Source organism: Rhodococcus sp. NPDC056743 (assembly GCF_042790355.1).
In the GTDB taxonomy this organism is placed as follows: domain Bacteria; phylum Actinomycetota; class Actinomycetes; order Mycobacteriales; family Mycobacteriaceae; genus Rhodococcus_F.
The window spans coordinates 436,095-493,234 of record NZ_JBHTZI010000003.1 but is presented as its reverse complement, the minus strand read 5'-3'; the positions used below and the strand labels follow the sequence as shown (position 1 = coordinate 493,234).

The 57,140-nt window shown below is 61.6% G+C and carries 53 protein-coding genes, 1 pseudogene and 1 riboswitch (1 of these 55 only partly in view); of the genes and pseudogenes, 33 read left to right on the top strand and 21 right to left on the bottom strand.

Annotated features, from left to right (window positions below; translation table 11 throughout):
* Window positions 1-561, top strand: partial view of an ATP/GTP-binding protein gene (locus ACFRFQ_RS09545; RefSeq protein WP_378656091.1) — the 3' portion only. It extends 27 nt beyond the left edge of the window; 561 of the gene's 588 nt are visible here — the last part of the coding sequence; the start codon falls outside the window, past its left edge; the stop codon is at window positions 559-561.
* Between the two features lie 221 nt (window positions 562-782).
* Here the strand turns inward: ACFRFQ_RS09545 and ACFRFQ_RS09540 are convergent, their stop codons facing one another.
* Window positions 783-1,592: a thioesterase family protein gene (locus ACFRFQ_RS09540; protein WP_378656089.1), complete on the bottom strand. Its 810-nt coding sequence runs from the start codon at window positions 1,590-1,592 to the stop codon at window positions 783-785.
* On the bottom strand, window positions 1,592-2,482 hold the full coding sequence (locus ACFRFQ_RS09535) for a RecB family exonuclease (RefSeq protein ID WP_378656086.1): 891 nt from the start codon (window positions 2,480-2,482) through the stop codon (window positions 1,592-1,594). Before ACFRFQ_RS09535 ends, ACFRFQ_RS09540 begins: the two co-directional genes overlap by 1 nt.
* 87 nt (window positions 2,483-2,569) lie before the next feature.
* Between ACFRFQ_RS09535 and ACFRFQ_RS09530 the strand changes: the two genes are divergently transcribed.
* Window positions 2,570-3,565 (top strand): tRNA (adenine-N1)-methyltransferase, encoded by a 996-nt coding sequence (locus ACFRFQ_RS09530; RefSeq protein ID WP_378656083.1) that lies wholly within the window; start codon window positions 2,570-2,572, stop codon window positions 3,563-3,565.
* A gap of 69 nt (window positions 3,566-3,634) precedes the next feature.
* Here the strand turns inward: ACFRFQ_RS09530 and ACFRFQ_RS09525 are convergent, their stop codons facing one another.
* The gene (locus ACFRFQ_RS09525; protein ID WP_378656081.1) at window positions 3,635-4,153 is read right to left on the bottom strand and encodes a hypothetical protein; all 519 of its coding nucleotides are present in this window, start codon (window positions 4,151-4,153) and stop codon (window positions 3,635-3,637) included.
* A gap of 193 nt (window positions 4,154-4,346) precedes the next feature.
* Between ACFRFQ_RS09525 and arc the strand changes: the two genes are divergently transcribed.
* Entirely contained in the window at window positions 4,347-6,122 is a 1,776-nt protein-coding gene (gene arc, locus ACFRFQ_RS09520; protein ID WP_378656078.1) for a proteasome ATPase, read from the top strand.
* Window positions 6,123-6,704: 582 nt separating this feature from the next.
* Here arc and ACFRFQ_RS09515 read toward each other — a convergent pair.
* The 3 genes from ACFRFQ_RS09515 to ACFRFQ_RS09505 form a co-directional block, all read right to left on the bottom strand.
* Window positions 6,705-6,905: a hypothetical protein gene (locus tag ACFRFQ_RS09515; RefSeq protein ID WP_378656075.1), complete on the bottom strand. Its 201-nt coding sequence runs from the start codon at window positions 6,903-6,905 to the stop codon at window positions 6,705-6,707.
* A 328-nt stretch (window positions 6,906-7,233) separates the two neighbouring features.
* Entirely contained in the window at window positions 7,234-8,244 is a 1,011-nt protein-coding gene (locus ACFRFQ_RS09510; protein ID WP_378656073.1) for a threonine aldolase family protein, read from the bottom strand.
* A gap of 432 nt (window positions 8,245-8,676) precedes the next feature.
* Complete coding sequence (locus tag ACFRFQ_RS09505) at window positions 8,677-9,519, bottom strand: NAD-dependent epimerase/dehydratase family protein (protein WP_378656071.1); 843 nt, start codon at window positions 9,517-9,519, stop codon at window positions 8,677-8,679.
* 86 nt (window positions 9,520-9,605) lie between these two features.
* Here ACFRFQ_RS09505 and ACFRFQ_RS09500 point away from each other — a divergent pair, with 86 nt between their 5' ends.
* Window positions 9,606-10,250, top strand: a complete 645-nt coding sequence (locus tag ACFRFQ_RS09500; protein ID WP_378656068.1) for a ScbR family autoregulator-binding transcription factor — start codon at window positions 9,606-9,608, stop codon at window positions 10,248-10,250.
* Between the two features lie 38 nt (window positions 10,251-10,288).
* Here the strand turns inward: ACFRFQ_RS09500 and ACFRFQ_RS09495 are convergent, their stop codons facing one another.
* The 5 genes from ACFRFQ_RS09495 to ACFRFQ_RS09475 form a co-directional block, all read right to left on the bottom strand.
* Window positions 10,289-11,158, bottom strand: coding sequence for a ScbA/BarX family gamma-butyrolactone biosynthesis protein (locus ACFRFQ_RS09495; RefSeq protein WP_378656066.1), 870 nt, complete (start codon window positions 11,156-11,158; stop codon window positions 10,289-10,291).
* A gap of 186 nt (window positions 11,159-11,344) precedes the next feature.
* On the bottom strand, window positions 11,345-11,890 hold the full coding sequence (locus ACFRFQ_RS09490) for a LuxR C-terminal-related transcriptional regulator (protein ID WP_378656064.1): 546 nt from the start codon (window positions 11,888-11,890) through the stop codon (window positions 11,345-11,347).
* A gap of 377 nt (window positions 11,891-12,267) precedes the next feature.
* A complete protein-coding gene (locus ACFRFQ_RS09485; RefSeq protein ID WP_378656062.1) occupies window positions 12,268-13,140 on the bottom strand; it encodes an RNA polymerase sigma-70 factor in 873 nt (290 codons plus the stop codon).
* Window positions 13,141-13,149: 9 nt separating this feature from the next.
* On the bottom strand, window positions 13,150-13,725 hold the full coding sequence (locus tag ACFRFQ_RS09480) for a carboxymuconolactone decarboxylase family protein (protein ID WP_378656059.1): 576 nt from the start codon (window positions 13,723-13,725) through the stop codon (window positions 13,150-13,152).
* Between the two features lie 258 nt (window positions 13,726-13,983).
* Complete coding sequence (locus tag ACFRFQ_RS09475; protein WP_378656056.1) at window positions 13,984-15,360, bottom strand: flavin-containing monooxygenase; 1,377 nt, start codon at window positions 15,358-15,360, stop codon at window positions 13,984-13,986.
* Window positions 15,361-15,397: 37 nt separating this feature from the next.
* Here ACFRFQ_RS09475 and ACFRFQ_RS09470 point away from each other — a divergent pair, with 37 nt between their 5' ends.
* On the top strand, window positions 15,398-15,577 hold the full coding sequence (locus ACFRFQ_RS09470; RefSeq protein ID WP_378656053.1) for a TetR family transcriptional regulator: 180 nt from the start codon (window positions 15,398-15,400) through the stop codon (window positions 15,575-15,577).
* Window positions 15,574-15,822: a hypothetical protein gene (locus tag ACFRFQ_RS09465; RefSeq protein WP_378656050.1), complete on the top strand. Its 249-nt coding sequence runs from the start codon at window positions 15,574-15,576 to the stop codon at window positions 15,820-15,822. Before ACFRFQ_RS09470 ends, ACFRFQ_RS09465 begins: the two co-directional genes overlap by 4 nt.
* On the opposite strand, the gene ACFRFQ_RS09460 is transcribed toward ACFRFQ_RS09465, so the two are convergent.
* Window positions 15,809-16,381 (bottom strand): NUDIX domain-containing protein, encoded by a 573-nt coding sequence (locus ACFRFQ_RS09460; RefSeq protein ID WP_378656047.1) that lies wholly within the window; start codon window positions 16,379-16,381, stop codon window positions 15,809-15,811. The two genes, ACFRFQ_RS09465 and ACFRFQ_RS09460, sit on opposite strands and share 14 nt — an antisense overlap.
* A 57-nt stretch (window positions 16,382-16,438) precedes the next feature.
* Between ACFRFQ_RS09460 and dop the strand changes: the two genes are divergently transcribed.
* The 4 genes from dop to prcA all read left to right on the top strand — a co-directional run bounded on the left by dop (window position 16,439) and on the right by prcA (window position 19,937).
* Window positions 16,439-17,938, top strand: coding sequence for a depupylase/deamidase Dop (gene dop, locus ACFRFQ_RS09455; RefSeq protein WP_378656044.1), 1,500 nt, complete (start codon window positions 16,439-16,441; stop codon window positions 17,936-17,938).
* Window positions 17,939-18,082: 144 nt separating this feature from the next.
* The gene (locus ACFRFQ_RS09450; protein ID WP_033231954.1) at window positions 18,083-18,277 is read left to right on the top strand and encodes a ubiquitin-like protein Pup; all 195 of its coding nucleotides are present in this window, start codon (window positions 18,083-18,085) and stop codon (window positions 18,275-18,277) included.
* Window positions 18,274-19,152 carry a proteasome subunit beta gene (gene prcB, locus ACFRFQ_RS09445; protein WP_378656041.1) on the top strand — a complete coding sequence of 293 codons (879 nt, stop codon included), beginning with the start codon at window positions 18,274-18,276 and terminating at the stop codon, window positions 19,150-19,152. The genes ACFRFQ_RS09450 and prcB overlap by 4 nt, the downstream gene beginning before the upstream one ends.
* Window positions 19,149-19,937, top strand: coding sequence for a proteasome subunit alpha (prcA, locus tag ACFRFQ_RS09440; RefSeq protein WP_378656039.1), 789 nt, complete (start codon window positions 19,149-19,151; stop codon window positions 19,935-19,937). Before prcB ends, prcA begins: the two co-directional genes overlap by 4 nt.
* 13 nt (window positions 19,938-19,950) lie before the next feature.
* Here prcA and ACFRFQ_RS09435 read toward each other — a convergent pair whose 3' ends face one another.
* Window positions 19,951-21,372, bottom strand: coding sequence for a bifunctional phosphatase PAP2/diacylglycerol kinase family protein (locus tag ACFRFQ_RS09435; RefSeq protein ID WP_378656326.1), 1,422 nt, complete (start codon window positions 21,370-21,372; stop codon window positions 19,951-19,953).
* Between the two features lie 159 nt (window positions 21,373-21,531).
* Between ACFRFQ_RS09435 and pafA the strand changes: the two genes are divergently transcribed.
* From pafA to ACFRFQ_RS09400, 7 genes are all read left to right on the top strand, one after another.
* Window positions 21,532-22,890, top strand: coding sequence for a Pup--protein ligase (gene pafA / locus ACFRFQ_RS09430; protein ID WP_185993216.1), 1,359 nt, complete (start codon window positions 21,532-21,534; stop codon window positions 22,888-22,890).
* Window positions 22,891-22,933: 43 nt separating this feature from the next.
* Entirely contained in the window at window positions 22,934-23,944 is a 1,011-nt protein-coding gene (locus ACFRFQ_RS09425; protein WP_138868669.1) for a YafY family protein, read from the top strand.
* The gene (locus tag ACFRFQ_RS09420; RefSeq protein ID WP_378656034.1) at window positions 23,944-24,921 is read left to right on the top strand and encodes a helix-turn-helix transcriptional regulator; all 978 of its coding nucleotides are present in this window, start codon (window positions 23,944-23,946) and stop codon (window positions 24,919-24,921) included. The genes ACFRFQ_RS09425 and ACFRFQ_RS09420 overlap by 1 nt, the downstream gene beginning before the upstream one ends.
* A 123-nt stretch (window positions 24,922-25,044) precedes the next feature.
* Entirely contained in the window at window positions 25,045-25,311 is a 267-nt protein-coding gene (tatA, locus tag ACFRFQ_RS09415) for a Sec-independent protein translocase subunit TatA (protein ID WP_378656031.1), read from the top strand.
* 90 nt (window positions 25,312-25,401) lie between these two features.
* Window positions 25,402-26,433, top strand: a complete 1,032-nt coding sequence (gene tatC, locus ACFRFQ_RS09410) for a twin-arginine translocase subunit TatC (RefSeq protein WP_378656028.1) — start codon at window positions 25,402-25,404, stop codon at window positions 26,431-26,433.
* Window positions 26,434-26,517: 84 nt separating this feature from the next.
* On the top strand, window positions 26,518-29,244 hold the full coding sequence (locus tag ACFRFQ_RS09405) for a DEAD/DEAH box helicase (protein WP_378656025.1): 2,727 nt from the start codon (window positions 26,518-26,520) through the stop codon (window positions 29,242-29,244).
* Between the two features lie 80 nt (window positions 29,245-29,324).
* Window positions 29,325-30,092: a DUF4333 domain-containing protein gene (locus tag ACFRFQ_RS09400; protein ID WP_378656022.1), complete on the top strand. Its 768-nt coding sequence runs from the start codon at window positions 29,325-29,327 to the stop codon at window positions 30,090-30,092.
* 4 nt (window positions 30,093-30,096) lie between these two features.
* Here ACFRFQ_RS09400 and ACFRFQ_RS09395 read toward each other — a convergent pair whose 3' ends face one another.
* Entirely contained in the window at window positions 30,097-31,062 is a 966-nt protein-coding gene (locus tag ACFRFQ_RS09395) for a 5'-3' exonuclease H3TH domain-containing protein (protein WP_378656019.1), read from the bottom strand.
* Window positions 31,063-31,099: 37 nt separating this feature from the next.
* On the opposite strand from ACFRFQ_RS09395, the gene ACFRFQ_RS09390 reads away from it, so the two are divergent.
* Window positions 31,100-32,233 (top strand): M24 family metallopeptidase, encoded by a 1,134-nt coding sequence (locus ACFRFQ_RS09390; RefSeq protein WP_378656017.1) that lies wholly within the window; start codon window positions 31,100-31,102, stop codon window positions 32,231-32,233.
* On the opposite strand, the gene ACFRFQ_RS09385 is transcribed toward ACFRFQ_RS09390, so the two are convergent.
* Entirely contained in the window at window positions 32,230-32,661 is a 432-nt protein-coding gene (locus ACFRFQ_RS09385) for a PPOX class F420-dependent oxidoreductase (RefSeq protein ID WP_378656014.1), read from the bottom strand. The two genes, ACFRFQ_RS09390 and ACFRFQ_RS09385, sit on opposite strands and share 4 nt — an antisense overlap.
* Window positions 32,662-32,691: 30 nt before the next feature.
* On the opposite strand from ACFRFQ_RS09385, the gene ACFRFQ_RS09380 reads away from it, so the two are divergent.
* The 7 genes from ACFRFQ_RS09380 to ACFRFQ_RS09350 all read left to right on the top strand — a co-directional run bounded on the left by ACFRFQ_RS09380 (window position 32,692) and on the right by ACFRFQ_RS09350 (window position 38,632).
* Window positions 32,692-33,453 carry an SDR family NAD(P)-dependent oxidoreductase gene (locus ACFRFQ_RS09380; RefSeq protein ID WP_378656011.1) on the top strand — a complete coding sequence of 254 codons (762 nt, stop codon included), beginning with the start codon at window positions 32,692-32,694 and terminating at the stop codon, window positions 33,451-33,453.
* Window positions 33,450-34,742, top strand: coding sequence for a precorrin-6y C5,15-methyltransferase (decarboxylating) subunit CbiE (gene cbiE / locus ACFRFQ_RS09375; protein ID WP_378656008.1), 1,293 nt, complete (start codon window positions 33,450-33,452; stop codon window positions 34,740-34,742). The genes ACFRFQ_RS09380 and cbiE overlap by 4 nt, the downstream gene beginning before the upstream one ends.
* Window positions 34,739-35,488 (top strand): precorrin-4 C(11)-methyltransferase, encoded by a 750-nt coding sequence (cobM, locus tag ACFRFQ_RS09370; protein ID WP_138868658.1) that lies wholly within the window; start codon window positions 34,739-34,741, stop codon window positions 35,486-35,488. The genes cbiE and cobM overlap by 4 nt, the downstream gene beginning before the upstream one ends.
* Window positions 35,489-35,490: 2 nt before the next feature.
* The gene (locus ACFRFQ_RS09365; RefSeq protein WP_378656005.1) at window positions 35,491-36,246 is read left to right on the top strand and encodes a cobalt-precorrin-6A reductase; all 756 of its coding nucleotides are present in this window, start codon (window positions 35,491-35,493) and stop codon (window positions 36,244-36,246) included.
* A 97-nt stretch (window positions 36,247-36,343) separates the two neighbouring features.
* Window positions 36,344-37,312: a HAMP domain-containing protein gene (locus ACFRFQ_RS09360; protein WP_378656003.1), complete on the top strand. Its 969-nt coding sequence runs from the start codon at window positions 36,344-36,346 to the stop codon at window positions 37,310-37,312.
* Window positions 37,313-37,468: 156 nt separating this feature from the next.
* Entirely contained in the window at window positions 37,469-38,110 is a 642-nt protein-coding gene (locus ACFRFQ_RS09355) for a ScbR family autoregulator-binding transcription factor (RefSeq protein ID WP_378656000.1), read from the top strand.
* 18 nt (window positions 38,111-38,128) lie between these two features.
* Window positions 38,129-38,632 (top strand): DUF1990 domain-containing protein, encoded by a 504-nt coding sequence (locus ACFRFQ_RS09350; RefSeq protein ID WP_378655998.1) that lies wholly within the window; start codon window positions 38,129-38,131, stop codon window positions 38,630-38,632.
* Window positions 38,633-38,657: 25 nt separating this feature from the next.
* Here ACFRFQ_RS09350 and cobJ read toward each other — a convergent pair whose 3' ends face one another.
* The 3 genes from cobJ to cobG are packed head-to-tail and all read right to left on the bottom strand — an operon-like array spanning window position 38,658 to window position 41,927.
* A complete protein-coding gene (gene cobJ / locus ACFRFQ_RS09345) occupies window positions 38,658-40,142 on the bottom strand; it encodes a precorrin-3B C(17)-methyltransferase (RefSeq protein ID WP_378655996.1) in 1,485 nt (494 codons plus the stop codon).
* Window positions 40,139-40,765 (bottom strand): precorrin-8X methylmutase, encoded by a 627-nt coding sequence (locus ACFRFQ_RS09340; RefSeq protein WP_378655993.1) that lies wholly within the window; start codon window positions 40,763-40,765, stop codon window positions 40,139-40,141. Before ACFRFQ_RS09340 ends, cobJ begins: the two co-directional genes overlap by 4 nt.
* A gap of 19 nt (window positions 40,766-40,784) precedes the next feature.
* Window positions 40,785-41,927, bottom strand: a complete 1,143-nt coding sequence (gene cobG / locus ACFRFQ_RS09335; RefSeq protein ID WP_378655990.1) for a precorrin-3B synthase — start codon at window positions 41,925-41,927, stop codon at window positions 40,785-40,787.
* Window positions 41,928-41,961: 34 nt separating this feature from the next.
* A riboswitch (cobalamin riboswitch) is annotated at window positions 41,962-42,110 on the top strand.
* A 38-nt stretch (window positions 42,111-42,148) separates the two neighbouring features.
* Between cobG and cobN the strand changes: the two genes are divergently transcribed.
* Together cobN and ACFRFQ_RS09325 are read left to right on the top strand one after the other, a co-directional pair.
* A complete protein-coding gene (cobN, locus tag ACFRFQ_RS09330; RefSeq protein ID WP_378655988.1) occupies window positions 42,149-45,769 on the top strand; it encodes a cobaltochelatase subunit CobN in 3,621 nt (1,206 codons plus the stop codon).
* 39 nt (window positions 45,770-45,808) lie between these two features.
* Entirely contained in the window at window positions 45,809-46,618 is an 810-nt protein-coding gene (locus ACFRFQ_RS09325) for a hypothetical protein (protein WP_378655985.1), read from the top strand.
* Between the two features lie 6 nt (window positions 46,619-46,624).
* Here the strand turns inward: ACFRFQ_RS09325 and ACFRFQ_RS09320 are convergent, their stop codons facing one another.
* On the bottom strand, window positions 46,625-48,259 hold the full coding sequence (locus ACFRFQ_RS09320) for a GMC oxidoreductase (protein WP_378655983.1): 1,635 nt from the start codon (window positions 48,257-48,259) through the stop codon (window positions 46,625-46,627).
* Between the two features lie 296 nt (window positions 48,260-48,555).
* Between ACFRFQ_RS09320 and ACFRFQ_RS09315 the strand changes: the two are divergent.
* A pseudogene (locus tag ACFRFQ_RS09315) lies at window positions 48,556-48,681 on the top strand (IS256 family transposase); the annotation flags it as partial.
* 128 nt (window positions 48,682-48,809) lie between these two features.
* Here the strand turns inward: ACFRFQ_RS09315 and ACFRFQ_RS09310 are convergent.
* Window positions 48,810-49,184 carry a hypothetical protein gene (locus ACFRFQ_RS09310; protein ID WP_378655981.1) on the bottom strand — a complete coding sequence of 125 codons (375 nt, stop codon included), beginning with the start codon at window positions 49,182-49,184 and terminating at the stop codon, window positions 48,810-48,812.
* 379 nt (window positions 49,185-49,563) lie between these two features.
* Between ACFRFQ_RS09310 and ACFRFQ_RS09305 the strand changes: the two genes are divergently transcribed.
* From ACFRFQ_RS09305 to ACFRFQ_RS09285, 5 genes are all read left to right on the top strand, one after another.
* Window positions 49,564-49,983, top strand: a complete 420-nt coding sequence (locus ACFRFQ_RS09305; RefSeq protein ID WP_378656324.1) for a PPOX class F420-dependent oxidoreductase — start codon at window positions 49,564-49,566, stop codon at window positions 49,981-49,983.
* Window positions 49,984-50,049: 66 nt separating this feature from the next.
* Window positions 50,050-50,688, top strand: coding sequence for a TetR/AcrR family transcriptional regulator (locus ACFRFQ_RS09300; RefSeq protein ID WP_378655979.1), 639 nt, complete (start codon window positions 50,050-50,052; stop codon window positions 50,686-50,688).
* A gap of 22 nt (window positions 50,689-50,710) precedes the next feature.
* Window positions 50,711-51,967: a DUF1214 domain-containing protein gene (locus ACFRFQ_RS09295; protein ID WP_378655977.1), complete on the top strand. Its 1,257-nt coding sequence runs from the start codon at window positions 50,711-50,713 to the stop codon at window positions 51,965-51,967.
* 253 nt (window positions 51,968-52,220) lie between these two features.
* A complete protein-coding gene (locus tag ACFRFQ_RS09290) occupies window positions 52,221-53,624 on the top strand; it encodes an aldehyde dehydrogenase family protein (RefSeq protein WP_378655975.1) in 1,404 nt (467 codons plus the stop codon).
* 41 nt (window positions 53,625-53,665) lie between these two features.
* Window positions 53,666-55,501, top strand: coding sequence for an AMP-dependent synthetase/ligase (locus ACFRFQ_RS09285; protein ID WP_378655973.1), 1,836 nt, complete (start codon window positions 53,666-53,668; stop codon window positions 55,499-55,501).
* A 912-nt stretch (window positions 55,502-56,413) separates the two neighbouring features.
* On the opposite strand, the gene ACFRFQ_RS09280 is transcribed toward ACFRFQ_RS09285, so the two are convergent.
* Window positions 56,414-57,022, bottom strand: coding sequence for a DUF1109 domain-containing protein (locus tag ACFRFQ_RS09280; protein ID WP_378655970.1), 609 nt, complete (start codon window positions 57,020-57,022; stop codon window positions 56,414-56,416).
* Window positions 57,023-57,140 lie beyond the last annotated feature (118 nt).

The following is a 57,140-nucleotide window of genomic DNA, read 5'->3' as shown; positions in this document are numbered from 1 at the left end:
TCTCGTGTCACATCGACAAAAATCGTGATCGCCGGCGGATTCGGCGTCGGAAAGACCACTCTTGTCGGGACGGTCTCCGAAATCGTTCCATTGCGAACCGAAGCAATGGTGACCGACGCCAGTGACGGTATCGATCATCTCGGCGCGACACCGAAGAAGGACACCACAACAGTCGCAATGGATTTCGGCCGCATCACACTCGCCGACGACCTCGTTCTCTATCTATTCGGAACACCCGGCCAGCGTCGATTCTGGTTCATGTGGGACGACCTCATCACCGGCGCCATCGGGGCGATCATCCTCATCGACACACGCCGCCTCGAAGACAGCTTTGCCGCTGTCGACTTCTTCGAAGCACGCGGTTTGCCGTTCATCGTGGCAGTCAACCGTTTCGACGGCGCCCCGATTCACTCGGCACAGGATCTTCGTCAGGCGCTCGCATTATCCGATCAAGTTCCGATGATCGAGATTGATGCCCGAGAGCGTGCGTCCGCGGTACGGGCGTTGATCACTGTCACCGAATACTCACTCGAACGTCTCGCTGCCGCTGCACTCGCGTGACACCCCGCTTTGCGACGCCTCGACCCTGGCGTAGGGGGCTGACGTCGCCAGGTTACCGACCAGTTGGTTACCGCATCGCAACGTTTACATGTACGATTCAAGTGTAAGCGTCGACCTTGTCGTAGACGTCTTGCCGGCGTCGTCGGTCCCCTGTTTTGTGTGGCCGTCGAAGTCGCCAGGCATAGATCGACGACTCGTGGAAACGTCTTCGGTCTCGGAAATCAGGACCGGGCGCGGATCTGCAAGGTCTGGGCAATGCGTCCGACTGCACCCTGCTCGTCGTAAAGGACTCCGGCGCACATGCCGATGCCATCGGGGCCGGTGGTGGTTTCGGCGGAAACACCGACCCATTCACCTTCCGGGTTGCGGAAGATGTGCACGGTCAGGTCGGTGTTGAGGAACGTCCAGTGTGCTGGGTCGAGTTTGGCTCCGACGCCGTTGGAGATATCGGCGATGGCAAACAGCCGCTCGAGGGCTGTCATCTCTTCACCTTCGACCAATGCGGGCTTGGGCCGCGCCCATACCTTTCCAGTTCCCTCGCAACCGATTTCGGCAATCCAGGACCACTCGAGAGTCTCGAGGTATCCGATGTTCCACATACCACCCAGCATTCCCGGTGTGCCGGTGTCGCGGGACTCCAGTGGCGGGTCCACCACATGGACCACATCGGTGGTGTCTGCGGTTTCCATGCGCCACGCCGTGCCGCGCGCCACCGCGCGGGGGGATCCGTCGGGTCCGGTAGCCCACAATTCGGCCACGATCAATTCGATTCTGCGACCGGGTCGTTCGATCCACGAGCGAACCTCGATGTCCGCAATCGGGATCGGTCCGAGAATTTCGACGACCACCCGGGTCAGTCGAGTTCCCTCGCGGGCACCGCAACGCTCGAGGGCGCGCACCAACAGTGCAGACGGGGGAGCGCCGTGTTGGAGCGTCGGACCCCAGATGCTGACCGTGGCCTGCGTGGTCGCGAAACGTTCGTGACCTTCCGCGGTAGCGCCCAAGAACTGGTAGTACGAAGTGTCTGCCATTACGTATTCTCCTTTGCCGCAACAACTTCTGCGCCTTGCAAGTCCGGCCACCCGGGATACGGCGGTGGTGTGCCGCCGAACGAGGGGCACAGGGCCTTGTGATCGCACCAGTCGCACAGTTTGCCAGGCTTCGGTCGGAAGTCTCCGCTGGCACCTGCCGCCAGGATTGCCTTCCAGATAGCGGACAATGTCCGCTCGAAACGCACCAGTTCGTCGTGATCGGGGGTGTACGTGAGAATCGACCCCGACGCCAGGTAGATCAGCTTGAGTTGAGCGGGAACGATCTCGCGGGTGCGCAACAGGACCAGTGCGTAGAACTTCATCTGGAACAGCGCCTTGGACTCGGTGAATTCCCGCGGAGCCTTGCCGGTCTTGTAATCGACGACGCGTACTTCGCCAGTCGGCGCCACGTCGATGCGATCGACAAATCCTCGAAGTCGAACGCCGTTCTCGAGTTCCGTTTCGACATAGACCTCGCAGGCCTGCGCGTCGAATCGTGTCGGATCTTCGAGGGTGTAGTAGGTCTGAACCAGCTTGCTCACTTCGGAGAGAAACCCGTCGAGATCCTCGTCAGGAATCAAATTTGCCGCGTCGGGGGAGTCGGTGCTCACCCGTTCCCAGGCGGGGAGAACCAGCTCCGCTGCCCGATCCGGAACGCGTTGCGCAGTGGGTAACGCGAACAACGCTTCCAAGGCAGCATGGACGACGGTACCTCTGACCTGCGCTCTTGTGGGTGTTTCCGGGATTCGATCGATTGCTCGGAAGCGATAGAGAAGCGGGCACTGTTTGTAGTCGCCCGCACGAGAAGGTGACAGAGCCGGCCGACTGCGCGGACGATCGTGTGATGTTTCACCCGTTAAGGAGGGGGTTGGCAGTTCTACAGAGCTCACACCTGGCAGGCTAGACGCTTGGCCCGACAACTCCGTCGGGGCCGGTGGCGAGGACGCCGGAGCAAAACGAACAGGGATTACTCACGCATGGTGAACGATACGCAACCCGAAGAAATCACGACCGAGTTGGATGAGGTTGCGCAGTCTGCCGTCACCGAACCGGAACTCGCCGCTGAAAAAGTCGAAACCGGGGCAACCACTGAGGTTGAGGTAACAGCTCCCGGAAAGCGCCCCACCGGTCCGTTCCGCGTCGGCGACCGCGTCCAGCTGACCGACGGCAAGGGTCGGCATTACACAATCGTGCTCGAGGCGAACCGCGAGTACCACACGCACAAGGGCGGGATCGTGCACAACGATCTCATCGGCGCGGAAGAGGGCAGCGTCGTCAAGTCCGTCAACGGGACGCCGTACCTGGCTTTGCGTCCCCTGCTGGTCGACTACGTGCTCTCGATGCCGCGCGGTGCGCAGGTGATCTACCCGAAGGATGCGGCGCAGATCGTCCACGAAGGCGATGTGTTCCCCGGTGCCCGGGTTCTCGAAGCGGGTGCCGGTTCCGGCGCACTGACGTGTTCACTGCTTCGCGCGGTCGGGCCCGAGGGCAAAGTCATCTCGTACGAGGTGCGCGACGATCATGCCGAACATGCGGTTCGCAACGTCGAGACCTTCTTCGGTGAGCGTCCGCCGAACTGGGAACTGACCATCGCGGATCTCGCGGAGTTCGATCCGGACGCACACGGCGGCAAGGTCGACCGCGTGGTTCTCGACATGCTGGCGCCGTGGGATGTTCTGCCGGCCGTGTCCAAGGCCTTGGTTCCCGGCGGCGTCCTGATCGTGTACGTCGCGACGGTAACCCAGCTGTCCAAGGTGGTCGAAGCGATGCGTGAGCAGGAATGCTGGACCGAACCGCGCTCGTGGGAATCCATCGTGCGCGGCTGGCACGTGGTCGGATTGGCCGTTCGTCCGGAGCATCGCATGCAGGGGCACACCGCGTTCCTGATCAGTGCGCGTCGACTGGCCGAGGGCACCGTGACCCCGAAGCCCCAGCGCCGTGCCGGCAAGGGCTCGAACACTGCAGCCAAGTAGCCACTGACTCGAAAAACGAGCGGCGACCCGAGAAACTCTCGGATCGCCGCTCGTTCTTTTCCGGAGGAATTATCCGGCGCAGGAAGCGCGTCCCATTTCCAGGAGCACGCATGCGGAGGTGTCGGACAGCTTCCAGGTGCCGTCTTCGAGCTCCCACGTCCACGGAGCGGCAGGCATTGCGCCGTGCGGGCTCACCACTGCAACATCAGCAGTGGCCGTCTGGCCGTCTACCTTGACGTTCTCGACGGTGAAAGTGATCTGGTACGCGGGGTTCCCGCCCAGAGCGGCGCCCATCGTCTCGATGTTGGCCTGACGGTTGGTTCCGTCGACGACCAGCGCTGTCTTCTCATCGATCGGCTTCGCCGGATCGATGAGCGCGACCAGCTGTGCATTCAGCTCGTCGGCCGTCGGGGCTGCTGCGGCCGCAGCAGCGGACGTCGTCGCGCTGGACGCGGCGGAAGCGCTCGACGAGGCAGCAACGGAGGTGGAGGTGGCCGACGAATCGGAGCTGTCGTCCGAGCTGCATGCTCCGAGAGCGAGAACAGCGGCGACGGCACAGGCGCTGACAAGAGTCTTGCGGATGATCACAGCGTGACCTTTCGTTGGGGGGAGACAGGCGCTGTCTCGACATTGTAGGCAAGGCTAACATGGCTTACTTTTGGTTCAGGAACGGTCTCGGCGTCGCTGTCAGTGCTGTGAAATCGAACTCGCGCACCGTGTCTGGCGACACTTGAGCCGCGATGCCGGTAGCGTTGATCTATCGCACTGGGAGGAGACGCATATGAGCTCGACAGAAAACCCGGATTCGGTTGCGGCAGCAGAAGAGCTTCACGCGTTACGAGTGGAATTGCAGGTGCTGCGGCGTCAACTCGCGCAGTCGCCGGAACAAGTGCGGGAGTTGGAGTCGAAAGTGGACTCGCTCGCCATCCGAAACGGCAAGTTGATGGACACCCTCAAAGAGGCCCGTCAGCAACTGATCGCTCTGCGTGAAGAGGTCGACAGACTCGGTCAACCGCCGAGTGGCTACGGCGTGCTGCTTGCCGTTCACAAGGACAAGACGGTCGACGTGTTCACCTCCGGCCGCAAGATGCGTCTGACGTGTTCACCGAATATCGACACCGACACGCTTACTCAGGGTCAGACAGTGCGACTCAACGAGGCTCTCACGATCGTCGAAGCCGGAGGCTACGAGCAGGTCGGCGAGATCAGCACCTTGCGTGAGGTACTCGACGACGGCTTGCGGGCGCTCGTAGTCGGGCACGCCGACGAAGAGCGCATCGTGTGGCTTGCCGCGCCCCTGGCAGCGGTATTCGCAGATCCCCAGGCCGACATCATCGCCTACGACGCAGATTCCCCAACCAGGAAGCTGCGACCAGGCGACTCCTTGCTGGTCGATGCCAAAGCCGGATATGCGTTCGAGCGTATTCCCAAGGCCGAGGTCGAGGACCTGGTCCTCGAAGAGGTCCCGGACGTACATTACGACGACATCGGTGGGCTCGGTCGGCAGATCGAACAGATCCGGGACGCCGTCGAATTGCCGTTCCTCCACAAGGACCTGTTCCACGAGTACTCACTGCGTCCGCCGAAGGGTGTTCTGCTCTACGGCCCGCCAGGTTGCGGTAAGACACTCATCGCGAAGGCGGTGGCCAACTCGTTGGCGAAGAAGATTGCCGAAGCCCGCGGACAGGACAGCAAGGACGCAAAGTCCTACTTCCTCAACATCAAGGGCCCCGAGCTCCTCAACAAGTTCGTCGGCGAAACCGAACGCCACATCCGGATGATCTTCCAGCGTGCGCGTGAGAAGGCGTCCGAAGGCACCCCGGTCATTGTGTTCTTCGACGAGATGGACTCGATCTTCCGCACCCGTGGTTCCGGTGTCTCCTCCGATGTGGAGACAACAGTGGTTCCGCAGTTGCTCAGTGAGATCGACGGCGTCGAGGGTCTCGAGAATGTCATCGTGATCGGTGCGTCCAACCGCGAGGACATGATCGACCCTGCCATTCTGCGGCCGGGCCGTCTGGACGTGAAGATCAAGATCGAGCGTCCCGACGCCGAATCCGCGCAGGACATCTTCTCGAAGTACCTCGTGGACGGTCTACCGATCAATGCCGACGACCTCGCCGAGTTCGGTGGGGATCGCGCGGCATGCCTCAAGGCAATGATCGTTCGTGTTGTGGATCGCATGTACGCGGAGAGTGAGGAGAACCGTTTCCTCGAAGTCACCTATGCAAACGGTGACAAGGAGGTCTTGTTCTTCAAGGACTTCAACTCCGGTGCAATGATCCAGAACATCGTCGACCGCGCGAAGAAGTACGCCATCAAGTCGGTGCTCGACACCGGTGCTCCCGGCTTGCGCGTGCAGCATCTCTTCGATTCCATCGTCGACGAGTTCGCCGAGAACGAGGATCTGCCCAACACCACCAATCCTGATGACTGGGCACGTATTTCCGGCAAGAAGGGGGAGCGGATCGTCTACATTCGCACCCTCGTCACGGGCAAGAACGCCAGTGCAAGCCGCGCCATCGACACCGAGTCGAACACAGGCCAATACCTGTAGGGCGTCCCACTGCAATCGGGCCGGCACTCTTCACGAGTGTCGGCCCGATTGTGTATTCGAGCGCATGCCGATGCGGTTCTGGTTGCACACAACCGCGTCGAAAATGACTGGATGTGACATCTCGGCGCTGGTTGTGTGCAAATATGCACGATCGAACCCGACCTCGGGCGCTGGTGCAGAGAATTCAGGACTGTGACGGCTCTAACCTTCGTCGTCGACTTGTTCGTCGCGCTGGAGATCAGAAGCTTTGGGAGCCGCGGGAACCCACACACGCAGCGATTGGATTACCTCCGCATAGAAGCTCTCTGTCGACGTAGTCGCACTGTGCGCTGAACGTACCGTCGCTCGCCAGTTCCTCGACGGTTAATTCGGTGCGGTAGTTTGATTGTTCACAGCACGACGCGGTAATACGTGCTTGACGATACCTCCTGACATTTTGGATGACGTGCTTCAGCATGGCGGGGATCGCGTCCGCAGCGGCTGACTGACCAGCCGGCCCATGGAGGGTTAGTCCCAGCTACCTGGCGCCCTGACCGATCTCGCTGATCAGCCACCCGTCGATGGTGACGAGACGAGCGACCTCTAAACGGTGGAGCGGGGCAAAGCCCCGTTGGCATTACTGATGCCGAACTCGTAGGCCGCGACGTCGTGCCCACTGCTTAGGACGGCGTCGGCGACGAGGTGCAGGACGTTGGCCATGGCGGCCGCGTTGACACCGATGAGGATGATGCCGCCGAGTAGGGTCCGTTCGTGAGTTCGTTTGTCGATGGTCTTAACGCACACCCAAACCCGCAGAAACGATCTCAGCGCGTTCCAGTCGGGCAGTCCAGAAGAATGAATTTTACGTGTACGGATCAGAGGTTCGGCCAGCGACGGTGTGAGTGCTATTGCAGCAGGAGTGCAATGATCGCGGACGGTAGCTGACCTACGCGTTGGCATCAGTCGAGTTCGACGGCCACCCGGGTCCCGCCGGATCCGTCGGGACGCAGTACATCGATCGACGCGACGTGTTGGGCGATGCGATCGGTATGACGAGCGTTCATCGGTCGCTTCTCGGCCGAATTGAATGTTGCTCGCTCGCAGCACCTTGCACCGAAAACTTTAACGCGGATCAGAAGGTTACTCTGGACAGAACCGCGTCGATGTCTGCAGTGCTCACGTCTCGATGTGTCACGAACCGCACCTTCCCGGCAACGGTCACCGCGCCGACGCCAACAGTGGCGAGCTGAGCAACCGTGGCCGATGGATCGGCGGTGGTGGCGAGAACAATGTTGGTGGCAGGTTCGTCGACATCCCAACCGCGCTCACGAAGCCCCGACGCGAGCCGCTGCGCATTGTCGTGATCGTCCGACAGTCGACCTTGTGAGCGAAGCGCAACGATTCCGGCGGCGGCAAGCACGCCGCCCTGACGAACGCCACCCCCGAGCATCTTGCGGATCCTTCGGGCTTCGGTGATCAATTCGGGTGATGCGGCCAGAATCGAGCCGACCGGCGCGCCAAGTCCCTTGCTCAAGCACACCTGCACGGTGTCGGCACCGGAAGTGAGTTTGGCGGGTGAAATATCCAGTGCAGCAGCGGCATTCCAGAGGCGGGCGCCGTCGAGGTGAATCTTCAAGCCTCGTGATCGCGCCGCGTGGACCAGCGTCGCCCACTCGGCGGGATTCATAACGGCGCCGCCGGCGAAGTTGTGAGTGTTTTCGAGACAGAGCAGTGTGGTGTTCAACGTGAAGTACGGTCCGGGGGAGCCTGCCGCTCTTACGACGGTCTCGGGGCTCGGGCGTCCGGGTCCACCGTCGTGCGGCAGTGCCATCGGCATCCCCTGGGCGAGCCAGGCTGCGGTGCCCAACTCCGAGCCCAACACGTGAGAATGCTCCGGCGCCAGGAACTGATCGCCGCGACGAAGGTGCAGCATCAGCGCAATCAGGTTGCCCATCGATCCGCTCGGCACCCATAGTGCCGCCGGAAGCCCCAGAGTGTGCGCCACTTCTTCTTCGAGCGCAGCCATAGTCGGGTCGTGATCGAGGACGTCGTCGCCGACCTCTGCGTCGGCCATCGCCTTACGCATCTCTGCGTCAGGTCTGGTGACGGTGTCCGAGCGTAGGTCGATGTACGACGAAGTCATGGCTCATTCGATCAAGCTGGGTAATCCGGCGTCAAACCGCAGTGTTTCGGGAGGGCATCCGAGGCTTACCGGATTCCGGTCAAAGCAGGTCTTGGCACCTTCCCGGTCCCGTAGCCCCGCAAGTGGTTTGGGCGGTTGAGCGCTGCATGCGGATTGTATGTGGTGACGGACCCTGCTCCAGTTAGCGGAATCCACGGATTCCGCTAACCGACCTCGGCCGCACACAGACTGGTGTGCCCTGACGATGACACAGCCCTGCAGGTGTGTCACATCGGTGAATCCTGCGTTCTTGAGGAATGTGAGAACCTCGGCGGGATTGTGGGCAGTTTGAATGTCGTTGTACATACCGTCTTCGCGTCTCCCAAAGCGAGCCCGATAGGGAGATGAAATGCTTGGGAGGCAGTACTTTTGGCGAGAACGAACCTTGCGTCATCAGTACAGTCGCGACCGATACCAGCGATCGAGGCTTATCATGTCTATGTGCCGTCTGTTGAGGCCCAGTTGGGGAGCCACTTTCAGTGCGTCGGCGCGGGCGATGGAGTTCCGGGGCAGAGTCCAGTTGGTTTCCTGCGTGTGACGCTCGAGCAGGTCGATGACTTTCCGTGGTACAGGCTCGTTGACGTGAAGTGTTGAGCCGTAGCGAAATTGCCGTTCGGTCGACAGTGTGTAGATAGATCGGGCGAGTAGGTCTACATCGACTACTGACAGGACCGCGTTTCCATCGTCGATGATCGAGTCGAGTCGGGAGACGATTCGCATCAGAGTCGGAAGAAACCATCTGTCGCCGGGTCCGTATACGAGGTGGGGCCGGATGACCAGGCCCCCCGCGTCGCGCACGAACTTCTCGGCGAGGGCGCGCGTGCGACTGGCTGGTGAAAGGGGTCTGAGAGGTGCGCCGTTGACCGGTAAGTCTCGAAACGGGCCTGGCCCGTAGACGGCCGCGGTGCTGACGTAGAGCAACCGTTCGACGCCGACGGCGGTTGCGATCGACGCAACATTGCGTATGCCGTGTTGGTTCACGTGAATGCACTGTTGTTCATCGGTGCCCACGTACGACACGCAACAGATGACGGTGGACGCCTGACTCATTGCAGCTCGTAGGGAAGCGCTGTCGTTGATCTCGCCGATCGAGGCGGCAATTCCGTTGCGGCTGAGTTGTTGGGCTGCGCTGTCCGTGCGAACGAAACCTATTGCGGTGTTTTCGTTCTGGGAAACCAGCTGGTTCATCACCGCCGAGCCGATGAAACCAGTGGTCCCGAGTACCAGAGTTGTCACGGTGTGTCCGTGTCGAGCGCGAGGCAACCGGGCCTTTCGACGTATCGTTGAGATACATTCCGTCGGCAACGAGAGCTGGGTAGATAATGCAGGAGCGTGCGGTCCTCACACGCCAGGCCGTCATTTTGGGTGCTGCGAAGAGCTTTGAAAAGTTCGGGTACTCCGCAAGTCTGAGCACGATCTTGCAGCACGGGGGCGTGTCCAAGGGTGCGATGTATTTTCATTTCGCGTCGAAGGAGGAGCTTGCGCACGCGGTCATCGCTGCCCAGCATGGCATGGCGATGGACGGTACCCGGCAGGTTGCTGCGCATTCCGACATCGCGGTCGAAACGCTGGTGCTCGTCTCTCAGGAGATGGCTCGACAGCTTGTGACCGAGCCCATCGCGCGAGGTGGCATGCGTTTGACGATGGAGATCGGCAGTATTCGAGGCCCCATCGAACAGCCGTACCTCGATTGGATCGAGGCTATCAAGCAGCTGGCAACCCAAGCGGCTGAAGTCGGCGATATCGTCCCGGGCACCGATATCGACGCGCTGGCTCGATTCGTCGTGGGGTCGTTCACCGGAGTGCAGATTCTCTCGGAAATGCTGACTGGTAGAACCGACCTGTACGAGCGGTTGAGTCAGATGTGGAGCTTGGTGTTGCCGACGATTGTCCGCGAGGACAAGTTGACTCACGTCATGCAGTTGGCGGCGCTTGCACCGAGGGAATGGGAACCACTGAGCCTTTGACGTGGACGACGAGACGAGACGAACATGTTCATGCCGCCTCATGACGCGTCCGCAATTGTAAGTTCAAGTTCCGCGGTGGTCTGCTGATCTTGAGTGAACCGAACGCGGTGCACGTTGCCTGACGCGTCGAGGGAGGTTGTTGACACGTGGCACGGCGTTTCCCATTCAGTGAACCTTGGAAAGCCCGCTGACAGTGTAGCGATTTGTGTTGCCGGGTCGCCGGTACGGTATCGCACGGCTTGTCGAGCGGCCTCGAAAAGGATCATTCCGGGGATGTGGTCGACGGGGTGGTCGAAAAGGGAGTGGTTGCGGGGATCGGGGGTGCAGAACACCGTTTGCCGAGCAGCATCAGTGCTGATGAGCACGTCCCGATTGTTCGAACGTCCGACTCGTTCTGATCCGATAACCGCGGTTCCGGAGGGAAGGATGCGCTGGCGCGGGCAGTAGTCTTCTCGTCCTTGTCGAATTCGACGGTAGCCCTCGGGACTGGCTCCTCGCGCAACGGCGTTGCATCTGGCTACGTGACGGGTGCCCTCTCTGAGAACCCCAGTCACTTCGACGCCCGAGACGGCTCCGTCACGGTGAGTGAGGTTGTCCACTGTTATACAGAATGTCAGTGGCTCCGCTGCTGGTTGCACGTCGAATGCATCCAACATCTCGAAACTGAATGTCTCCATGAGGAACTTGTAGTGCAGTGGAATGTCGTATCGGGTGTGGCAGAGAAGCACCACTGCCTGTCGAAATGCTTCTGCCACCCCGAGGGGATCGTGTTGCTCGCATGATGCGTCGAATATCCGATGCGAGACCGGGAGCTGAACTGCAACGTGGTACGTCGAGTCCGATTCGATCCGGTAGTCCGTCAAGAAAACCTCGGCAACAGCATGTCTGTGGACAAGATGGCGTGGCACTGTGCTTGTGTATTCCATTGATTGGAGGCGCCTTTCGATGTTCACGCGTGTCTCTGGTGTCGTGCAGGACCTAATCATCGACGTCCGGACACGTCGTCGAATCGTCAAAATTGACGATCTTTGCGGAATTCGAGTTCGATCAGGGAGCGCACCTATCGCAGGAAGTGTGTCCGGGGGCACTGCCAGCTAGAAGCGTCCGATCCGAAGTTCCATTGGGTGCCTGCGTGCGTCGTGACCAGAGCGGCGGAGCACAGCGCAGGCCTCCAACTGAGAGTGCACCTGCAGCTTCTGCAAGATGCTTCGTATGTGGGCGCGAACCGTGGTCGGCGCAATGTGGGCGCTTCGAGCAATCGAATCGACGTTCACACCGCCATAGAGAAGTCCCACGATTTCGAACTCACGATTGGTGAGACTGGCGATCCGTGCGGATTCTTCTGTGCGCAACAGGATGCGTTGCACGAGCGAGGAGTTGTCGCGTGCAGGCTCAACGTAATCGGAGTTGAGCGCGGTCTGCAGCTCATCGAGCAGCGATGCGAACGGTAGTTGCGAGTTGAGTGCTGTGTGGGCACCGGCCACGAGCCCCCGAATCATGGAGTGGCCGCTACTGAGATCGCCGACCATGATCGATCCCTTGAGCGCGGAGAGCTCCTTCACCAACCACTCGACGCCCCCGGGTGGCACGAGAACAAGTGGTCTGCCGTGATCGTTGGTGTGATGCGCCAACAGACTCATGTCCGCAGTCTGTGGCGCGAAGTGAGCCCCGACGCTGATTCCGGCAGCGATTGCATCGGCGAACCCTCGATCGTCATGAGCTGTATATACAGTGACTGAGTTGGAGTGTGTCATAGTGACTACACCACCGGTGGAGATCCATTCCTCCACGTTCTCGTCACTGCGAAACCAAAACCGTTGGTTTCAGTGTGGATTCGTCAGCAGGCCAGCTATCGCGACGCCCCACTGACCACGATGTTCGCGGAGCTCATGGGAAAAGCAACAGGGGTCAACGGTGGCCGTGGCGGATCCGCCTACCTCTCGGTGCCCGAAGTCGACATGATGGGGCAGGACTCGATCGTCGGCTTTGAACGAAACGATCCGCGAAAAGGCTTGCGTCAGCGACTGACTGCGGCCTCCTGCACCATCCGGGAGAGCTTCTCGGGATTCCGGACGGTGTAGATCCCGCTGACCAGGCCGTCTTCGACGCGCATTGAGACCACGCTGTCAAATTCTCCGTCCAACCAAATGATCAGCGCGGGTCCGCCGTTCACATCGGCCAGTTCGGCGATCATACCGGCACCCCAGCCGGCCAGACCGGCAGCAAACAGTCGAGCTACCTTGTCTGCCCCCGACACCGGCCGCGGCAGAGCTTGCTTGATGCCGCCACCGTCACCCAAGACCACGACGTCAGGCGCGAGTATGTCGACCAGGTCGTGGAGGTCGCCAGTCGCTATCGCCCCCTGGAGCGCTATCAGGGCCTTCCGTGTGTCGGCGGGGGAGATGATCCCGCGTGGCCGCCGCGCGGCGACCCGTTCTCGGGCGCGGTGGGCGATCTGGCGTACGGCGGTGGGACTCTTGCCCACTGCCTTCGCGAGCTCGTCGTACCCCACGTCGAACACCTCGTGCAGCACGAACACAGCCCGCTGGGTCGGTGTCAGCGTCTCGAGTACGAGCAGCACCGCTGTGGACAGGCTGTCTGCCAACTCGACGTCCTCGGCCACATCGGGAGTGGTCAGCAATGGCTCGGGCAACCACGGTCCGACGTATTCCTCGCGCCGCCTTGACAGCACCCGCAACTGGTCGAGCGCCTTCCGGGTGACGATTCGGACCAAGAAGGCTCGCGGGTCCCGGACATCGGCCTGGTCGACGTTGGTCCACTTCAGCCAGGCCTCCTGCACCACGTCCTCGGCGTCGGCTGCGGACCCGAGCATCTCGTACGCGACTGTGAAGAGAAGTCGGCGGTGGGTGATGAACGGATCTCCACTCATGAGGTGAGACTACGGCTTCGGGGCCGCGAGCGGCCGCAGACCACACGATGTGGCGTACTCCTCTGAGTGGATACCAAGTGCGACGTTGGACCGGGCGGAGAGGTTCATGAAGGCGACCTTGGCGGTCAGCTCAATGAGCGCCGGCGTCCCCAGCTCTTCGCGCAGCGCAGCCGACATCTCGTCAGTGACGGTCGGCGAGGTCTGGCACATGGCCTCGGCATACTCCAGAACCTGTCGCTCGAGCGGGGTAAACACATCAGATTCCCGCCATCTCGGTATTTCGCGCGCCTTGGCCTCGTCAAGGCCTTTGTTGTGGGCCGTGAAGTAGCCGAAGTCCAGGCAGAAGCTGCAGCCGATCTCGGCGGCCGCGGCCATGGTGGCGAAAGTCGCCAGGTTGCGGTCGAGCTTGTCCCACTTCTCGGTCCTGCCGCCGAACTTCATCATGTCTTTGAAGACGGCAGGGTGATTCCACAGCGTCTCGGCGCTTTCCGGTACTCGACCGATCATCTTGCGCATCACCATCTTGATCAACTCTCCGTAGATGCCCTTGATCTCGGTCCGCGGAATGCGAGTTGTGCTGGTCATAATCGTCTCCTGTCATTGGTGGTTCAACATGAAGACGCTGGACGTCGACGATCTGTGACAGTCCTGCCGCCTAACAACCACGGACGCCGCGCCGTTTATCGTCGGTAGAGGTTGGTGATCGTGCCTCACCCCAGTCCTGCTGAGGGACGGTGACAAGGATCGTCAGTGATGACCTCGTATCAGGCTGTATGACAACAGATTCTGTGTCCAGGACAATTGTGGCGACCAATCGTCATTTCCCCGCACGCGTACGGGCAATCAATGCAGGGCGTGGGCGCGGCGCTCACCTCGTTTGCGTTCGCGGGTGAGGTCCCACAGGTAGCGGTCGAAGTCGACCTCCATAGTGTGCCGCGGGGAGGTGTAGAACTGTTTTTTGTTGCGGTTGTGTTCGGTTGCCATCTGCTTACGGATCCGGGCGTCGGACGGCGGAAGATATCGGCCGGTGAGGATGTCCACGATCCAGGCACATTGCGCCTCTGCGAGTGGCATGACCGCGCCGACCGGTTGTAGGAGTCCGATGAAGTACAGCCCCGGAAGGTCCGGGTGCACGGTCCGCTTCCACAGCGGAAGATCGTTGTCGCGGGCGCGAATCAGATTCGGATCCAGGAACGGGAAACTGACCCGGTAGCCGATGGCCCAGACGATCAGGTCGGCTCGCGTGCTGTGTCCGTCGGTGAAAACTACTGTGTCGCCGTCGAATCGGTCGATGCCCGGGCGTGGGATGATCGCGCCGGCATCGAGTCGTGCGCGTAATTGCTCGGATTGTACCGGGTGCGACTGCCTCGGCTTATGCGATGGCCGGGGCAGGCCGTAGCGGGTGAGGCTGCCTGAGGCAACGGCGCCGAGCCGCAATCTGGCTCCGGTAACCCACCATGGCATCCATCCTGGCAGTGCGACCTGGTCGGCGGCCCTGCCGAAGAGCATCTTGCGCAGTACCCACTGGCTGCGCCGCACGGACAAAGTGGTGCTGCGAGCAACTTTCGATGCTTCGACGGCGATGTCGAGTGCCGAGTTTCCCATACCGACGACGACCACGTCGCGGTCGGCGAGCTGGTCCACATTGCGGTAGTCGTGAGCATGGATCTGCGTTCCACTGAAGGTGCCGGGATAGGTGGGTTCTGGCCAGCGCGCGTCCCAGTGGTGCCCGTTGGCAACCAGGACGGCGTCGTAGGTTTTCGTGTGTTCACCGGTGGGACCGTTGGTGCGCACCGACCAGGTGCCGGCCTGCTCGCGTCGGACGTTCTCGACGGTGGTGTCGAAGGTGATGGTGTGGCGGAACCCGAAATGGTCGACGTAAGACTCGAAGTAGGCGCGGACCTGATCGTGCCGCGCGTACGGCGGGTAGTCGGGTGGCATCGCGAAATCGGAGTACGCCATGCGTGGACAGGAGGTGTTGATTTCCAACGTTTCATAGCAGGCGGACTGGCCGTTGGGGTTGTCGTAGACCCAGTTGCCGCCGATCATCTTGCCTTTTTCGAAGCAATCGAACGGAATGCCTGCGGTATACAACGCTTTGGCGGCGGCAATACCCGATGATCCGGCACCGATGACGCACACCCGGGGAAGCGCAGTGTCAACCGGCACGGGTGAACTCACCGGCGGCGCGCGATGTCCAGGTTTGACCAGGTAGGCCACGATAACCATTGTGTCAGAACCGCGGAGCGGGGTGTAGGTGCGATTTCTTCCTGCGACTGACATTTTCGCGTACGCCGCCGCAGGCATCAATGAGATCCGCGCCGGAACCGGTAACTCGAAGGGCGCCCTGTGTCACCATTTTCCGTCCAAAAAGGCTCTGGCGCAGTACCTCGTACAATCGTGGAGCACCGTCCTGACCGACACGCTCGGCCGGTGACCGCCACGGACGAACCCGCTGTGCGCCAGGTTGTGAGCATTCAGCGGAGCCTGGCAATCGTCGTCGCACAAGACCATATAGCGCGAGCGGGAATGTTATTGAGCCTCGAACTGGCCGTCGACGAGCACGCCGAGGTCTGCACCGCGTGGACGAGTGCCTCACCGTCATCAACGGCGACAAGGTATTTCGTGAGGTTGTCCACGGTACTGAGAGGCCAGAAACTGATCCCGATCATTCGCCGCTGAGTTGGCTCCATCGATAGTCGGCCAGCAACACTCGGGTATCAGGGACGAACGGCCACGTGGGGTCCAACAGGTGCGCGTCCAGCTCAGCCTGGGTCCACCACCATCCGTCGGAGATCTCGCTCGGCTGATGCATGACGGGACCGTCGTAACGGAGTTCGAAGGCAAACAAGTGGCATCGCAACGCGTGTCCGCCCCATTCTCCGTCCCACGAGGTTCTGGCGATTTCCGTCAGCACTAACGGAGCATCCTCGGTACCGAAGATTCCGAGTTCTTCACCGACTTCACGAATTGCCGTGTCGAGGGGCGACTCACCGGGGTCGACGACACCACCGGCGATGCAATCGTGATGGCCACCGAAGACAGCTTTGCTCGTAGTTCGGCGATGAACATAGACGCGCTGCCCGTCCGTGGAGCGCACGAGAACTCCTGAACTGGCGTGCCAGAGACCGTCCCGATAGACGAGGCTACGAGGCGCCTGGCCGATCGGATTACCGAACTGGTCGTATACGGCAACAACCTCATCTGATCTTTTTGTGTCGGTGTCAGGTGGATGCTGCATTCCTCCTACTGTGCCACCACTGCAAGTGTCGACGCTCGATCGCATAGTCTCGAACCTATGCAGCGGATTATCGGTGTCGAGGTCGAGTACGGAATATCTTCACCCAGTGAGCCTTCGGCAAATCCGATACTCACATCCACCCAGGCGGTGCTGGCGTACGCCGCCGCTGCGGGTGTGCCCCGGGCAAGGCGCACACGCTGGGACTATGAGGTGGAATCGCCCCTCCGTGATGCGCGAGGTTTCGACCTCGGCCGCCTGAGCGGGCCGGCTCCGGTGATCGACGCCGACGAGATCGGCGCGGCAAACATGATTCTCACCAATGGCGCCCGTTTGTACGTCGATCACGCGCATCCCGAGTATTCGGCACCTGAAGTAGCCGATCCGCTCGATGCCGTGATCTGGGACAAGGCCGGCGAACGGGTCATGGAAGCAGCCGCTCGCCATGCCTCGAGTGTTCCCGGCGCGCCGCGCCTGCAGCTGTACAAGAACAACGTCGACGGCAAGGGCGCGTCCTACGGCACTCACGAGAATTACCTGTGCTCCCGTGCAACCCCGTTCACGGACATCGTTGCGGGCTTGACGCCCTTCTTTGCATCGCGCCAGGTCATTTGCGGTTCCGGCCGCGTCGGCATCGGCCAGTCCGGGGACGAAGCCGGTTTCCAGCTGTCGCAGCGAGCCGATTACATCGAGGTCGAGGTCGGTCTCGAGACGACTCTCAAACGCGGAATCATCAACACCCGCGACGAACCGCACGCCGACGCCGACAAGTACCGCCGCCTGCACGTCATCATCGGTGACGCGAACCTTGCCGAGATGTCTACGTACCTCAAGGTGGGGACCACGGCGCTCGTTCTCGATCTGATCGAAGCGGGCGTCGACCTGACGGATCTGCAGTTGGCTCGCCCCGTCACAGCGGTTCACCACATCAGCCACGATCCGACCCTGCGCAACACCGTCGCACTGTCCAACGGTCGCGAATTGACCGGGCTTGCGCTGCAACGTATTTACCTCGAGCGTGTCGCGAAGTTCCTCGACCGGGAAACCGATCGGGATCCGCGTGCCGACGACATCGTGTCCAAGTGGGCCATGGTTCTCGATCTTCTCGAACGCGATCCGATGGACTGTGCACATATCCTCGACTGGCCGGCAAAGCTGCGCCTGCTCGAAGGTTTCCGCAACCGTGAAGGTCTTGCGTGGTCTGCCCCGCGTCTGCATTTGGTGGATCTGCAGTATTCCGACGTTCGTTTGGACAAGGGTCTGTACAACCGGTTGGTTGCCCGCGGATCGATGGAACGACTGGTCACCGAGCAGCAGGTGCTCGACGCGGTGTCCAATCCGCCGACCGACACGCGCGCGTATTTCCGTGGTGAATGCCTACGCCGATTCGGTGGCGATATCGCCGCTGCCAGCTGGGACTCGGTGATCTTCGATCTCGGTGGTGAATCGTTGATCCGGATACCGACTCTGGAACCGCTGCGCGGCAGTAAGGCTCATGTGGGCGCTCTGCTCGACTCGGTGGACAGCGCTGCGGAGTTGGTAGATCAGCTCACACATTGATTTCGGTGCCTAATCGCCGCCGAGTCTTCCGGCGCGTGACGGTCTCGCTCGGTAGGGTAAAGGTCCGAGCGGATCAGTAACCGAGACTGCTGGGCAGAACAGGATGCTCGTGAGAGCTCCCTTCACACAAGGAGGTCGACGGCGATGGCTCAAGAACAGACGCAGCGTGCCGGTGGCGGCGAAGACGACGACACCACTGGCGGCGACGGTAGTGCCGGCCAGGAACGTCGCGAGAAGCTCGCTGCGGAAACCGACGACCTACTAGACGAAATTGACGACGTGCTGGAAGAGAACGCCGAGGACTTCGTCCGCGCATACGTGCAGAAGGGCGGCCAGTGACGGTGGATCGCGCGCCCCGGATAACCGACGGGGACACACGGTTGAGCTTCGGCTCCAATCTGTCGTCATTCTCGGAATATCTTCGAGTGCATGCACCGGAGCATCTTCCGCAGAACCGATTCGCCGACACGGGAGGTGTAACCATGGGCGGGGGTGATGTTGCTCCGCACGGGACCACTATCGTCGCGATCAGTTACGCCGGTGGCGTATTGCTTGCCGGGGATCGCCGGGCGACCATGGGCAATCTCATCGCCAGCCGCGACGTGCAGAAGGTGTACGTCACAGATGACTACTCGGCTGCGGGTATTGCCGGAACGGCCGGCATCGCGATCGAACTGGTGCGACTGTTCGCGGTCGAACTCGAGCATTACGAGAAGATCGAAGGCGTGTCGCTGACGTTCGACGGCAAGGCAAATCGCCTGTCGTCGATGGTGCGTGGCAATCTCGGTGCTGCAATGCAGGGACTCGCCGTGGTTCCGCTCTTGGTCGGTTACGACGTCGACGCGGCAGACCCGACGACGGCAGGCCGGATCGTGTCCTACGACGTCGTCGGTGGGCGGTACGAGGAGCGCGCCGGCTACCACGCTGTCGGGTCGGGTTCGCTGTTCGCGAAGTCGGCGCTCAAGAAGTTGTATTCACCGGGCATCGACGAGGCCACTGCATTGCGGTTGGCAGTAGAGGCTCTGTACGACGCCGCCGACGACGATTCCGCGACGGGTGGGCCGGACATCACTCGGGGCATCTATCCGACCGCAGTCACGATCACCGCGGCAGGAGCCGTGGAACTGTCCACGGAGCGGGCAGCCGAGATCGCCAGGGAGATAGTTGCGGCGCGTACGGCGCTCGGTAATCCGGAAGGGGGTTCTGCGCTATGACGATGCCGTATTACGCATCAGCCGAACAGATCATGCGCGATCGTTCGGAATTGGCGCGCAAAGGAATTGCCCGGGGACGAAGCGTCGTCGTACTGACGTATCGCGACGGTGTTCTGTTCGTCGCGGAGAATCCGTCGACGGCTTTGCACAAGGTCAGCGAGTTGTACGACCGTCTCGGTTTCGCGGCCGTCGGCAAGTACAACGAATTCGAGAATCTGCGTCGTGCGGGCATTGTCCATGCGGACATGCGTGGGTACTCGTACGACCGTCGTGACGTCACCGGTCGTTCGCTCGCCAATGCGTACGCCCAGACTTTGGGCACAATTTTCACCGAGCAACCCAAACCGTACGAGGTCGAGATCTGTGTCGCGGAAATCGGTCGGTTCGGTAGCAGTACGCCGGCTCAGCTATATCGGATTACGTACGACGGTTCGATTGCCGACGAGCAGGAGTTTGTGGTCATGGGCGGCACCACCGAGCCCATCGTGACCGCTATGCGCGAGTCGTATCAGCGTGATCTCGATTTGGAGTCCGCTGTACGAATCGCGGTCGGCGCGCTGCAGAAGGGTGGACCGGCACCTGCCGGGACCACTGAGGCCGAGCCTCGGGTACTCACCGTCGAGGCACTCGAAGTTGCAGTTCTCGACAACAACCGTCCGCGTCGTGCGTTCAAGCGGATCTCGGGCACAGCCCTCGAAGCCATGCTGCCACCGGCGGTAGAGCCACAGGGCAAGGCTGACAAGCCCGAGGATGCGCCGCCGGCAAACGGCGACGCATCCCAGTAGCAGCAGCTTTTTGTCAGTTTTTCGTAATTCGGTAGACGGCAACCGCGGCCGGTTCGGTTTCGAAATCGAACCGGCGCGCGTCGGCTACGACTTCTCCGTCGGTGGCAATCGCGACGGACTCTTCGTTCACCTGAACGGTCAGTGCCGGGACAAGTTCCCGCACATATACCGGTGAGCTGCCCAATGTTCCTGTCGCAGCGGCAAATAGGAGCCGGATGCGAGAGAATTTCCGGTCTGCTCGCAGATACCGGACGTCGAGAAGTCCGCGGTTGAGTTCGGGCCGCGACATCGGTACCTGATCGCCGGGGGAGTAGCGCCCGTTCCCGACGAAGAGCATCCAGATGTTGTTTTCGGTTCCATCGATGGTGACTCGCATCGGTTCCGCGGCGGCAAGGACACGGATCATCGCCGCGCCGGCGGCCGGCCACTTGCCGAATCGCGGCTCCCACTTTTCGCGTAGCCGCACTGCATCCGGATAGCCGCCCAGACTGGCCGTGTTGAGAAACCGAGCGGTAACTCCGCTATCGGTTGTCACCACGGCATGATCGACAAACGCTGCCTGTCCGGACTCGACTGCCGTCACCGTTTCCTCGACGTCCGCGACACCGACGTCGCGGGCAAAGTGATTGAGGGTTCCACCGGGGAACACTGCAAGGGGAAGGTCGTGTCGTGTTGCCGCGTCCGCGACGGTGACGACGGTACCGTCGCCGCCGCATACGCCCACCGCTCGTGGTTTCGACTCACCAATCTTTGCTTCGATCTGCTTGTCGAAATCAATGTCCGGATCGAATTCGACGATGACCGCAGCCGGTAGGGATCTGCGGATCGCATCCACAATTCCATCGTCCTCACTGCCGGACCCAGGGTTGGTGAAGACAACCAGACCGTCGCCGCCCGGCAGGGCAGGCACTATGCACTCGGGGCCAAGATCGGCGGGTTCCTCGTCACGTACTGCCCACCACTTGCGGGTGCCCGCCGCTACAGCACCTCCGACGGCTATTCCAGCAAATACGTCAGAGGGCCAGTGCACTCCGTTGTGTACGCGTGAATAGGCGACGGCCGCTGCCAGCGGAGCGAGTGCTGCGCCGGTTGCCGGAGATTCCATGGCCACCGCAGTGGTGAATGCAGCTGCGGAGGCGCTGTGACCGGAGGGGAACGACGAGGACGTGGGGAACTCGACTCCGCGTTTGGGGTTGAGCCACGCGCGCACGGGCGGGCGTCGACGGGGAAACAGTGGTTTCAACACGCCGTTGGCCAACGCACTCGATCCGGCCAACGCGAGCATCCCGCGGGCCGCCGCGCGACGCGGTTTCCCCCCGATCAAGGCGAGGACACCGGCGATGACCATCCACAAGACCCCGTGGTCAGCTGCCCGCGAGAGGCGCCGCATCACTGAATCGAGCGTGGAAGGCTTCAGTGCGCCAGTGCTTTCCATCCATTTGACATCGGTACGGACAAGTTTTCGACGGAGGTAGCTCACCCCGCCAGACTATGCCGAAACGACACATAGCCGAAAAGGGATGTTGTCGAGTCGTGATGACACAGCACTTCGGCTACACGGGTGAAGCGGGCATTCTGGTTGTACTGTCGAAGTGTGCAGAGACGAATCATGGGAATCGAGACGGAATTCGGCGTTACCTGCACCTTTCACGGGCACAGGCGACTGAGCCCCGACGAGGTTGCTCGTTACCTCTTCCGTCGTGTCGTGTCATGGGGTCGCAGTTCCAACGTCTTTCTTCGTAACGGAGCGCGCCTGTACCTGGATGTGGGTTCTCATCCGGAGTACGCAACTGCCGAATGCGACAGCCTCATTCAACTGGTCAACCATGACCGAGCCGGCGAGCGAGTACTCGAGGAATTGCTCATCGACGCGGAAGAACGATTGGCCGAAGAGGGAATCGGTGGCGACATCTACCTCTTCAAGAACAACACCGACTCGGCTGGAAACTCGTACGGTTGCCACGAGAATTTCCTGGTTGCGCGTGCCGGCGAGTTCTCCCGCATTTCCGACGTGCTGTTGCCGTTCCTGGTGACGCGGCAGTTGATCTGCGGTGCCGGGAAGGTTCTGCAGACTCCGAAGGCCGCCACGTTCTGCCTTTCCCAGCGTGCTGAGCACATCTGGGAGGGCGTCTCGTCGGCCACCACGCGGTCGCGTCCGATCATCAACACTCGCGACGAACCTCATGCCGATGCCGAGAAGTACCGTCGACTGCACGTCATCGTCGGCGATTCCAATATGGCCGAGACAAGCACGATGTTGAAGGTCGGCTCCGCCGCTCTGGTGCTCGAGATGATCGAGGCGGGCGTCTCGTTCCGCGACTTCGCGCTCGATAATCCGATTCGTGCCATCCGCGAAGTCAGCCATGACGTCACCGGAAAGCGGCCCGTCCGATTGGCGGGCGGACGTCAGGCCAGCGCACTCGACATTCAGCGTGAATACCACTCCAAGGCCGTGGAGCACCTGCGCAATCGGGAACCGGATCCGCAGGTCGAGCAAGTGGTGGATTTGTGGGGTCGCATGCTCGACGCCGTCGAAGCCCAGGATTTCGCGAAGGTCGACACGGAAATCGACTGGGTGATCAAGCGTAAGTTGTTCCAGCGCTATCAAGATCGTCACGGATTTGATCTGTCGGACCCGAAGATCGCGCAACTCGATCTTGCCTATCACGACATCAAGCGCGGGCGTGGCGTATTCGACGTGTTGCAGCGTAAGGGCTTGGTCAAGCGCGTCACGGAGGACGAAACTATCGATGACGCCGTCGACAACCCACCGCAGACGACACGCGCGAAACTGCGCGGCGATTTCATCACTGCAGCGCAGGCCGCGGGGCGTGACTTCACCGTCGACTGGGTGCATCTCAAGCTCAACGATCAAGCTCAACGAACGGTCCTGTGCAAGGACCCGTTCCGTTCGGTCGACGAGAGAGTTGAGCGACTTATCGCGTCGATGTAGCGCGCTGACGTGTCGGCTACCGCAGAGCCACTAGGATTTCGGCGTGGCGACATCGAAAATCGAGCGGTTGATGAACTTGGTGATTGCTTTGCTGTCCACCAGGCAGTTCCTCACTGCGGAGAAAATCCGTGATTCAGTAGCCGGTTACAGCGATTCCGCCAACTACGAGGCGTTCTCCCGGATGTTCGAACGGGACAAGAACGAGCTTCGTGACCTCGGAGTTCCGTTGGAGACAGGACCGGCGGGGCGGTTCTCGACGGTTGAGGGTTATCGGATCAACCGGAACGCCTATGAGCTGCCCGACGTTGATCTGACCAGTGAAGAGTCGGCGGCTGTTGCCGTCGCCGTGCAATTGTGGGAATCGCCGGAGCTGATTTCTGCCGCGCAGAGCGCGTTGCTCAAATTGCGTGCTGCTGGGGTGCAGGTCGATGCCGATGTGACTGCCGCGCCGATCACCGCGATTCCGGCTCGCTCACGCGGCTCCGAACCGGCACTCGGGAAACTGCTCGCGGCGGTCGACGCTGGCCGGGCTGTGCATTTTCAGCACCGAGGCGCACTCAACGAACCGTTCATCGAGCGGACAGTGGAGCCGTGGGGCGTCGTCACGCACAACGGCAAGTGGTACCTCGTCGGTCACGATGTCGATCGGGACGCGGTCCGGACGTTCCGCCTGTCCCGCATCGGTGACGATGTTCGCGAATTCGGCCCCGCCGGCGCGGTACATAAACCAGAAGGTCTCGATCTTCGCGAAGTTGTGGACCGAGTAACCGGATCCGGCGTCGTCACCGGCACTGCAACCGTCTGGGTGGCGGCGAACCGCGCACACGAGTTGCGCAGGTTGGCGTCGTCGATGACGGAGCGGACGCTGACCGAACGTGAGGGAAGTGTCTTGTCGATCCCCGTTCGTTCGTGGGAATGGACTGCCAGGTTGATAGCCGGACACGGAGCGGACGCGTTGGTGCTCGATCCTCCGGATCTCCGGGCTGACGTGATCACAAAACTGCAGGGTGCCGCGGCGCGCTCGGACATTGCCGAGCAGAAGGAATCTCACTGATGAACAATCGTCTGTCGTCGCGGCTTGCTCGGTTGCTGAATCTTGTTCCGTTCTTCATCGCCAATCCTGGGATGAGCGCTGCCGAGGCCGCCGCCGAACTCGGTGTCAGCACTACGCAGTTGATGAACGACCTCAATCAGTTGTGGGTATGTGGACTGCCCGGTTACGGGCCGGGTGATCTGATCGACCTGTCGTTTTCCGAAGAGAGCATCGACGTCACGTTCTCGGCCGGTATCGATCGGCCCCTTCGGCTGACATCGACGGAAGCGACCGCATTGCTCATTGCGTTGCGCTCGCTGGTGGAGATGCCGGGCATGGTCGATCCGTCCGCGGCGCAACGCGCTATCGCCAAGATCGAAGCGGCGGCAGGCTCTGCAGCGGCGCGGGCAACGGGTAACGGACAGGAGGCCGAACCGGAAGTCGACGTCGCCGAAGACCCGGTGACGGCGACAGTCCGGGCGGCGCTCGCGAATCGGCGCGCCCTGAAGCTGACCTACTATTCGGCTTCGCGGGACGCGGTGTCCGAGCGGGTGGTGGATCCCGTGCGGATCGTGTTGGTCGACAATTTCAGCTACCTCCAGGGTTGGTGCCGACAGGCCGAGGGTGTGCGGTTGTTCCGATTCGATCGGATCGATGCGGCAATCGAACTCGACGAGCCTTCCAATCCGCCGCCGCATGCGCTCGACGAGGATTCCAGTCTCGAGCTGTTCAGCGGCGACGGATCTCTGCCGGAAGCACGGTTGTTCGTTGCTCAGAACTGTGTCTGGATGCTCGATTACTACCCGATGGACGTCCAGAAGGTGAACGATGACGGTTCCGTCGAGGCAACAATGAGTTTCGGCACACTCGAGTGGATGGCTCGGTTGGTTCTGGGGTTCGGTGAGGGCGTTCGGGTACTCGGACCGCCGGAACTGGTTGCCGAAGTGCACAATCGGGCGGTAACGGCGTTGGATGCGTACGACACGATCGGATCGTGAGTGGGCTTCACAGCAACCGTGCATGAAACAAACAGGTAAACGGTAGCTGAAGTAAGGACTTGGAAGCCTCCTAACGCCGGTTGTGTCCGGTAGCATCGAGGAATCTGATCATGGGAGGTCATTATGGGTGCAATGCAGCCGATGCATTGGCTGATTGTTGCTGTTGTCGTTGTCATTCTGTTCGGGTCGAAGAAACTTCCCGACGCAGCTCGAGGACTCGGCCGTTCACTGCGCATCTTCAAGAGTGAAGTCAAGGAAATGCAGAATGACGACGCAGCTCCCGCTGCGCCCGTCGTCGCTCAGGCTCCGGTTCAGCTGCCGGCCGCACAGGTGACCGCTACCGGCGCTGCTGCACCGGTTGCGCAGCCGACCGAAGTGAAGCCGCTCTAGCTACGTGCCGCTGTCCAACCGGGGTGAGAATCTGTGTTCACCCCGGTTGTGTGCTGACCAAAACCAGTTTGCCTAGAGCAGGATGTACCAGTGCGAATTCCGTTAGACCCGCGTAACCGCCAGCGGAAGGTCAACCCCGACGGCACCATGTCGTTGATCGACCACCTGTACGAATTACGAACCCGACTGCTGTTCGCGTTTCTCGGTGTCATCATCACCACTACATTCGGATTCTTCTGGTACTCGCATTCGATTCTCGGAGTCGAAAGCCTCGGCAGCGTGCTTACCGGTCCCTACTGTGAACTTCCGGCCGAAAGTCGCGCCAATCTCAGTGCCGATGATGCGTGCCGTTTGCTGGCGACCGGTCCATTCGAGCAATTCATGCTGCGATTCAAGGTGGCACTGACGGCCGGAATCGTGCTCGCCAGCCCCATCTGGCTCTACCAGTTGTGGGCCTTCATCACTCCGGGCCTGTACTCGAAGGAACGCCGCTACGCGGTGGCGTTTGTCACTGCCGGCGCCGGGCTCTTCATCCTCGGTGCCGTGCTTGCCTACATGGTCGTGTCGAAGGCATTGCACTTCCTTCTGACCATCGGCGACAACGTTCAGATCACCGCACTGAGTGGTTCCGAGTACTTCGGATTCATCATCAATCTGTTGCTGATTTTCGGTGTCAGTTTCGAGATTCCGCTGCTGGTTGTCGTCCTGAACTTTGCGGGAATCCTGACGTACGAGCGCCTCAAGGCGTGGCGTCGCGGTTTGATCTTCGGGCTGTTCGTCTTCGCAGCCATCGCAACTCCGGGTTCTGACCCTTTCTCGATGCTCGCGCTCGCGCTCTCGCTTACCTTGCTGTTCGAGTTTGCCGTGCAGATCGCGAGACTCAACGACAAGCGCAAGGCCAGGAAGGCCGGCGAAGACTGGGGAGCACTGTCGGACGAGGAAGCGTCGTCGATCTCGGCACCCACTGATCTGAACGAAGCTCTGGACAACCCCGAACAGCCGAAGGCCGAGTCACGTGGAATGTTCGGCCGGAAGTCCAAGGCGAAGGCGAAGGCATCTGCTGCGCCGGAATCCGGTACCGGCGACAACACGTCGGGACAGGACTTCACCGACACTCTGTGAGCATGTCCGCGCACTCTGTGAGGCTTGTCTCCGCGATGCCGAGACTGTCGTGTCGCCGGCGTGTGACACGCTGACGAGGTGGTTATGAGTAACAGTGAGTCGAGTTCTGATGTTGAGCTCACCAAATTCGTTTCGGGGCTGAAGTTCGACCTCGATCCGTTCCAGATAAACGCCTGCCGCGCCCTCGAGGATGGTCACGGTGTGCTGGTGTGCGCGCCGACGGGCGCCGGAAAGACAGTGGTCGGCGAATTTGCCGTCCACCTGGCACTGGCGGCCGGGCGGAAGTGCTTCTACACGACGCCCATCAAAGCGCTGAGCAACCAGAAGTACGCCGAGCTGAGCGAGCGGTACGGGCCGGGTGAAGTCGGTTTGCTCACCGGAGACACCAGCATCAACTCCGACGCTCCCGTTGTTGTCATGACCACCGAAGTGCTGCGCAACATGTTGTACGCCAATTCGGAGGCTTTGCGCGGTCTCTCGCACGTCGTCATGGACGAGGTTCACTACCTGGCCGACCGGTTCCGCGGCGCCGTGTGGGAAGAAGTGATCCTGCATCTGTCCGAAGACGTGCGGTTGGTCAGTTTGTCCGCCACCGTCAGTAACGCCGAGGAATTCGGCGCGTGGATGGAGACTGTCCGCGGTGATACCACCGTTGTAGTCGACGAGACCCGGCCGATTCCGTTGTGGCAGCACATCATGGTGGGGCGTCGGATCTTCGATCTTTTCGACAGCCGCAGCAATCCGTCGGCCGGGCCGGCGAAGTTTGTCGTCAACCAGGATCTGGTTCGCCACGTCAAACAACGTCAGGCCTTGGACCGGGTGGAGAGCTGGCAGCCGCGTGGCCGCGGCCGTAGTCGCTATCAGAGCACCAACGATTTCCGGCCACTTCCCAGGCCGGATGTGATCGCACAACTCGACAAGGAAGGGTTGCTGCCGGCGATCACCTTCATTTTCTCGCGCGCCGGGTGCGATGCTGCGCTGACGCAGTGCGTGCGCTCTCGCCTGGATCTGACGACTCCCGAACAGGTGCGAGAGATCGACACGATCATCGACAAGCACATCGGAGGCCTCCCCAAGGAAGACTTGGAGGTGCTGGGTTACTGGGAGTGGCGCAAAGCGTTGCAGCGCGGTTTGGCAGCCCATCACGCCGGGATGCTGCCCGCTTTCCGGCAGACGGTCGAAGAGCTGTTCGTCAAGGGGCTTGTCCGCGCGGTCTTCGCCACCGAAACTTTGGCGCTCGGCATCAACATGCCGGCTCGTACGGTGGTTCTCGAACGTCTGGTCAAGTACAACGGTGAATCCCACGCCGAACTGACTCCAGGCGAGTACACGCAGCTCACCGGCAGAGCAGGCCGACGCGGCATCGACATCGAGGGGCATGCCGTCGTTCTGTGGCAGCCAGGCATCGAACCGACCGATGTCGCCGGTTTGGCATCCACCCGAACGTTCCCGCTGCGCAGCTCTTTTCGGCCGTCGTACAACATGTCGATCAATCTGGTGGATCGCATGGGCGTCGAGGAGTCCCGCACGCTGCTCGAGCGTTCGTTCGCCCAATTCCAGGCGGACCGCTCCGTAGTGGGTGTGGTGCGGAGCATCGAACGCAACGAGACCGCACTGAAAGCGTTGCAGGACAAGCTCGGTGGACCAGATGGCGAGTACTACGAGTACGCGTCGCTGCGCGATCGATTGAGTGATCGGGAACGAAAGCTCGAACGCGAGGGTCGTGAGGATCGTCGCGATCAGGCCGTTGCGTCGCTGCGGACGCTGCGCCGTGGTGACGTCATCGCGATTCCGATCGGTCGTCATTCGGGTACCGCGGTTGTGCTTGTGCCGGACAATGATCCGAAGGATCCGCGGCCGTTGGTTCTCGCAGAAGACCAGTGGGCCGGAAAGCTGTCTGCCGCGGATTTCCCCGAAGCTGCCGAGACGCTCGGTGTGATGCGGTTGCCGAAGTTCGTCGATCACCACACCGGACGATCGCGGCGCGACCTCGCGTCGGCGTTGCGTAGCACCGGATTCACCGCGCCGCGGCGACGGAAGCGGCACAAGGGCGGCGCGTCCGAGGATGCCGAAGTGGCGGCGTTGCGTCGCGCGATTCGGGCGCACCCGTGCCACAGTTGGCCGGATCGTGACCATCTCGGTCGCATCGGGGAGAAGTACAACCGGCTGGCCCGGGAAACACAGGCTCTGCGGCAGAAAGCGGCAGCGACCACCAACTCCTTGGCGCGCACGTTCGACCGCATCGTGTCGTTGCTCGAGGAACGCGGATACATGAGCGCCGAATCGGTGCCCAAGGTGACCGAAGCCGGACAACGTCTGAGCCGGATCTACAGCGAGAGCGACTTGCTGGTGGCCGAGTGCCTCCGTACTGGGGCGTGGCAGGGGCTGACACCGCCAGAGCTTGCGGCAGTCGTCTCCTCAGTCGTGTACGAATCCCGGAGAGACGGCGACACGACGAGCCGAGTGCCGACGCAGGCTATCCGTCATGCGCTCACGGACACCCAACGGCTGTGGAGTGAACTGCGGGCGGACGAAATTCGCCACAAACTGCCGCCGACGCGTGAGCCCGATCTGGGTTTTGTCACAGCGGTCTATCACTGGGCCAGCGACAATTCGCTGGTCGAGGCGTTGCTGGCGGCCGGTGTGCAGGGGCGCGCGTTGTCGGCGGGCGATTTTGTCCGCTGGTGCCGACAGGTGATCGATCTTCTTGATCAGGTGCGGCTGACGGCAACGGATCCCGACGTCGCGAAGGTCGCCGCGAAGGCCGTGGGGGCGATTCGCCGCGGAGTGGTTGCTCTCGACGCAGCTTGAGCGCGGACTGTGTGGTTGGATTTCCAGGAGTTGCGTGTGCATGCGGTAACTGAAGACTGGTATTTCGAGTGGAGGCGAAGATGAGCGGGCCTTACGGACCGAATGATCCGAATGGGCAGTGGGGCCAGGGTGATCAACCACCGCAGCAGCCGTGGGGGCAGCCCGGCTACGGGCAGCCGGGGCAACCCCAGGGCCAGCCGGGCTACGGTCAGCCACAGGGTCAGCCTGGGTACGGCCAGCCGGGTTACCCCGGTCAGCCGCAGGGGCAGCCCGCGTACGGGCAACCCGGCTACGGCCAGCCTGGTCAGCCCCAGGGGCAGCCAGGTTACGGTCAGCAGCCTTGGGGTCAGCCTCAGCAGCCTGGCCAGCCGGGCCAATCGCAGCCAGGTCAGCAGCCTTGGGGTCAGCAGCCCGGCGGCGACCAGACCCAGGCCTGGGGTCAGCCGACGGCCCAGCAGCCGCAGCAAGCGTGGGGCGCGCAGCCCGGTGTCCAGCCCGGCGCGCCGGTTCAGTGGAATCAGGGACCGCCGCAGGGCGCAAAGTCCAAGAAGCCGCTGATCTTCGGTGCGATCGGTGTACTGGTCGTTCTGGCAGCGGTGGTCATCGGCCTTGTCGTCTTCACGTCGAAGGACACACTGGACGCAAATGCTGCAGCAAAGGGCGTCGAGAAGATCGTCACCGAGTCGTACGGCGCCAAGAACGTCAGCGACGTGTCCTGCCCGTCAGGTCAGGAAATCAAGTCCGGTGCAAAGTTCACGTGCACTCTCTCCGTCTCGGGTGAGAAGAAGTCGGTGACGCTGACGTTTGTCGACGACACCGGAACCTACGAAGTTTCGCGCCCCAGCTGAGTCGTCAGATATCAGCCGGTCGGCTTGCCGCAGCTTTCAGCGCCGCGGCAAGCCGGCCCGCTGACCGTTCGATTCTCAGAGTGGTAGCCAGTTCGTCGAAGCGGGCTTGATCGATCGGCGCGTCGGGAAGAACGTCGGACTTCGAGAACTGCACATCCGCGTCACGTACGACACGCACAACAGGTAATGCGGCGTCGAGGTAAGCCTTCGCTTCGGGGGAGGTCAGTTTCGCTCGCAAGCCTTTGGCCATATCGGATTCGGGATCGTCTGCAGCCGTGCGGATTCCGGCGAGAGATCCGTAGCGAAGCATGAGCGTCGACGCGGTTTTCTCGCCGACGCCTTTGATGCCGGGTAGCCCGTCGGACGAATCTCCGCGCAGCGCAGCCAGTTCCGCATAGGCGTCGCCGGCGCGGTCTGCGGGCACCCCGTACTTCTCGGCTACCTCGGCAGGCCCGAACAGTTCGGCTTTGGCTAAACCGCGGCCGACGTACAGGACGCGAACGGGAACGTAGTCATCGGTGACAACCTGCAGCAGGTCGCGATCGCCGCTGACGACGACGGTGAGGTCGTCGCGTTCGGTGGCGGCCAGCGTGCCCAGGACGTCGTCGGCTTCGAGACCGGCCGCGCCCGCGGTGGCGATTCCTGCTGCCGCAAGAACATCCATGATCATGTCAACCTGTGGGGTGAGGGTGTCCGGCACTTCCTCGGACGAGCCGTCGGATCCCTCGGCAACGCGGTGGGCTTTGTAGGTGGCGATGGCGTCGACGCGGAACTGCGGTCGCCAATCCAGATCCAGGCAGACAGCGAGGCGACTCGGTTGGTGCTTGGTGATCAGGGACGCGACCATGTCGGTGAATCCGCGGACTGCGTTGACGGGTCTGCCGTCGTCGTCGACAAAGGATTCGGGCAGTGCGTGGAACGCACGAAACCACAGGCTGGCACCGTCAAGGAGAAGCAAAGGCCCACTCATGGTTCCCATCCTGCCAGTCGGCACTAATCTGGAAGCCATGACCTCTCCCGCCGAATCTGGTTCGCGTTTCTCCTCAGCCGTCTACGGATCCCGTATTGCCCGCGCCGCGGAGTTGGCCCGCGGCGCCGGTCTGGACGGTTTGGTGGTCACTCCGGGGCCGGATTTGCGCTATCTGACAGGCTCTCGTGCTGATTCCTTCGAACGGTTGACGGCCCTGGTGATTGCTGCTGACGGAGCCACGGCGTCAGTCGTGCTTCCTCGGCTGGAACTGGCGTCGCTGAAGGAATCCGCCGTCGGGGATCTCGGTATCGACGTGCTGGACTGGGTCGACGGTGTTGATCCCTATGCCATCGTCGCCGGGCAACTGCCGGCCGGAGCAAAGGTCGCGGTCACGGATGCGATGCCGGCGCTGCACTTGATTCCGTTGGCTGACGCTGTTGGTTCGTTGCCGATTCTGGCGACCGGAGTGCTGCGCGAGCTACGCATGGTCAAGGACGCCGCGGAGGTCGATGCGCTCCGCCGCGCCGGGCAGGCTATCGACCGGGTGCATGCGCGGATGGCGGAGTTCCTCGTTGTAGGGCGGACGGAAGCCGAAGTCGGTGAAGCGATTTCAGCAGCGATTCTCGAGGAAGGTCACACCGAGGCAGCATTTGTCATCGTGGGGTCGGGTCCGCACGGCGCCGATCCGCATCACGAGGTGTCCGATCGGGTGATCGAGAGCGGGGATGTTGTCGTGATCGACATCGGCGGCCCGGTGGAGCCTGGTTACAACTCCGATTCCACTCGCACGTACAGCATGGGGAAGCCGTCATTCGAGGTTGCTACCCAGTTTGCGGTGCTCGAAGCAGCGCAGCAGGCGGCTGTGGATTCTGTTCGTCCCGGTGTATCCGCGGAATCTGTGGATGCCGCTGCCCGTGATGTCTTGGCCGCACAGGGGTTGGCCGAGGTTTTTGTTCACCGCACGGGCCACGGTATTGGATTGTCGGTCCACGAGGAGCCGTACATCGTGGCGGGCAACAGCATCGAACTTGCCGAGGGGATGGCCTTCAGCATCGAACCGGGAATCTACTTCCGGGGCAATTGGGGTGCCAGGATCGAGGACATCGTTGTTGTCACCGCGGACGGTTGCGAGTCGTTCAACAACCGTCCGCACGGGTTGACGGTTCTCTAGCTGGTCACTTCGTCGGCGGTGAGTTTGAAGGCCGCCGATCCGAGGATGCGAGTGACGTCGACCTCGATCACCACCCGCGCCGGATTGATCCGTGGCTGGCGGTACCGCTCGGCGTAGCGCTGAACGGCGTCGGCCACGGATTCGGCGTCGTCGAGAACGCGCGCCGGGCCTTCGAGAGTGAGCCACCGCCCACCGTCGACCGAACTGATGGCGGCGTAGCCACCCCGGGCCGCGTTGACGGCTTTCTGTGATCCGCCGCTGGTAATGACGCGCGCCTTGCCTGCTTCCTGGTCCCACGTGAATCCCACGGCCACGACGTGCGGTGTGCCGTTCGGGCGCAGAGTTGTCAGGGTGGCGAGATGGTATTCGCGCACGAACGCCAGACCGTCGTCGGAGAGCGCGGCGGGTGCGGAGGGGGTGATGGTCATGCCACGACGGTAATCGAGGACACTGGTGCAGTGACTGCGGGTGCGAACACTGAAGATACCGAGACGGTTCTCCTGCTGGGAGGACGAAGCGAAATCGGTCTGGAAATTGCCGTCCGGTTGGCCCCTGGCCGAAAGATCGTGCTGGCGGCGCGCCGCAGCGGCGACCTCGAACAACAACTAGCGACGCTGACGGATGCCGGTGCCGTGGCCGTGTCGGCAGTCGAATTCGACGCCGACGCTACCGGCACACATGCAGACTTTCTCGCGAAGGTCGTCGAAGCTCACGGCCGGATCGACGTCGCGGTGCTGGCGTTCGGAATCCTCGGTGACCAGGCGCGCGCCGAAAGCGATGCGGCTCATGCCGTCGCAATTGTTCATACTGATTACGTCGCTCAGGTCAGCATCCTGACCCTTCTCTCAGAATTGATGAAACGACAAGGTCGCGGCAAGATCGTTGTCTTCTCGTCCGTCGCGGGTGTGCGGGTGCGCCGCGCGAACTACGTGTACGGTTCCGCGAAGGCCGGCCTGGACGGTTTTGCCAGCGGTCTCGGAGATGCGTTGCACGGCAGTGGAGTTCAACTACTTCTTGTCCGCCCCGGTTTTGTGATCGGCACGATGACCGAGGGCATGAAGCCGGCGCCGATGTCGAGCACACCGTCACAGGTTGCCGACGCGGTTGTGCGGGGATTGCAGTCCGGCGCAACACGGGTGTGGGTTCCGCGAATTCTGCAACCGTTCTTCTTCGTGATGCGGCTTCTCCCGCAATCGATCTGGCGGCGGATGCCGCGATGACCGCCCGCGAACCCGTTGTAGTCGTCGGCCTCGGCGCTGACGGCTGGGAGGGGTTGTCGGCATCGGCGCAGCGCGTGGTGCGGGGCGCTGCGGTGTTGATGGGTTCCTCGCGTCAACTCGACCTGATCCCGCGAACAGAAGGCTCTTCGGCCGACCGGATCGCCTGGCCGACGCCGATGCTCCCGGCGCTCCCCGGACTGTTCGACGCCCAGTCGGGCCGCCGGGTATGTGTTCTGGCCAGCGGCGATCCGATGTTCCACGGCATCGGTGCCACGCTCGTGCGTGTGTTGGGTGCTGACAACCTTCGGGTGATCTCGCACCCGTCGTCGATTGCTCTGGCGAGTGCACGCATGGGGTGGGCGACGGCCGATACGGAGTTGGTGAGCCTGGTCAACCGCGACGCCGCCACCATTTTGCCGTCCGTCACCGCCGGCGCTCGCCTGTTGGTGCTGAGCAACGGCAGGGCGACGCCGGGCGAGGTGGCCGAGATACTGACCACTGCCGGCTTCGGTCGTTCGGTGATTACCGTCCTAGGGCAATTGGGCGGCGCACAGGAATCACGCACCGTTGCCCGGGCTGACGAGTGGGATATCGACGCCGCAGATGTCGACCCGTTGAATGTTCTTGCCGTGGAATGCGTTGCCGTGGAATGCGTTGTGTCGGGCGCACCTCACCGTCTGACCCGCGTTCCCGGATTACCCGACGCGGCATACAGCGGCGACGGCCAGATGACGAAGCAGGAGATTCGCGCGCTGACGCTCTGCGCGCTGGCTCCGGCTCCTGGTGAACACTTGTGGGATGTCGGCGGCGGGTCGGGCACTATCGCGATCGAATGGATGCGCACCCACCCACGTTGCACTGCAACGTCATTCGAGCAGGCTGCGTCGCGGATTTCTCAAATCGAAGGTAACGCGCGAGCTTTGGGTGTGCCGAACCTCGATGTCCTCGGGCGCGCCCCGGAATCGTTTGCCGAAGCGGCCCGCACACCCGATGCCATCTTCATCGGCGGCGGCGTGACGCAACCGGGAATGCTCGACGCCTGCTGGGAGCGCCTCGAGGTCGGCGGCAGGCTTGTAGCCAACGCTGTCACCGCGGAATCGGAAGCGTTGTTGCTGGAGTGGTTCACCCGTTTCGGCGGCACGCTGCGTAGGTTGCAGATCCAGCGAGCCGAGCCCTTGGGAACATTCAACGTGTGGCGACCCCAACTGCCCGTCGTGCAGTGGTCGGTCACAAAAACAGAGGCATCTGGTGGTCCAGATGCCAATCACACAGAGGAAAACGCTCAATGACCATCCATTTCATCGGCGCTGGTCCGGGTGCCGCCGATTTGATCACGGTGCGCGCTCAGCGCATCATCGCGGCCAGTCCGGTGTGCTTGTACGCGGGCAGCCTCGTCCCCGCGGAACTGCTCGAATACTGCCCGGCCGGTGCGCAGGTGGTGGATACCGCTCGCTTGAGCCTCGACGAGATCACCGCGCTGCTCGTGGCCGCTGATTCCGCGGGACACGACGTGGCTCGGCTGCACTCCGGTGACCCGTCGATCTTCAGTGCCGTCGCCGAACAGGCGCGACGCCTGGACGCTGCCGGAGTTCGATACGACATGGTGCCAGGCGTTCCGGCATTCACCGCGGCAGCAGCTGCGCTGGGCCGTGAATTGACGGTTCCGGGTGTATCGCAGACCATCGTGCTGACCCGGGTGTCGACGTTGTCGACAGCGATGCCCGACGGTGAGGATCTCCGGTCTCTCGGACGCAGCGGTTCGACCATGGTGATTCATCTCGGAGCGCACCGCATCGAGCAGATCGCCGACGAGCTCGCCGAGAACTACGGCATCGACTGCCCGGTCGCGGTGGTGGCGTTTGCGTCGCGCCCCGACGAAATCGTGGTGCGCGGAACGTTGAGTTCGATAGTGCGTCAGGTTCACGAGGCGGGTATCACCAAGACTGCAGTGGTCATCGTCGGACGTGTGCTCACGGCCGAGGGATTCCCGGACAGCTACCTGTACTCGGCCGCACGTGAGCGGATCACCCACTGACCGTGCACAACGCCCGCACCCGCGTTCTGGTGCTCGGAGGAACCGGAGAGGGGCGTGAGATCGCCGCTCGCCTCGCGGATTCAGTGGACCTCGAAGTGGTCACGTCGCTCGCCGGCCGGGTGCGCGACCCGCGCTGGCCGGAGGGCGAGGTTCGCGTCGGCGGATTCGGCGGCGCAGAAGGCCTCGCGGATTGGCTAGTGGAAAACGACATTCGTGCGCTGCTCGACGCTACACATCCCTTTGCGTCCCGCATCACGGCAAATGCGCATCGGGCGGCTCGTACCTGCGGGATTCCGTTCGCTCTGTGCCGGCGGCCGTCATGGGCGCAGCACCCCCAAGACCGGTGGATTCCGGCTCGCGATCTCAGCCATGCCGCGCAGTTGGTACCCACGCTGGGTACCCACGCTTTCCTGACCATCGGTAGGCAAGGGGTGTCAGCGTTTGCAGAGGTCAGCGGCGTGAGTTTCCTCGTGCGGTCCATCGACCCACCAACGGGCACCATGCCGTTGCCCCACGAACTGATCCTGGCGCGCGGGCCGTTCGACGTCGAATCGGAGCTCGAACTGATGCGCCGGCACGGCATCGACGTTGTAGTGACCAAGAGCAGTGGTGGTGACCAGACGTATGCCAAGGTTGTTGCTGCTCGGCAACTGGGTTTGCCAGTTGTTGTCGTTGAGCGGCCTCCGGTCCCGGATGGTGTGGACAGTTTCGATTCGCCTGCCGCCGCCGCTTCCTGGCTCGAATCGACAGGCAGGTGACTGCTCGGGTGCCGGTGTTTCAGGTTCGTCTAAGGTTCGCAGAACATACTGGACCTATGTCAGGAACGGGTCCAACACGCCGAGGGCGCCTATGAGGGTGTCCGTTCCCGCTCTCGGGCGTCGGAAGCGTTCGGCTATCCGTGTCCGCACTCTCCACGCCCGAGTGAAAGTGCTCACCGCAGGTTTGGTGGCGATTGCTGTGATCGCGTCTGCCGCGGCCGTATACATCGTCTTCAATGCCTACCTTCAAGGCAATGTCGACCGGCAGTTGGAGCGAACTGCTGACGCAATTGCCGATACCGTCAACTTTGGTGGTGTCACACCGGTTTTGGGCCTTACGGCCGGAGCCGATACTGCGGTGATCCAAGCTGTCGGATTGGTGACAACTGATGGGGCGCTGGTGACGGCAACTCCGGGATTGCCGCCGTTCAGTACCAGCGGTGAGGCGATCAAGTCTCTGGCCCGCAATGCATCCGGGTCCGCCATCGCGACCATGGATTCGTATCGTGTGCTGGTAACTCCGTCGGTTGCGGGTCAGACATTGATCGTCGCGCAGTCGCTCGGGCCGACAAATTCTGTATTGAAACGACTTGCAGTGGTGCTGGCTGCGCTCGGCGCGGCGGGTATCGCGTTAGCGTATGCGGCAGGAGATGCAGTGGCGCGCACCGGGTTACGTCCGATCGCTCGATTGACTGCAGCGACGCAACGCGTTGCCTCCACGGACGATCTCACGCCGATACCGGTTACTGGCGACGACGAGTTGGCCTCACTGACCGTCAGTTTCAACCGAATGTTGGGCACACTGTCGGAATCGCGGGCACGTCAGCGTAGATTGATCACTGATGCCGGACAGGATTTGCTGGCACCCCTGACAGCATTGCGAACGAATATCGAACTATTGATGTCGATCGACACGGCCTCCGGAACTGTGTCCGAAGCGGAGACCGCACTACTGCGAGACGAGATTACACATCAGATGATGGAATTGACTGCGTTGGTCGGTGAACTGGTGGATCGTGCACGAGTAGATGAAAGTGCCTCCGGACGAATCGAATCTCACCTGTGATCCAACCCTCACCAGGAGTTTTGTATTTGCGAAATATTTTCTGACAATTCAGCGCTGGTTAGTTGGGGGAGTTGAGAACATTTTGGGTATAGCCCGATTGGGGTGCAAACCGAAAGAGGGTTTGCCGGGGGACCCTCGAATGAGAGAGGAGTTCTCGTGGTCAAGCAAGCACGCGCCGAGCTGACGCGGCAACAGATCGTCTCCGGCGCGGCAGCACAATTCGAAAAGACCGGGTACGGCAGCACAAGTATGAGCGACATCGTGGAAGGCGCAGGTACCACGAAGGGTGCTCTGTACTTCCACTTTGCATCGAAAGACGAACTGGCACAGTTTGTCATCGCAGAACAGCACCGAATGTCCATCGAATCGGTCCAGTCGATATCCGCAACCTCGGCGTCGCCGCTCGAAAAGACGATCATGCTTACTCATGAGATGGCACGGCAGATCGTCGAAGAGCCCATCGTCCGAGCTGGAATTCGATTGACCTTGGAACTGAGCACATTCGAGGGTCCGGTTGAGCCATACGCAGACTGGATCAATGCGTGCACCGAACTCATGCAGCAGGCGAAAGACAGCGGTCAGATCAAGCCGTCGGTGGACGTCGCCGCGCTTGGCCGCTTCATTCCGGCTGCATTCACCGGAGTTCAACTGGTATCCAACGTGATCACCCGGCGTAGTGATCTCACCGAACGTGTGGACGAAATGTGGCAATTGCTCCTACCGGGAATCGTGTCAGGGCCGGCCGCGGGCGATATCGACAGACTCGTGAAGGCGCGATGGGAACCGGCTGCCGCGTAGCTGTGCCACACTGCTGACGTGGACCAGGAACCGTTGACCTATTCCGAAATCGGCGCAACGGGTGGCGTACTACCTGCCGGCTATCACCACGTGCGAGAGAGCGCGGTAGTCGGTAGAACCCGCGCCGATTTCGAGGCAGCGGCCGCCACGGTCATGACGTGGGGCATGCATCGCGGCGCTGGATTGACGGTCAAAGCTGCTGGTGACGCCGCGCGCACCGGCGAAGATGCAACTTTCGGTTTCGGACCGATATCTGTTCCCGTCCGCGTCGTCTATGTGGTCGACGAACCGAACCGTGCCGGATTTGCGTACGGCACGCGCCGTGGTCATCCCGAGTGCGGTGAAGAGTCGTTCATCGTTCATTTCGACGAAATCGGCCATCAGGTTCGCCTCGAAATCACGGCATTCTCCAAGCCAGGTACCTGGTGGGTACGGGTGGGTGCCCCGATCGGGCGTCTGGTGCAGGCATGGGTGACCAGACGCTACATCCGCGCTGTGATCGTGAAGGATTCTGCTCGCTGAGCGAACAAAATCCTTCACAACCACGCTAGGGGTAGCGACGCGGCGTGAACACCTGCCGACCGGATCCGGTATCCACGACCTTGGTCATGGACGATCCGACGATCAGCAACGTGCGCATGTCGATCTCGGACGGTTCGAGATCGCCGAGCGTGACGATGCGCACCGATTCCTCCGCGCCGGCCACATCACGGCCGATGATGACCGGGGTTTCGGGGGAGCGGTGCTCGAGTACCAAATCCTTCATGGCCTGGACCTGCCACGTTCGAGATTTCGACGCCGGGTTGTAGACGGCAAACGCCATATCGGCCGCCGCGACCGCCGAGATGCGCCGCGCAACTACTTCCCACGGCTTGAGCCGATCCGACAGGGACAGCACAGCGTAGTCGTGACCCAGCGGGGCTCCGACGCGGCTGGCCACGGCATTTGCCGCCGTCATACCGGGGAGGATACGGACGGGAACGCCGCGCCACTGATCTTCGGCTGCCACTTCGAGAACCGCTGCAGCCATCGCAAATACGCCGGGATCGCCGGATGAGACGACGGCCACGCGGGCACCGTTCTTCGCGAGATCGAGGGCCATCGCCGCCCGCTCTGCTTCGACGCGATTGTCGCTGGAATGGCGGCGCTGTCCGGGCCGGGTCGGCACGCGGTCGACGTACGGGCCGTATCCCACGAGGTCTGTGGCCAGTGAAAGTTCATGCGCCACTTCGGGTGTGGTCCACGCGGTGTCACCGGGCCCGAGGCCGACGACAACAACCTCACCTGCAATGTCTTCGCGCGGGCTGGCGTTGTTCGACGGGCTCGGAACTATGGCGATGGAGAAGTACGGAACGCTGTCCGGATCGACATCGGCGGCAGCATCGACGCGCTGGCGTGGTGTGCTGGCCCGCTCGACGTAGTGCGCTTCGCCGAGTCGGCCGGCGTCCTCGAGGGAGCGAAGGACGGGTGGGAAGGTGCGGCCCAACTTGAGGATCGCTGCGGCGTCGGTTTCCTTGAGTCGTCGAGTGAGCTCGGCCTGCGGCAGCGTCCCGGGCAGGATGGTGAGGATCTCATCGCCTTCTACCAGGGGTTTTCCGAGTGCGGCCGACGCGGCGCTGACGGAGGTGACACCGGGGATGACCTCGGCCTCGAAGCGATCCGCCAGGCGTTTGTGCATGTGCATGTACGAGCTGTAGAACAGTGGGTCGCCTGCGGCGAGTAGCGCAACGGTGCGTCCGGCGGCCAAGTGGACGGCCAACCTCTCGGCTGCGGCTTCGTAGAATTCGTCCATCGCACCCTGATACCCACCCGGATGGTCGACGGTTTCAGTCGTGACCGGGTACACGAGGTGTTCCTCGATCTGGCCGTCGCGCATGTACGGAGCGGCAACCCCGCGGGAGATGCTCTTGCCGTGCCGCGCGGAATGGAATGCGATGACGTCGGCCTCACCGATCACGCGAGCGGCTTTGACGGTCACCAACTCGGGATCGCCGGGTCCGATGCCGACTCCCCACAACTTGCCTTCGCTCATTCTTGTTCGCTCGCAATCGCATTGACGACAGCCGCAGTGACGGCACTACCGCCGCGTCGGCCTCGCAGTATCAAATGTTCTATGCCGCTAGGATGTTCGATCAGCGCTTCCTTGGATTCGGCGGATCCGATGAATCCCACGGGTCCGCCGACGATAGCAGCAGGCCGCGGACCGCCTGCTTCGATCAGGTTCAGGAGATGGAACAGAGCGGTCGGCGCATTGCCGATCGCGACCACGGCGCCTTCGAGTTTCGGCCCCCACAACTCGACAGCGGCAGCAGAGCGCGTGTTGTCGATTGTCTTCGCCAGCAACGGAACCTGAGGATCGCGCAGTGTGCAGACCACTTCGTTGTCGGCGGGTAGACGTGTACGGGTGATGCCGGCGGCGACCATGTTCGCGTCACAGAAGATCGGTGCACCCGCCCGCAGAGCAGCTCTGGCGACGGTGACGACGTTCGGTGTGAACGCGATGTCGTCGACCAGGTCTACCTGACCGCTCGCATGGATCATCCGCACAACAGCTTGTGAGACATCCGCCGGAAAACGGCTCAGGTCGGCTTCGGCCCGAATTGTGGCAAAGGACTGGCGATAGATTTCTGCGCCGTCACGGATGTACTCGATCATGGGGCACAGGATAGAGGCATCACTGATCGGTCGGATTCACCCGGTAACCGTCAGTCGTCGCAATCACGTCGGCTACTTTCGCGCGGGGGCGCCCGCAGGAACGATCACAGCCGGCCCAGTGCTGCCGGCCTTCGATGGGCAGTGAATCCTGCTCGACGGCGTCGATGGCGTCGGCCCGGACGTCGGCGAGCGACTTCTCGCAACCGGGGCTTCCGGTGCAGGCGCTGACGTCGAGCCACGGCGAATTCTCGTCGAAGATCAAGCCCATCGGAGCGAGAACCCGCACCACCTGCTCGGCTGCGCCTTCGTCCAAATCGAAGATCATGATCGAGCGCCACGGCGTCACGACCACGGGTTTTTCGATGGCAGCGAGGAATTCGGCGAGCCGGGCGTCGAGGAGCCCGAAGCGGAGTCCACCGCCCAATGCGACGGTTCCGTCGTGTTGTTCGAGCCACCCGATGGACGGCCCTGCGTCCGGGGCCAGATCGACGGCACCGGAAAATTCGGCTGCCAGGCCAAGGTGGTCGATGGTTCGAGCGACTCCGTCCGGGACCTCCGCCAAGCGCCAGTGCTTGTCGCGAAGACTCAGGAATGCGTGGGCAGCGTCCAGGAGCAACGGCACAGCGTCGTCGACGTGGACCAGGTGGTTCGTGCGATTCCCGGCCAGGACGAGCGAGTGTTCGGATTCGCTGTGCGCGTGCAGTCCGAAGTCGCCGTGCAGACCGCTGATGTCGCCGCGACCGTCGTCGAGTGTGAAGAGTGTTCGTCCAGGTAGCTGTGCCAATGCGGGGTCCGCCTGCACCGCTAGGTCAAGATGGTGAACCAGTTCACGTACGTCGGCAACACCCCCGATCCGGCCGGAGAGCGGCGACGCCAGAATGTTGCGAACTCGTTCGTGCGTTGCCGAGGGAAGCAAACCAGCGGCCGCGATCCGTTCGGCAAATACCTGGGGGTCCTTGACCGCTCGGAGCTGGATATTTCCGCGCGAGGTGAGTTCCATCTGCCCGTTGCCCACGTCACGCGCAGCCTCGGCGAGTGCCTGCAACTGATGCGGGGCCAAAGCGCCGCCGGGGAGGCGCACACGAGCCAACGGGCCGTCAGCGGCCTGATGAACCTGCAGCGCTCCAGGGCACGCGTCTGGCTGAAAACGGTCTGTGGACATGGGTCAAGGGTACGACCGTGCAGAGCGCGGACCCACGACCGGTAGCATCACGGTCAACCAGTGACAGCAGGTGAGGAAACCGGTGAGATTCCGGTGCGGTCGCGCCACTGTGAGTGTGTACACGCGGAACTGTTTCCGTTCGTAAACACGAGTCAGACCCTCAACTGCTGTCGATGAAAGATCTTTTTCACGGGGCGCGAAACCCCAGGAAGGTTTCACCTGTGATTCTTCTGCTCTCGACGTCCGACACCGATCTGCTGAGTGCTCGCGCAAGTCAGGACAACGGCGACGGTGTCTCGTATCGCTGGGCAAACCCCTCTCGCCTGCTGGTTTCCGAGGACCTACCGGGATTGCTCGACGGTGTCGACCTCGTGATCGTGCGCATCCTCGGCAGCCGTAGGAGCTGGGAAGACGGCCTGGACATGGTGCTGGCCAGTGGCCTGCCCGTTGTAGTGCTCGGCGGCGAACACGCACCGGATGCCGACCTCATGGAGTGCTCGACAGTCTCCCCGGGCGTGGCTGCTGAAGCGCACAACTACCTGGCCGAAGGCGGCGCGGACAACCTGGCGCAGCTGCACCACTTCCTGTCAGACACGGTGCTGCTCACCGGCCACGGCTTCGAGGCTCCGACGCGGTTGCCGTCGTGGGGAATCGCTGATTTTGCTCCCGTCATCACCGACAGCAGTGGTCCCGTTATCGCGGTTCTCTACTACCGCGCCCAGCACCTCGCCGGTAATACCCGCTACGTCCAGGCACTCTGCGACGCGATTGCCGATGCCGGCGGCACTGCGCTGCCGATCTACTGCGCGTCGTTGCGCAGCGCCGAAGCCGAATTGCTGACCACGCTCCGCCGCGCCGATGCCATGGTCGTGACGGTCCTCGCGGCCGGCGGAACCAAGCCGGCTACGGCGTCCGCGGGCGGCGACGACGAGGCCTGGGACGTGGCAGCGCTCGCCGCGTTGGATGTTCCGATTTTGCAGGGACTGTGCCTGACCAGCAGCCGCGCTACGTGGGATGCCAACGACGACGGACTGTCGCCGCTCGATGTCGCAACTCAGGTTGCGGTCCCCGAATTCGACGGACGCATCATCACGGTGCCGTTCTCGTTCAAGGAAATCGATTCCGACGGACTGTCCACGTACATGCCGGATCCGGAACGCGCAGCCCGCGTCGCCGGCATCGCGGTGCGTCACGGCAAGTTGCGTCATATCCCGACCACCGAGCGCCGTGTGGCGTTGATGCTGTCGGCATACCCGACCAAGCATGCTCGCATCGGCAATGCCGTGGGTCTCGACACACCTGCCAGCGCGATCGATCTGCTGACCGAAATGCGCAGCGCCGGTTACGACCTCGGCCCCGTCGACGGCCCGGACGCTGTTCCCGGGTTGGCCGCCAAGGATGGCGACGCGCTGATCCACGCCCTCATCGCCGCGGGTGGGCAGGATCCCGACTGGCTCACGGCCGAGCAGCTCGAGGGCAACCCGATCCGCATTTCGGCAGCGCAGTACCGCGAGTGGTTCGCCACTTTGCCTGAAGATCTGCGCGGCGGCGTCGAAGAGCATTGGGGCGAAGCGCCCGGCGAGTTGTACGTCGATCGCTCGCAGGATCCGGACGGCGAAATCGTCATCGCGGCACTGCGATTCAACAACATCGTGCTCATGGTCCAGCCGCCTCGGGGTTTCGGTGAGAAGCCTGTCGCGATCTACCACGATCCCGATCTGCCGCCGAGCCACCACTACCTCGCCGCGTACCGCTGGATCGCTGCGACCCCGGACAACGGCGGATTCGGTGCCGACGCAGTTGTTCACCTGGGCAAGCACGGCAACCTCGAATGGCTGCCAGGCAAGACACTGGGCATGTCCAGCAGTTGCGGTACCGACGCGGCGCTCGGTGACCTGCCGCTGATCTACCCCTTCCTCGTCAACGACCCGGGAGAGGGAACGCAGGCAAAGCGTCGCGCGCACGCGACGCTGGTCGATCACCTGATCCCGCCGATGGCTCGCGCCGAGAGCTATGGCGACATCTCCCGCCTCGAGCAATTGCTCGACGAGCACTCCAACATTTCCGCGCTCGACCCGTCCAAGCTGCCGGCTATCCGCCAGCAGATCTGGACGCTGATGCGTGCAGCCAAGATGGACCACGACCTCGGGCTTGCCGAGCGTCCGGAAGAAGACGTGTTCGACGACATGCTCCTGCACGTCGACGGCTGGCTGTGCGAGATCAAGGACGTTCAGATCCGCGACGGCCTGCACATTCTCGGCCGCGCACCCGAAGGTGACGCCGAGATCGAACTGGTACTCGCCATGCTGCGGGCCCGCCAGATGTGGGGCGGCGAGCAGAGCGTTCCCGGTCTTCGCGAAGCACTCGGTTTGAGCGAGGGCGGCGACGAATCGCGTAACCGCGTCGACGACATCGAGGCGAAGGCGCACGCGCTGGTCCGTGCCATGTCGGAGGCCGAGTGGAATCCCGCTGCTGCGCAAGGACTCAGCGACGATCCGACCGTCGTGAAGATTCTGCAGTTCGCAGCCACCGAGGTGGTGCCGCGTCTGCGCCAGACCTCCGGCGAGATCAAGCAGGTGCTGCACGCACTTGACGGCGGATTCATCGCGGCCGGCCCGAGTGGCTCACCGCTGCGCGGCCTGATCAACGTCCTTCCCACCGGTCGCAATTTCTACTCGGTGGATCCCAAAGCAGTTCCGTCGCGTTTGGCGTGGGAGACCGGTCAGGCAATGGCGGAGTCCCTCGCCGCCCGCTACCTGGCCGATCACGGGGAGTACCCGCGCTCGGTGGGTCTGTCGGTGTGGGGTACCGCCGCTATGCGCACCTCCGGCGACGACATCGCCGAAGTGTTTGCGCTCCTGGGTGTTCGCCCCGTCTGGGACGAAGCCAGCCGACGCGTCGTCAACCTCGAGGTTATCGATCTCGAAGAACTCGGCCGCCCGCGGATCGACGTTACGGTCCGCATCTCCGGGTTCTTCCGCGACGCGTTCCCGCATGTCCTGGCGCTACTCGACGACGCAGTGCAATTGGTCGCAGCGCTGGACGAGACGGATGAGCAGAACTACATCCGCGCCCACGCACAGGCAGATCTTGCCGAACACGGTGACGCGCGGCGTGCAACCACGCGTATTTTCGGCTCCAAGCCCGGAACCTACGGCGCTGGTCTGCTGCAACTCATCGACTCCAAGACCTGGCGCGGCGACGACGACCTCGCCGACGTCTACACCACGTGGGGCGGTTTTGCGTACGGCCGCGGCCTCGACGGAATCCCCGCCGCCGACGACATGCGCAGCGCGTACCGTCGAATCAACGTGGCGGCCAAGAACACTGACACCCGTGAGCACGACATCGCGGATTCCGACGACTACTTCCAGTACCACGGTGGCATGGTCGCAACGGTGCGTGCGCTGACCGGGAAGTCTCCTGAGGCATACATCGGCGACAGCACCCGGCCCGAATCGGTTCGCACCCGCACACTTTCGGAGGAAACGGCACGAGTGTTCCGCGCTCGCGTCGTCAATCCGCGGTGGCTCGACGCTATGCGTCGGCACGGGTACAAGGGCGCTTTCGAGATGGCCGCGACTGTCGATTATCTCTTCGGATACGACGCCACCACCAACGTTGTCGCGGACTGGATGTACGAGAAGCTTGCCGAAACGTATGTCCTGGACGAGCAGAACCAGAAGTTCATGACGCAGTCCAACCCGTGGGCACTGCACGGTATCGCCGAACGACTTCTCGAAGCTGCTGAGCGCAAGATGTGGGAGCACCCGGAGCAGAAGACGCTCGACGGGTTGCGTCAGGTGTATCTGGAAACCGAAGGTGAGCTCGAAGGGGAGTAGTTACCGACCTTTGTCGGTCCTTCGACCCATAATGGCGGAATGCCAGTTTGCACACGTTTCCGACGGGACGGCGTCCGCTGCACCAACCAGACCGAGTACGTCGACGGTTGGTGCCGCGCGGACGGGTGCGACGGATTTCTGCGGGCCGAGCAGTCGGGCGCCCCTGAATCGGTAGGTGTTCCGCACGGCACGGCCAAACACATCCGCATGTCACAAGACCTGCCGGTCGGCGACATCTCGGTCGAGGATGTCCACGACGTCCGGGTTACAGTCCGCGCTACGGACAGCTTCCGCTACCACCACGGCGGAGACGAGCGGGCAGCGGAATTCCAGCTGCGCAACATGCTCGAGGACTTCTTGTTGAAGTCTGCCCGTAAACCGTCGAGCGGTGGTTACCTGCGGCTGTCCCGCAACGGTTTCGACGTCGTGCTCTCGCCCGATCGAGGCACGATTACGGGATATTCGACTATCCACCGTGAGCGGACGTGGGAGCAGGTCAAGAGCGGGGTCAAGTCTCGATTCTCGAGCCGCAGTCGCGACGGTTCGGGAGCGTCACGCCCGGAGTTGGGTCCGCCGGTGTCGGCGGACGACTTTGCCGACACCTTCGACCCGGCTTCGGTGCATCTGACCGTGCGGGTCCGTCAGGCCTACGCCCGTCTACATATGCTGACGGCTCCCGGCGACGACGTCGACGCCATAATTCGACAGACTCTCGAGCAGTGGACCCCACGGGCTCTCGTTCGCCTCGAGGAGGGGTTGTTCGAAATCCAGGCCGATGACAATTTCTGGCTGATCTCATCCGATTGCCGGGTGTTGATCGGCGTCCGAGACCATCCGTTCAGTTCCTAGCTCGCCTCAGCGCTTCGAGTTGATGATCTCCGCGATGTTGCGCTCGGCTAGCGCTGTAATGGTCAACGACGGATTGACCGTGCCCGTGCTACCAGGGATTACTGCGCCGTCCATGACGTACAGGCCCTCGTACCCCTTGACTCGGCCATAACTGTCGGTGGCCTTACCCAGGACCGCGCCGCCGAGAGGATGCGCGGTGAACGAGCAATTGACGTCCTGTGCAAACGGCAATGCCGAGGGCAGTGTGGAACCTGCAAAGGCCATTTTGTTCTGCACAGCACGCAACGCATCGATCGTGGCCGCGCTGCCATTCTTCGGCCAGTTGAGAACTACTCGGTTTGCGTGGGCGTCGAAGCTGAAATCGGCGCGTTGAGGGTCGAGGGTCATGCCCAGGCTGGAAAGCATGCCGATGTTCACCGGCACCCCGGCCGCATGCCAGTTTTCGAGTGACAGCGGCAGCCCGGTTTCGTCGACGATGCGTGACGCTGAAGGTGCAGCCTGCGCTGAGCCGTCGCTGAACCCGAAGGATCGCACCATCGCGCCGTCTCCGTTGGTGCCCCACCCTTTGCCGATGTGCTCGTTGAGATTCGGCAGCGCGCCGGTCGCCTGAGCGCGGACAAGTAGTTCGGACGTTCCGATGGACCCAGCGCCGAGGAAAAGACGATCGCACGTCACGGTGCGCCTATTCAGAACTGCGCCCGTGGGATCGCTCGATTCGACGTCGACGACGTATCGTCCATCCGTCTCACGACCAATGCTCAACACCTGATGCCCGAAGCACACCGTGGTCTTTCCCGTCGCTTCGGCGGCAGGGATGTAGTTCTGGGTGAGATCGAATTTGGCGCCGTTGGAGTTGCCCATGTTGGTGTCGCCGACGGTTGCGGACGGGCGTGAGCCGCCGCTCAGTTCGGAACGCACAACGTCCCAGTTCCAGATGCCGTCGATGCGATGCGGATCGAAGCCGGCGCGGCGGGCATCCTGATCCCACCGACGCGAATGACCGAAGTTCGACGTTTGGTAAAGATCTTCGGGCAGCGGGCTCAGGCGCAACATCTGGCGAACCTTGGGATACCACGTAGACGACATTTCGTCGTAGTTCAAAGAGCTACCGAACACTGCGTCGAAGAATCTGCGCTCGGGCGCGATCATGACGCCGGTGAAAATGACGGAGCCCCCACCGACCGCGGCGCCGCGCCAAACTGACATGTTTTCGTAGTCGGTCGCGTCGAGAACTCCACTGAAGTAATCACACGCAACGGGAATCCCGGTGAGGTTGGTGAACGACGTGCGGCGAAACACGCCGCGGCCATCAGCGAGAAGGTCCGAGGTATGGATTTCACGATACGGATCGTGAGGCCATCGAAGTCCACGCTCCAATACTGTGACCTGAGTTCCGCTCTGCGCGAGCCGAAGTGCAGTAGTACAGGCGCCGAATCCGGAGCCGATGACGATGGCTTCCGAATGCTGCAGGGGGACTGGGGAAGGGGAAAATAGTTCGGGAACGAGGTTGCGGTAGTGGTCGACGCCCATCGGGAGGGCGTGTCGCGGCGTCGCCCGGCTCACAGCCGTGGACGCCAGTGTCGTCGTGGCGGCAGCCGCTGCGCCAACTCCTGCCGCCTTCAAGAAACTTCGACGCTGCATGATGAAAAGCTCAACTCCCGGTACCTCGAAGACATAGGTAACGACAGAATAGCTCGAGCTCGAGTTATGTTCCCGCGACTATCGGGATATGCATCCTAAAATGGGGCAATACGGGCAAACTGGAAAGTCGCGGAAAGGTGACTGGATCTCGAGTCATCAGCCACTGCCGCAAGCGACTGAAAGTGGGACAGCAATCGGACATGGTGGGATTTGGGACAGGTTCCTGTCCCAGCGGCCGGACGAGGCGAATGCCTTCGGGTAGCGGTATCTCTCGCAAGTCGACGACGCACATCGCTTCCCGGACCGATCTGCTACGCGATTGCCGCCAGTCGCGGTGTGCCCAGGTACCCGCGGTCGGGGACGGAGCGCTGGGATTCTGGTCGGCGCTGCGGGAGGTGTTCCCAGAGATGCGCGAGCAACGCACTGGTACGAGCAGGTGCCATGTTCCACACGAGCACTCTTCTCGAGTGACAGCGCAGATGAACGAGAACCCCGTCGCCAACAGCCGCTTCCGATCGAGGCGAATCGCGTCGACGGCTGCCCGCTAGCCTTAACTTCCTTCGCGCGAGCTGGGATAGCGGGCACGTTCATTGACCCAACGACGCATTCGCGGATCGGAGACGACGTAGACCGGAAGAATCGGCAGTGCAATTGCCGTGATCACAGCGCGGGTGGGGTCGCCAGCGAGCGCTTCTGCGACCACGACGATCGAACCAAATGCCAGATAGGTGACTGCCGCGAATGTTGCTGGTTCCTGACCGTGGTTCACCGTGCGCCAGATCGACACCATCGCCGCGCTCACGATGCACGCAAGCAGCAGCAAGAACTTTGCGTCATGGGCGTTCATCACGCTCGCCGCCAGCCGGCCGACAACAACGATGCAACAGAGAGCCAGAATCGCGGTCACAGCGAGATTGAACTTCATCTGCCCTTGATATCAGTCGACATGGATCGAATCCGCTTACCGGGAAAGTGTGTAGGTGTGGAGCGCAGAGTCTGACGAACCTTCCTGAGTTGCTTGTTGCATTACACGTGTTCGGCAGTGCTCTTGTGTGGGTCGGCGCAGTTCGCGTCATTCACGCAGTCAACGAGACTTGTAGAACAAGGACCGCAGACCTAAGCGCGTGAATCGTTAGATGACGGGAATGCCGCGTCACCCCGATGAAACATGTGGCGATCAATTCTGCGCGCAGCGCAACGTCGTCTCGGTGTCGGTGAGGCTTCGTTGCAATGATTGAGTCAATTTCGGGCTTCGGGCATGTCCCGAACCGATGAATCACAGGAGTTTGTTGCGACTTGAGGCGATGGCGGCAATTTCGCTTCTTCGCACCTATTCTCGACAGGTGACCCCAGACTTCGAGCGAGTGACAGAATCCAAGTACGTCCTACTCACCACTTTCCGCAAGGACGGCACGCCCGTGGCAACGCCACTATGGGCTGCCGTTGACGGTGAACGATTGCTGATGTGGACGGTGACCGATTCCTACAAGGTGAAGCGGATCAAGCGGAACTCTTCAGTGACTGTCGCTGCGTGCGATGCCCGCGGCAATCCCAAGGGTGAACCGGTGCCCGCGAAGGCGGAAATCCTCGATGGCCCTGGCACTGATCGCGCCCGTGACGCGATTGCCCGTCGTTACGGCATTATCGGCTGGCTCACGATGAAGGGCAGTCTCCTTCGTCGCGGCAAGACCGGGACTGTCGGAATCTCGATCGCCGAGGCGTAGCCGGAATATTCTCCTTGATTAACGCACTGCATTGACATCTAATGCAGTGCGTTATACCGTCCATGCATGCCTTCAGTGGACTCCGAGAATGTAAATCCAAAAAGTGCAATGGTCGACGTCGCGGAACGGCTGCTGGGCACTGCGGGCGTAGACGCGCTTTCAATGAGAGATGTGGCTAGCGTTGCAGGACAACGTAATACGTCCGCAGTCCAGTATCACTTCGGTGGCCGCGATCAGCTGCTGATCGAAGTGTTTCGTCGCCGAATGGTGGCGATTGCGCAGGCGCGACGCGATTTCCTCGAAGTGCTGGACGCGGAGGGGCGGGGGCACGATCTACGCGCGCTTGTCGATGCGTCGATCATTCCGTTTGCCTCCTCAGTGGGCACGTCCGAGGACGGTGCGAACTATGCCGAGTTCATTGTGAGACTTCTTCCCACGGTGGACTATTTCAGCGCAGACCTCGATTCCCCCGGAAACGCCAATCGGGAGATCCATCAGCGGCTGGTGGCCGCTCTGGCGCACCTGCCGGAGGATGTTGCCACCGAGCGGGTCGAGATGGTGTACAACATGGCGTTCTCGGCGATAGCTATATACACCAAGCGTCGCGTACTCGGAATTGGCGCTGCCGTAAGTACTTTCGACGTCTACATCGATCATCTCCGGGCGGTGGCCGTCGAAGCATTGTCGGCCCCTCAATCATTCTGACTGTCAACAGAAATGAGCAAACATGGACGCTGTTTCCATCACTGAACCTGCCAACGACAATCTCGACGCGGCGTGGGCGAAACTGTGCGACGACCTCCGCTCGGCCGGCGACTTGATTGCAGGTGATCCGGTAGCCGCAGATCCGAAGATGCGTTCGGCCGGCTATCGTTACCTGCTGAATCTTCTCAACGCGGGACTCGAGCAGATGGTGTTCAGTGCTGACCCCGAGTATCCGGAAGTCGGTCATCTTCAAGACAATACGAAGCGGTACGCGACGGAGTCGCCGGACTGCCTGTTCGGTCACGCCACGCTCGACGTGAAAGGCACGTATCGACTTACCGGCACCGGCGGGCGGGCAAGATATCTGGGATTGACGTTGTACGACTCCGTCAATCTCTACGAGAACCTCGATCGCGAAGCACTGGCGCGGAGAGATTTTGCTACAGCGTTCAAAGCCGCCACCGGCGGTACGTTGGGGGCAATATCGAATCCCGGCGGCATTACCTTGGATGCAGACGGCAATTTCGATGTGATCATCAGCGCGGAGTCATATGCTGGGAATTGGTTGGCGATGGATCCGGCGGCAACGAAGCTGATGATCAGGCAGTACTTCTATGACTGGGAAAACGAAGAGCCCTATCATATTTCGATCGAGCGTCTGGACGAGACGGGCAGCGGTCCGATCGCCGACCCCGTGGTGATCGCAAGTCAGGTGGCACGAGTCGGCGAATTCGTCGACGGATACTCGGACTACTGGGCAGCGATGTATGCCGCCCGCAGTGGCAATGTCAACGTCCTCCGCACACAACCACCGGTGAGTGACACGTACGCGTCCGATTCCGGGTATATCGCCTACGGTGGTGGGAGTTTCGAGATCGCAGACGACGAGGCAGTGATCCTCGAGGTGTCACCGCCGGCATGCCATTTCTGGAACATCCACCTGGGTGACTACTGGGGCCAGTCGCTGGATTACACGTTCCGTCAGACATCGCTGAACGGACATCAAGCCACACTCGACAACGGTGTCTTTCGTGCCGTTGTCGCGCATCGAGATCCCGGTGTGGCCAACTGGCTTGACACCGCGGGAAATCGATTCATCAGGTGCGTCTACCGGTGGTGGCTTGCCGAGAGTGACGATCTGCCGACGCCGACGGTAAAAGTAGTGAAATTCTCCGATCTGGAACAGGAATTAGCCGGCGTCGAACGGATCTCGGCGGACAAACGGAAATCAGTGCTCGATCGTCGACGTCGCGCAGTACTGGCTCGCTATCAGCGATAGCCGCTCATGGTCAATCTCGAAATCGTGGTGATTCTTTGTGCCTGAACAGTTTTCAGCACAAGCGGGCTGTCGCGAGTTTCGGATCCAACGTCGAACTTCTTGCAGCAGTATAGCGAATGCAGTGATCCGTTCCTAGTCATCGCGTGGAACCACTCGGATCGATACGCTGGACATGTCGGTGTTGGCGACGCACGAGCACAGCGGGTGCTCTTCGCATCGGCATGTCCAGATCTTCGATCTGACGGAGATGCACATGACACTCACCAATCATCCCAAAAGTCCATCCGAGAAATCTGATGTAGCCCCTATCGTGGCGCAGCTTCGAGAAGTGTTCGCCGGTGGCCGGACCCGAAATGCCGACTGGCGCATAAGGCAGATCAAGGGAATCGAACGGTTTCTCGACGAACGCGAGCCGGAAATTGTGTCCGCACTTGCGAAGGATCTCGACCGCAGCGGCACGGAAGCGTGGTTCGCTGATATCGCACTAGTCAAGGCGGAGGCTGTCTACGCGCGAAAACGGGTGCGGCGATGGATGCGGCGGCGACCACAACCGCTCCCGCTGAATCAACTGCCGGCGGTCGGCTGGGTGCAGTACGAACCGCTCGGGGTCGTCTTGATAATCGGGCCCTGGAATTATCCTGTCCACCTCGCTCTCATCCCACTTGTTGCAGCACTGGCCGCGGGCAACGTAGCCGTCGTCAAACCGTCGGAGGTGGCTCCCGCGACGTCTGCATTGTTGTCGTACTGGCTGCCGCGGTACGTCGATCCGGAGGCCGTTGTAGTTATCGAAGGCGATGCGCAGGTGACTCAGGAACTTCTGTCCCAAGGCCTTGACCAGGTGTTGTTCACGGGTGGCACTGAGATCGGACGCAGAATCTTGGAAGGAGCGGCACCACATTTGACTCCGGTACTCCTCGAACTCGGCGGCAAGAGTCCGGTCGTTGTCGCATCCGACGCCGATTTGGAGGTAGTAGCCAGACGCGTTGCGTGGACGAAGTTGTTCAACTCTGGACAGACGTGCCTTGCGCCTGACTATGTGCTCGCTGAGCGGTCGATTCACGAGGAATTGGTGCGTGGTATCACCGACACCCTGACGCAGTTTCGCGCCGATCAGCGAGGTCGGGGGTTGCGGATTGTGAACGAGCGCCAATTCGACAGGCTCGCCGACAGCCTCGCCGACACCTCCGGACGAATCGTGTTCGGCGGTGGATCGGATCGTGAAACTCTGACGATAGAACCGACTGTGATCGCCGATCCCGATCCTGACGACGCTGTGATGAGGGGGGAGATATTCGGTCCGATTCTGCCTGTGCTGGCCGTGGATTCGATTGACGAAGCGATTGCATTCGTAAACGCGCGACCCAAGCCACTGGCTGCCTATTACTTCACGAGTTCACGGACCGTGGTGACAAAGCTTGTGAATGCGATCAGTTCTGGTGGGGCAGTGGTAAATCATGCGGCCGTGCACGCGATGGCGCCGCAATTGCCGTTCGGTGGTGTCGGCGCAAGCGGGATGGGTGCCTACCACGGAAAGTGGGGCTTTCAGGCCTTCAGCCATCGCAAGTCCGTGCTGGTCAAGCCATTCAAGCCTGACTTGAAGGTGATCTACCCGCCCTACACTGCACGTTCAGTGAAGATCCTGCGTCGACTCTTCTGAATCCTCAACTTCGCCAATAGATTTCGATGAAGCCAGGAGCGATGATGATTGACAACGCCGGTGACCTAGTTTTTGTCCACCAGTCGGGTGACAAGGTGCGTACCGCGGTAGAGGCGTTCCAAAACACCGTGCGGATGCACCCGGACAGAGTCGCGTTGCGGACTCCTGGTGGACGTCAGGAGGTGACCTGGCGTGAATACGCTCAACGCGTCGAGACGATCGCCGGTGGACTCGCAAAACTAGGTGTTCGGCGGGGCGATACCGTCGGGCTTATGCTGACCAACCGGCCGGAGTTTCACCTAGTCGACACTGCGATCATGCATCTAGGGGCGATCCCGTTCTCGGTATACAACACCAGTGCGCCAGAACAACTCGAATTTCTGTTCACCAGTGCCGGCAACAAGGTGGTCGTCACCGAGCAGGTGTTCATGCCGCCGATCACGGCCTCTGGTGTGCCTTTCGAGCACATCATCACCGTGGACAGTCCGGTCAAAGGAGCAATCGAGTTGACGGACGTTGAATCGAATCCGGTTGCCGACTTCGACTTCGAGGCGTCATGGCAATCGGTTGAGCCGGATGATGTGATCACTCTGATCTACACCTCAGGCACCACCGGCCCTCCCAAAGGCGTGGAAATTACGCACCGCAACGTGATCGGTGCCGCCCGGGCCATGGCCGGGTTCGACCTCGGATTCGACGATCGGGCTATCTCGTACCTGCCGGCGGCGCACATAGCCGATCGGGTGTCGACGAACGGAGCGAACCAGTTCTTTGGTGTGCAGATCACGTCGGTCGGGGATCTGCGCGAATTGATGTCTGCGCTGACCGATGTACGGCCGACCATGTTCGTTGGTGTTCCACGGGTCTGGATGAAGATCAAGGCTGGAATTGAGGCAAAGCTGGCAGCGGAGACCAACCCGGTCACATCGAAATTGGCAGCCTGGTCCTTCGACGTGGGGGCGCGAGCAGCACGAGCAGATCTGAATGAGACACCACGTGGGCGAGCTTTACAACTGCGATACCGGGTGGCTGACACCTTGGTGTCTTCGAAGGTACGGACCGCCCTCGGGTTCGATCAGCTCAGGTTGGCTTTCACTGGGGCAGCAGCCATTCCCGTGGAGATCCTCGAGTACTTCATGGGCTTGGGCATTCCGTTGCTCGAGATCTGGGGGATGTCGGAAACCGTCGGCCTAGGCGCCATGACCACAGCCGACAATCTGAAGATCGGGACAGTTGGCAAACCAATCGCGGGTGTAGAGATCAGACTTGCCGATGACGGTGAAGTACTGGTGCGTGGACCAATCGTTATGCGGGGATACCGCAATCAGCCGGAAAGGACCGCTGAAACCATCGACTCGGACGGCTGGATGGCGACTGGCGATATCGGGAAATTCGACGACGACGGCAACCTGACCATCGTCGACCGCAAGAAAGAACTCATCATCAATTCGTCGGGAAAGAATCTGGCACCCAACAATATCGAGAACGCAGTGAAAGCGTCCTCTTCGTTGATTGCTCAAGTGGTCGCTATCGGCAACAATCAGCGATACGTCACGGCGCTGGTCACATTGGACCCAGATGTAGCTGACCTGCGAGCACAAACCTTCGGCGTCCCCGGAGCGCAACTCGCAGATCTGGCAGAAAACCCGAAGATCGTTGAAGAAGCGACACTGGCCGTCAAGGCAGGAAATGCCAAATTATCCAGAGTCGAACAGGTCAAACGATTTTCGATTGTCCCGTCAGCGTGGATTCCCGGCGGTGATGAACTGACACCGACGATGAAATTGCGGCGCAAGCCGATCGCAACCAAATACGCGGACACGATCGCAGCTCTCTACGCAGATCGCCAGGATGGCTGCGTGATCGATGTGGGTTGACCGCATCGCGTCGGGGACGTATTCGTCTCGACCCGCCCTCACTTTCCTCCGCGCCAAAAGTGATGATACCGAACGTTTCTCGGGCCGCGCCGCAGCTCGAGGATTGTCAACCACTCGCACTGGAGGTCTGGTCCGGCTGGCTCGTAGTCGTACTGCTGGGCGAAGGTGAGGATCCGTTCGACCAGCACACCAGGCATCTTTCCGACTATGCCATGCTCTGTGCCGGGATAAATCTCGGGCTCGAAGCGCGGGATGTTGGATCTGACTCGCTCAAGGGCCGCTCGGATCGGCGTCCGCGCCTCGCCTTGTATCCAGACGGCGGGACGATCGGCGGCCAGAGAGACGTTGCCAGTCGCGTCGGCGTAGGCGAGTGCAGGGGCATCGAGTTAGCGACGCAGGCATCAGCTCACAGTTATGAATTCAAGGTGCCAGGTGGTTGCCGCTGGAGGCCACTGAACGTTGAGGCAGTCCGTTTTTTCGATGGTCAAACGCACATTCGAAACCGCAGGAACGATCTGAGAGTGCGTTTCGATTGCTGGTTCCCTTGGGATCAGGAGCCCGGAACAGTGAGATACAAAAGTGCTCCAGCAATCACTACAGTCGGGGCGACGGTAATCCACCATGACCAACGTCTATCCTCGCCGACGACACGGAGCGTGGAAATCATCCACAACAGCCCAGTCGCCGCTAGCAGCATCGTCAGTAAACCTCCGACGAGAAGCTCATCAGGACCGGTCATCCGGGACAGCCATTTCGTCTGGTCCCACCGCATGCCAAGTAGCCCAACGATTGGCAAAACGGGTAGAAACGCGATGAGGACTACGGTCCGTCGTGGCACTAGTTGATCTTTCCGGGTTTCGTGCATGACCTTGATTGTCCCCACCCTTCTCATCGAAGCAGCATGTACGTGTTCTACCAAGTTGGCAGGGTGCCACGGAATTCGTACCACGGGCCGTCGATATGCGTGACTTCGAACTTCTCGTAATACTCGTCGCCCGCCGGTCGGCCGCCGGGTGAGTACACCCAACCGCCGGCCGAGCGGAACCACCCCTGATCAGCGTGGTGGAAATAGACCGTCCCCGCGGGATGCTTGGTGATCATCGACATTGTGAAAGGACCGACGGAAACGTCAGTGCCCGCGGTGGATTCCGACGTGTCTGGAAGATTCCGCACCGCCATCTCGAAGTCGTCGCGTGCGGACTGGAATGACGGTGCGGGGACGAGTAGGACGATCACCAGAGCAGTCAGGACGATGGTCGGGGCGGGAACAACCCACCACGACCATCGGCGATCCTGGCATACGATGCCAAAAGTCTTGACAGCCCAGACGATTCCGGTGACAAGAAGCAGAGTCCCGACCGCCAGCAGGATCAGCAGATCGGTGAGTGCGTCCACGCTGTGACCCGCGCCGGGCCACCAATCGATCACGGTGAAGACGATGCCGAGCGACAAGACGAGAGTGCACACAGCTGTCAACATTCCCGGTGGTCGGCGACGGGTGGGAAGTTGAATTGATGACATGACCGACCGTACCGTAGGTTTCTGATACCGACATTTGCAGGCGATGAATCTGGCTATTGCACATCGTCCGGTATATCGATGGTCAAAACGCAGACCCAAACCCGCAGAAGGGAGCTGA

Excerpts from the sequence above, each read along its gene's own strand:
- ACFRFQ_RS09480 (WP_378656059.1), bottom strand. The coding sequence starts at position 13,725 with ATGACCAGCACAACTCGCATTCCGCGGACCGAGATCAAGGGCATCTAC.
- ACFRFQ_RS09300 (WP_378655979.1), top strand. The coding sequence starts at position 50,050 with ATGCCTTCAGTGGACTCCGAGAATGTAAATCCAAAAAGTGCAATGGTC.
- dop (WP_378656044.1), top strand. The coding sequence starts at position 16,439 with ATGCAGCGGATTATCGGTGTCGAGGTCGAGTACGGAATATCTTCACCC.
- ACFRFQ_RS09450 (WP_033231954.1), top strand. The coding sequence starts at position 18,083 with ATGGCTCAAGAACAGACGCAGCGTGCCGGTGGCGGCGAAGACGACGAC.
- cobG (WP_378655990.1), bottom strand. The coding sequence starts at position 41,927 with ATGTCCACAGACCGTTTTCAGCCAGACGCGTGCCCTGGAGCGCTGCAG.
- arc (WP_378656078.1), top strand. The coding sequence starts at position 4,347 with ATGAGCTCGACAGAAAACCCGGATTCGGTTGCGGCAGCAGAAGAGCTT.
- ACFRFQ_RS09540 (WP_378656089.1), bottom strand. The coding sequence starts at position 1,592 with ATGGCAGACACTTCGTACTACCAGTTCTTGGGCGCTACCGCGGAAGGT.
- ACFRFQ_RS09510 (WP_378656073.1), bottom strand. The coding sequence starts at position 8,244 with ATGACTTCGTCGTACATCGACCTACGCTCGGACACCGTCACCAGACCT.
- ACFRFQ_RS09400 (WP_378656022.1), top strand. The coding sequence starts at position 29,325 with ATGAGCGGGCCTTACGGACCGAATGATCCGAATGGGCAGTGGGGCCAG.
- tatA (WP_378656031.1), top strand. The coding sequence starts at position 25,045 with ATGGGTGCAATGCAGCCGATGCATTGGCTGATTGTTGCTGTTGTCGTT.
- ACFRFQ_RS09285 (WP_378655973.1), top strand. The coding sequence starts at position 53,666 with ATGATGATTGACAACGCCGGTGACCTAGTTTTTGTCCACCAGTCGGGT.
- ACFRFQ_RS09390 (WP_378656017.1), top strand. The coding sequence starts at position 31,100 with ATGACCTCTCCCGCCGAATCTGGTTCGCGTTTCTCCTCAGCCGTCTAC.
- ACFRFQ_RS09295 (WP_378655977.1), top strand. The coding sequence starts at position 50,711 with ATGGACGCTGTTTCCATCACTGAACCTGCCAACGACAATCTCGACGCG.
- ACFRFQ_RS09280 (WP_378655970.1), bottom strand. The coding sequence starts at position 57,022 with ATGTCATCAATTCAACTTCCCACCCGTCGCCGACCACCGGGAATGTTG.
- ACFRFQ_RS09385 (WP_378656014.1), bottom strand. The coding sequence starts at position 32,661 with ATGACCATCACCCCCTCCGCACCCGCCGCGCTCTCCGACGACGGTCTG.
- ACFRFQ_RS09310 (WP_378655981.1), bottom strand. The coding sequence starts at position 49,184 with ATGAAGTTCAATCTCGCTGTGACCGCGATTCTGGCTCTCTGTTGCATC.
- cobM (WP_138868658.1), top strand. The coding sequence starts at position 34,739 with ATGACCATCCATTTCATCGGCGCTGGTCCGGGTGCCGCCGATTTGATC.
- ACFRFQ_RS09530 (WP_378656083.1), top strand. The coding sequence starts at position 2,570 with ATGGTGAACGATACGCAACCCGAAGAAATCACGACCGAGTTGGATGAG.
- ACFRFQ_RS09435 (WP_378656326.1), bottom strand. The coding sequence starts at position 21,372 with ATGGAAAGCACTGGCGCACTGAAGCCTTCCACGCTCGATTCAGTGATG.
- ACFRFQ_RS09340 (WP_378655993.1), bottom strand. The coding sequence starts at position 40,765 with ATGATCGAGTACATCCGTGACGGCGCAGAAATCTATCGCCAGTCCTTT.
- ACFRFQ_RS09405 (WP_378656025.1), top strand. The coding sequence starts at position 26,518 with ATGAGTAACAGTGAGTCGAGTTCTGATGTTGAGCTCACCAAATTCGTT.
- ACFRFQ_RS09395 (WP_378656019.1), bottom strand. The coding sequence starts at position 31,062 with ATGAGTGGGCCTTTGCTTCTCCTTGACGGTGCCAGCCTGTGGTTTCGT.
- ACFRFQ_RS09490 (WP_378656064.1), bottom strand. The coding sequence starts at position 11,890 with ATGAGTCTGTTGGCGCATCACACCAACGATCACGGCAGACCACTTGTT.
- ACFRFQ_RS09460 (WP_378656047.1), bottom strand. The coding sequence starts at position 16,381 with ATGCAGCATCCACCTGACACCGACACAAAAAGATCAGATGAGGTTGTT.
- ACFRFQ_RS09500 (WP_378656068.1), top strand. The coding sequence starts at position 9,606 with ATGCAGGAGCGTGCGGTCCTCACACGCCAGGCCGTCATTTTGGGTGCT.
- ACFRFQ_RS09485 (WP_378656062.1), bottom strand. The coding sequence starts at position 13,140 with ATGAGTGGAGATCCGTTCATCACCCACCGCCGACTTCTCTTCACAGTC.
- ACFRFQ_RS09290 (WP_378655975.1), top strand. The coding sequence starts at position 52,221 with ATGACACTCACCAATCATCCCAAAAGTCCATCCGAGAAATCTGATGTA.
- ACFRFQ_RS09325 (WP_378655985.1), top strand. The coding sequence starts at position 45,809 with ATGCCAGTTTGCACACGTTTCCGACGGGACGGCGTCCGCTGCACCAAC.
- ACFRFQ_RS09420 (WP_378656034.1), top strand. The coding sequence starts at position 23,944 with ATGAACAATCGTCTGTCGTCGCGGCTTGCTCGGTTGCTGAATCTTGTT.
- ACFRFQ_RS09305 (WP_378656324.1), top strand. The coding sequence starts at position 49,564 with ATGGCGGCAATTTCGCTTCTTCGCACCTATTCTCGACAGGTGACCCCA.
- prcA (WP_378656039.1), top strand. The coding sequence starts at position 19,149 with ATGACGATGCCGTATTACGCATCAGCCGAACAGATCATGCGCGATCGT.
- cobJ (WP_378655996.1), bottom strand. The coding sequence starts at position 40,142 with ATGAGCGAAGGCAAGTTGTGGGGAGTCGGCATCGGACCCGGCGATCCC.
- cbiE (WP_378656008.1), top strand. The coding sequence starts at position 33,450 with ATGACCGCCCGCGAACCCGTTGTAGTCGTCGGCCTCGGCGCTGACGGC.
- ACFRFQ_RS09320 (WP_378655983.1), bottom strand. The coding sequence starts at position 48,259 with ATGCAGCGTCGAAGTTTCTTGAAGGCGGCAGGAGTTGGCGCAGCGGCT.